Origin of the sequence: Streptomyces sp. AP-93, from assembly GCF_022808175.1 — a bacterium.
Taxonomy (GTDB): Bacteria; Actinomycetota; Actinomycetes; order Streptomycetales; family Streptomycetaceae; genus Streptomyces.
Genome location: NZ_JALGBX010000021.1, coordinates 55,156 through 111,045, shown reverse-complemented (window position 1 = coordinate 111,045; position 55,890 = coordinate 55,156). Strand labels below are relative to the sequence as shown.

The window sequence follows — 55,890 nt, the reverse complement described above, 5'->3', positions numbered from 1 at the left end:
GGCGCCCGCTCGGCGCGTATGCCATCACCCTCGGCGCCACCGCCCGCGTCCACCTGTACCTCGCCGAAGGACTGACCCTTGGCCCGCAGGAGCTGGAGCCCTCCGAAGCCGACTTCAAACTCACGTGGTGGCCGATGGCCGAGGCCATCAACGCGGCCACCGAGGGCCGCTTCCTCCTCCAAGGCGGCCCCCTCGCGCTCCTCCTCGCCGAACGGACCGAATAGGACCAACCTCATGGCCGTGTAGCGAACCCGTATGCCGACGCCCCGCACCTGAGCCATCGGGAGCGGGGCATCCCTGTGTCCGTAGGGCGTGCGCGCCGGTCCGGCGGACGGCCGCTCAGAGGATGGCGACCGGGGCCACCGGGGTGCCCACCGCGCCGACGAAGGGTTCCGGCATGGCCGAGAGGAGGAAGGAGTAGCGGGATTCTTCCGCACAGGCTGTGGACAACTTTTCGAGGTTCCAGTTCTGGCCCTGGTGCATGCCCATCTCGACCAGGTCCAGGGCGTGCACCGGCAGCCACAGGTTCTCTATCTCCGGCGGGAAGATCTCGAAGGTCAGGGTGTCGTTCGCGACGGCCGCCACGTCCCGCGCGTGGAACCACTCGGGCGTACGGACGGACAGGCCGGGCGACGGGTAGCCGTAGCCGTGCTTGTCGCCCGCGAGGTAGACCTGCACCTGCCCGGTGCGGACCAGGACGATGTCGCCCGCGCGGACGGTGACGCCGCCGAACTCCTCCGCCTGCTCCAGGTCCTCCGGGGTGACCGCGTGCCCGCCGGGGAGCCGGTCCAGGCCCTTGGCGCGGGCCACGTCCAGCAGGACCCCGCGCGAGACGATGTGCCCGGCCTTGTCGATGCCGCTGAACTCGGCGCGGCCGTGCGCCGTGATGGTGCCGGCCGGGCGGCCGTTGTAGATCTTCCCCGAGTGCGAGACGTGCGTGAGCGCGTCCCAGTGCGTGCCGGCCTGCAGTCCGAAGGTCACCGCGTCGTCGCTGCACGCCACCGTGCCCGGGCCGAAGAGCTCCTGGTTGATCTGCACCATCGTGTGCAGCGGGTTGATCCGGCCGGGGATCATGCCGGACTGCACCCCGTCCTCCTTGAGGGGCAGGGCCAGGGGGATGCGGCGCCCGGTGCGGATCTCGGCCGCCGCCGCGCGGACGACCTCGTCGGTGATGAGGTTGAGGGTGCCGATCTCGTCGTCGGCGCCCCACCGGCCCCAGTTGTTGACGCGCTTGGCGATGTCGTGGAACTCGGCGGGCATGGCCATGGATCTCATCAGCTCCTTGAGGGGGAATTGGGCGGTGGTGGCGAACTGGGGCTTGTGCTGGCGTATCGAGGTGCCCATAGAATCTAACGGACCGTCAGAAAACGCGGGAAGGGGCCGGACGTGGGGAACTTCTTGGCAGGCAAAGTCGTCGCCGTCACAGGCGCCGGCCGGGGCATCGGGCGGGCCGTGGCACTCGCCGCGGCCGCCGAGGGTGCCAGGGTCGTCGTCAACGACTACGGCGTGGGCATGGAGGGCAACGAGCCCACCAGCGAGATCGCCGAAGCGGTGGTGAAGGAGATCGTCGCCGCGGGCGGCGAGGCCGTCGCCGTCGCCGACGACATCTCGACCATGGCGGGCGGCCAGCGCATAGTCGACACGGCGCTCGCCCAGTACGGACGCATCGACGGAGTCGTGTGCGTCGCCGGCATCCTGCGCGAGCGGATGCTGTTCAACATGTCCGAGGAGGAGTGGGACCCGGTGGTCGCCACCCACCTCAAGGGCACGTTCACCGTCTTCCGTGCCGCCTCCGCCGTCATGCGGCGCCAGGGCACCGGCACGCTGATCGGCTTCACCAGCGGCAACCACCAGGGCTCGGTGGCCCAGGCCAACTACAGCGCCGCCAAGGGCGGGATCATCTCGCTCGTCCGCTCCGCCGCGCTGGGCCTGGCCAAGTACGGGGTCACCTCCAACGCCGTCGCACCCGTCGCGCGCACCCGGATGTCGGCCAACGTACCGATGGAGCTCAAGGAGATCGGCGAGCCCGAGGACGTGGCGGCGCTCGTCACCTACCTGCTCTCCGACAAGGCCGTGGCGGTCGGCGGCGAGAAGATCACCGGGCAGGTCTACACGATCGCCGGCCCCAAGATCGCCGTCTGGGCCCAGCCCCGCGAACTGCGCGCCGGCTACGCCGAGGGCTCCTGGACTCCCGAGAAGATCGCCGACTTCCTGCCCGGGACCGTCGGCACCGACCCGATGCCGATGCTCGCCCAGCTCGAAGCCATGGCCAAGGCGGCGGCCGCCAAGGACCGCCCCAACGCGTAGGCCCTGGCCGGGCGTTAGGGGTGGCCCGGTGGCCCGGTGGCCCGGTGGCCCGGTGGCCCGGTGCGTACGCGTACCAAGACGCGACAGAGACGGCCCAGCGGCCGGACAGGAACCGAGGGGGGTACGACCATGGACTTCCGCTTCGACGAGGAGGCCGAGGAACTGCGCGGCCGCGCCCGGGCGTGGCTGGCGGAGCACCTCGTGGGCCCGTACGAGGAGGCCGTCGGCCTCGGTGGGCCGGGCAGTGAGCACGAGGGGGTCGAGATCCGGCGTGCGTGGGAGCGCGAGCTGGGGCGCGAGGGGTGGATCGGCCAGGGCTGGGAGGCTGATGGCTACGGCAACCAGCGCCTCTCCCTCACCGGGCAGGTGGTGTGGGCCGAGGAGTACGCGGCCGCGCGCGCCCCGGCCCGGGTCGGCCACATCGGCGAGAACCTCCTCGCGCCGACGCTGATCGCCTACGGCTCCGCGGAGCAGCGGGCCCGCTTCCTCCCCGGCATCGCCCGCGGCGAGGAGCTGTGGTGTCAGGGGTACTCCGAACCGGGCGCCGGCTCCGACCTCGCGGGAATCCGTACGACGGCGGTACGGGACGCCGGTCGGGGCGCCGACGGCCTGTTCCGGGTGACCGGGCAGAAGATCTGGACCTCGCTCGCCCAGGACGCGGACTGGTGCTTCGTCCTGGCGCGCACCGGGGCCGGGTCCGTGCGGCACCGCGGGCTGTCCTTCCTCCTGGTCCGCATGGACCAGCCGGGCAAGGTCGAGGTCCGGCCGATCCGGCAGATGTCGGGGACCTCCGAGTTCAACGAGGTGTTCTTCGACGGGGCGGTCGCCGCCGAGGTGGTGGGCGGGGAGGGCAACGGCTGGTCCGTGGCCATGGGACTGCTCGCGCTGGAGCGCGGGGTCTCCACGCTCGTCCAGCAGATCGGCTTCGCGGCCGAACTGGAGCGGGTGGTCCGGGCGTACGTGGACGCGGGCGCGGGCGACCCCGTCCTGCGCGAACGCCTCGTACGGCAGTGGGCCGAGCTGCGCACGATGCGGTGGAACGCCCTGCGGACGCTGGGCACCGCGGGCGCCGCGGGCGCCTCGGGCGGCGACCCCGGCGCGCCCAGCGTGGCCAAGCTGCTGTGGGGCGGCTGGCACCGGCGGCTCGGGGAGCTGGCGGTGGAAGTGCGGGGCGCGGTGGCCACGGCCGGGCCGGGGCACTGGTCGCAGGGGACCCCGTACGAAATCGGACTCGACGAGGAGCAGCGGCTGTTCCTGTTCACCCGCGCCGACACCATCTACGGCGGCTCGGACGAGATCCAGCGCAACATCATCGCCGAGCGCGTGCTCGGCCTGCCTAAGGAGTCCAGTTGAGAGGCGTCGTATTCGACGGCAAGCAGGCCCAGGTGGTCGACGATCTGGAGATCCGGGACCCGGGGCCGGGGGAGGTGCTGGTCGCGATAGCGGCGGCCGGGCTGTGTCACAGCGATCTGTCGGTGATCGACGGGACGATCCCGTTCCCGCCGCCGGTGGTGCTCGGGCACGAGGGTGCGGGCGTGGTGGAGGCGGTAGGGTCCGGGGTCACGCACGTGGCGCCCGGTGACCACGTCTCGCTGTCCACGCTCGCCAACTGCGGGGCGTGCGCGGACTGCGACCGCGGCCGGCCGACGATGTGCCGCAAGGCGATCGGGATGCCGGGGCAGCCGTTCTCGCGGGGTGGCAAGCCGCTCTTCCAGTTCGCGTCCAACTCGGCCTTCGCGGAGCGGACGATCGTCAAGGCCGTGCAGGCGGTGAAGATCCCCCGGGACATCCCGCTGACCTCGGCCGCGCTGATCGGCTGCGGGGTCCTGACGGGCGTGGGCGCCGTACTGAACCGGGCGAAGGTGGACCGCGGCGAGACGGTGGTCGTCATCGGCACCGGCGGGATCGGGCTGAACGTGCTCCAGGGCGCGCGGATCGCGGGGGCCACGACGATCGTGGCGATCGACGCGAACCCGGCGAAGGAGGCGGTGGCCCGGCAGTTCGGCGCCACGCACTTCATCGACGCCTCGGCGGTGGCGGACTCCTCGGCGGCCGTGAAGGAGATCCTGCCCACCGGCGCGGACCACGCCTTCGAGTGCGTGGGCAACGTGAAGCTGATCCGGCAGGCGATCGACCTGCTGGACCGGCACGGGCAGGCGGTCCTGCTCGGCGTGCCCGGCTTCACGGAGGAGGCGGCCTTCCAGGTCTCGTCCATGTACCTGGACAAGACGATCATGGGCTGCCGGTACGGGTCCTCGCGCCCGCAGCGGGACATCGCGCTGTACGCGGAGCTCTACCGGCAGGGCAAGCTGCTGCTCGACGAGCTGGTCACGGAGGTCTACCCGGTCGAGGACTTCGCCAAGGCCGTGGACGACGCCCACCACGGGCGGGTGGCGCGGGGGGTCCTCACGTTCTGAGTCCGTCTCTTCCGCTGGACCCGTGGCCGGTCCCGCTCTCCGGAGCGGGGTCGGCCGCGGCGCGTTTCAGTACCGCCGTTTGACCACCCAGGCCAGGGCGGGCACCGGGGTCGGGCTCGCGGCCCGATCCAGCCGCAGGCGAAGACGGCGGAGGCGGCGGCGAAGGCCGGCTCGGCGGTCAGCGGCGGGTACGGGGACACCGGGGTCAGTGCGCAGGCGAGCGCGCCGATCGCACTGGCCACCATCAGCCGGCCGGTGATGCCGGTCCACCGGCTGCGACCCGGCTCGGACGTGTTCCTCATGGCCTCCCGCCCGTTCGAGATCCGCAGGATAGCGGCGGGGGCGTGCGCTCTGGTGTGGGGGCCGTCAGTCGGTGAAGCGGCCGAAGCGGCCCTTGTGGAAGAGGAGGGGCTCGCCCTCGCCGGCCGCGCCCATGGCCTCGACCCTGCCCACCACGATGAGGTGGTCCCCGCCGGTGTGCACGGCGTGGATCCGGCAGTCGATCCAGGCGGGCACCGCCTCGAGCTGCGGCGATCCCGTGGCGGGGGCCGGGGTGTGGGCGACTCCGGCGAACTTGTCGGCGCCGCTGACGGCGAAGGCCCGGCACAGCTCGCCCTGTTCGGCGCCGAGGATGTTCACGCAGAACACCCCGGTGCGTGCGATGCGGGGCCAGGTGGTCGACGTACGGGCCACCATGAAGGTGACCAGCGGCGGGTCGAGGGAGAGCGAGGCGAAGGACTGGCAGGCGAAGCCGGCCGGGCCGTCCTCGTCCTCGCCGGGCGGTGAGGTGATGATCGTGACCCCGCTGGCGAAGTTCCCCAGTACGGCACGGAATTCCGCGGGGCTGACGGGCGCGCGCTCGTCTTCGCCGACGGCCCGCAGATCGGGGCGGGGCAGTGCTTCGACGGGCTCGGTCCCGGGCTCCGCGGCGGCGGAGGGGAGGGATCCGACTGATCTGAGGTATCGGACGACGGTGGCCGCCATCCCTGCGTGTCCCATCACACGGACGATTGAAGCTGACGGTGCGTCAGATAGGAAGAGGAGTGTAGGGTCCACATCAATTGAACGTGTTCAACCGATGTGGATGTGAGGGTTCACCGTGTCGGACCACATGGTCGTCACGCCGCCGGGCAGGGGCTCCTGGAGCGGCATCGCGCCCGGTGCGGGAACCGTCGCCGCAGCGCAGTTCCTGGTCGCGGCGCTGTTCTGGTGGGTCTCACCGGGGCAGAGCGACGCGTACGGCGTGGGCTACGGCACGTTCGCCATCGGCCTGATCCTCGAGGTGGCCCTCGGGTGCATCGTCCTTCCGCCGCTGTCGCTCGCAGCGGGCTGGGTGCACGGAGCGCTCTTCACCACCCCGGTGATGATGCTCTCCCACGCCGTGGGCGTGCACGCCCGGATCCCCGCGCCCCGGTGGGCCGGGCCCGTGCTGGTCCTGCTCGCAGGCCTGTACGCCGCACCGGTGGCCCTGGTGACGCGCACCTCGTACGTCACCACGTGGGGCTGGATCGCGGCCGCCGGGGTGCTCCCGGTGGGGGTCGCGGTATACGCGCGGATGCGGCAGCGGACGAAGCTCCGGGTGCGGCTGTGGACGCTGGCGGCGACCGTGATCGCGGTACCCGCCGCCTTCGCCGCCGGCTTCCTCATGCCGCCGTACCAGCCTCCGGTCCTGGAGCGCGCCGACTACGTCGGCGTGTGGACCGGCGGCGGCGTCGAGCTGGAACTCGACGCGCAGGGCGTGGCGACGGCGGAGGGGCTGCCGGTGGACAACGGATTCGACGAAGCGGGCCGCTGTTCGGGGCGCGGGACCTGGGAGCACGCCGCCGGGACGACGGCCGACGGGACGACGGCCGACAGGACGACGGCCGGCGGCTACGGGGCGGGCGTGGTCCTGTCCATCGAGGAGTGCGAGAAGGCCTCGCTGTCCTGGGACGTGGCCGGCACGGCGGAGCACCCTCAGCTGTTCGTGCTGATCGGCGACCCGGACGGCGGGGACGTGCGCGTGCTGCGGAAGCGGGCGCGGTAGGCGGTCGGCGCCACGTCCAGGGCGTGCTGGAACACCCGGCGCATGGTCTCGGCGGAACCGAAGCCGGACCGCTCGGCCACCGCGTCCACCGGATCGTCGCCCGCTTCGAGGAGCGCCTGCGCCGCTTCGAGCCGCACGGACTCCACGTACCGGCCCGGCGTCATCCCCGTCTCGGCGCGGAAGAGCCGGGCGAGGTGGCGGCCGCTGACCCCGGCCTCCCGGGTGACCTCGTCGAGCGTGAGCCGGGGGTCGGCCCCGATGGCGTCCATGACCGTGCGCAGGACCGGGTGCCTGGCCTCGCGCGGGGTCAGGCGGGCGCTGTACTGGGACTGGCCGCCGGGCCTGGCCATGAAGACGACCAGCTCCCGCGCGACCTCCCGGGCCAGGGCCGGCCCGTGGTCCTCCTCGACCAGGGACAGCGCGAGGTCGATGCCCGAGGTCACCCCAGCCGCGGTGACCACGTGCCCGTCCTGGACGAACACCGGATCCGCCTCCACCCGCACCAGCGGATACGCGGCCGCGAGCTGCGCCGCGAGCCGCCAGTGCGTGACCGCCCGCCGCCCGTCGAGCACCCCGGTCTCCGCCAGCACGAAGGCCCCGGCACACACCGAGGTGACCCGGCGCGAGCGGCGCACGAGCTCGGCGACCAGGCCCGTCAGGGCCGCATCGGCGACGGCCCGCCGCCAGTCGCTCCGGCCGGGGACGACGAGGGTCCCGGGGCGGGCCGGCAGGCTGTCGGGGCCGCCGTCCGCGCCGATGCGTACGCCCGAGGAGGTGCGGACGTCGGTCCCGTCCGGGGAGACGATCCGGACCTCGTAGCGGGCTCCGGCTCCGGCGCCGTGGACGTTGGCGGTACTGAACACCTCGGCGGGACCCGTGACATCGAGCAACTGCACGCCGTCGAAGGCGACGATGACGACGGGATGTGCGGCTCCTCGGCCCAGGGGGTGCGCGGCTACTCGGCCCACGGGGAGTCCAGGATCAGGCGTACGAAGTCCCCGCGCTCGAAGCCGGGCACGTGGTGCGCGAGGACATCGGCCTTGACGTTGCCGAAGGCCGTGCCGGGCTTGGGTGCCACGCCGTCGGCGAAGGCGCGCAGGATGCGCTCCTTGAACCGCGGCCGCGGGTGCAGGGCGACCACCGCAGCGCGGTCCGCCTCGGCGAGGTCGTGGTAGCCGATGCCGAGCACGTCGTACTCCACGCCCGCCGTCACCAGTGCCACCTCGGGCTCCATGTGCTCCGGGATGCCCGGGGTGGTGTGCAGGGCGATCGCCGTCCACACCCGGCGCACCGAGTCCTCGGGGACCTGGTGGCTCCGCAGGAACCGGCGGGCCTCGTCGGCGCCGTCCACCTCGAAGCGGCGGCCGCTGGAGCGGAAGGGCTCGGTGAGGCCGAGGTCGTGGAACATCGCGGCCACGTAGAGCAGTTCGGGATCGGCCTGGACACCGAGGCGCCGGCCCTGGAGGCTGCCGAAGAAGTACACGCGGCGGGAGTGGTCGTAGAGCAGCTCGCCCACGCTGTCCCGGACGAGCTCGGTCGCCTCCTTCGCCAGTCGTGAGTCCGGTACCCGGATCGTCGTGTGCGGGAGTGCGCGTGCGAGTGCGTCGCTCGTCGTCATGGTCCGGCCCCTTTCTCGGCTCCCTGCGGGTCCCCACCAGTCTTCGGGGCCGCGCGTCCTCCCACCATGGCCATCACGCCACACATCCCACAGATACGGACACGGCAGGGGCCGTACGGGTGATTCCCCCGCCGTACGGAGCCCTCTGGAGGGCGGGCCCCGGACGGGCTCGGCATCGTGGCGGGGGACCGGAGGCAACACCCCCGCACCAGCAGCAGCACCAGCACCAGCAGCATCAGCAGCGGCGCACGCACAGGAGGACCTTCATGCTCGGCACCGATTTCCGCAAGGGATCGCCCAACTGGCTCGACCTCGGGAGCCCCGACACCGACGGGGCCGTCTCGTTCTACACCGGCGTCTTCGGCTGGGAGTACGTATCCCTCGGCCCGGAGGCGGGCGGCTACGGCTTCTTCCAGGTCGACGGCAAGACCGTCGCCGCGCTGGGGCCGCTCACCGAGGAGGGCGCGACCCCGGCGTGGATGCTGCACTTCAACACCCCCGACATCCAGGAGACGACGGCGGCCGTCAAGGCGGGCGGCGGAGTCGTGCGCATGGAGCCCGGGGACGTCATGGGCGAGGGCTGGCTGGCGCAGTTCACCGACCCGCAGGGCGCGGAGTTCGCGTGCTGGCAGCCGGGCAAGACCGCCGGGCTGGGGCTGACCTCCGAGGTGAACAGCCTGGTCTGGGCCGAGCTGCACGCGCCCGACCCGGTCGCGGCCGTCGAGTTCTACGCCGGCCTCTTCGGGTGGCGCTCGGCGGAGATGGAAGCACCCGGGATGACGTACCGGGTGCTGAGCATCGCCGACGGGGACCAGGAGGACGGCTCCTTCGGCGGGGTCGCACCGCAGGGCGACGGCGCGGGCGAGGGCGCCGGGGCGAACGAAGTCCCGCGGTGGGTCCCGTACTTCAACGTCGCCGACGTGGACGCGACCGTGGCCGCCGTCCGGGGCGGCGGGGGCTCGGTCCTGATGCCCGCCGCGGACGTCCCCGAGGTCGGCCGGATGGCGTGGACCGCGGACCCGGCGGGAGCGGTGTTCGCGCTGCTCACGCCGGACCCGCAGATGTAGGTCACCGTCCTGCCCGTCCTGCCCGGCCTTCCCGTGCTCCCCGGCCTTCCCGGCTAGCGGCCGCGGTACTTCGGGGTCCGGCGCTCCACGAAGCTGGCGACCCCTTCGTTCGCGTCGGCCGTGGTCATGTTCAGCTCCTGGGCGGTGGCCTCGGCGGCGAGCGCCGTCGCCCGGTCACCGTCCAGGGAGGCGTTGACCAGCTGCTTCGTCAGGGCCAGGGCGCGGGTGGGGCCCTGCGCGAGGCGCTCCGCCCACTCCCGGGCGGTCTCCTCCAGGGCCTCGGCGGGCACCACCTTGTTGACCAGGCCGAGCCGCTCGGCCTCGGCGGCCGGTACGGCGTCCCCGAAGAACATCAGCTCCTTCGCCTTCTGCGGGCCGACGAGGCGGGGGAGGAGGTACGCGCCCCCGCCGTCGGGGACCAGGCCGCGGCGGACGAACACCTCGATGAAACGGGCCGGTTCGGCGGCGATGACCAGGTCGCAGGCGAGCGCGAGGTGGGCGCCGATGCCGGCCGCGGTGCCGTTCACGGCGGCGATCACCGGCTTCTCGCAGTCGAGCACGGCCGTGATCAGGCGCTGCGCGCCGAGCCGGATCATGCGGGCCACGTCCCCGGCGACCCGCTCCGCGGGGGCGGCGGGCGATCCGCGCAGGTCGGCGCCGGCGCAGAAGCCCTTGCCGGTGGCGGTGATGACGACGGCGCGTACGTCGGGGTCGGCGGAGGCGTCGGCGAGCAGCCCGATGACGCGCTCGCGCTGGTCCCAGGTGACGGCGTTCATGGCCTCCGGGCGGTTGAGGGTGATCCAGGAGACGCCGCTCTCGAAGCGGTGGAGGACTTCGTCCTCCGGGGTGCCGGTCATGGTGGAACTCCTGTTCGTGGGTGGGTGCGGCGCCGTTGCCGGGGACCAGTCCCCGGGCCCCTGCGCCTCAAACGCCGGCGGGGCTGGGTTGTGGCCGGCGTGGCCGGGGCTGCGGGTGGGGCCGGTGCCGGGGTCGGGGTGGGGTGTCGGCCTGGACTGCATGATTTAGGCGCCCCCTGCTCTACTCCGACAGGGCGCGGGCTGCACCTGCGCCACAAATCACGCTTTACGTCCCGGCCGACACCCCACCCCGCCCCCGTCCCCGGCCCGGCGCAGCCCATTCAGCCGTCCGGCGTTTGAGGACCGGGGTCGGGGGCGGAGCCCCAGGGGTCCGGGCGCAGCCCAGGGCCCCTGCTTTCAGCCCGTCGGCGTTTGAGGACCGGGGTCCGGGCTGCGCCTGGTGGTATCCCCAGCCCCGACGTCGTTTAGGGCGCGGGTCCGGGCTGCGCCCGGTGGTATCCCCAGCCCCGACGTCGTTTAGGGCGCGGGTCCGGGCTGCGCCCGGTGGTATCCCCAGCCTCGCCGGCGTTTGAGGCGCGGGTCCGGGCTGGCCCGGGGAACGGTGGAAGGGCGGGTAGGGGACTTCGCCCCGCAGGGCCACCTCACCCGCACCGGCCCACCGGCCCCGCACCGGCCCACCGGCCCCGCACCGGCCCACCGGCCCCGCACCGGCCCACCGGCCCCACGCCGGGACGGCGGTGGCGAGCACCCCGGCCGGCCAAGGCCGGACGGAGTCCCGCGCAGCGGTGCGGGGCTGCGCGTCGGGAAGGTGGCGGCGGGTCGCCGGAGGTCAGCGGCAGATGGCCAGCGCGTCCAGCGCCACCGCGCCCTGTCCTCGGGGGAGGACCATCAGGGGGTTGATGTCCAGCTCGGAGAGTTCGTCGCCCAGTTCCATCGCCATCCGCTGGACCCGGAGGATGACCTCCACCAGCGCGTCGACGTCGGCGGGAGGCGCCCCCCGTACGCCCTCCAGCAGCGCGTGCCCGCGGAGTTCCCCGAGCATGGCCCGGGCCTGGTCCTCCCCGAAGGGCGGGACCCGGACGGCCACGTCGTGCAGGACCTCCACCAGGACGCCGCCCAGCCCCACCGTCACCGTCGGGCCGAAGAGTTCGTCCTGGGTGACCCCGACGACCATTTCGACGCCGCGCTCCACCATCTGGCAGACGAGGATCCCGTCCAGGGGGACGTTCTCGTAGCGGGCGATGTCCGTCAGTTCGCGGTAGGCGTCGCGGATCTGGCTCGCCGAGGTCAGGCCGATCTTGACCAGGCCCAGTTCCGTTTTGTGCGCGAGCTGAGGGCCCGAGGCCTTCATGACGACGGGGTAGCCGACCAGCCCGGCCGCCCGTACGGCCGCTGCGGCGCTGGTCACCAGTTGTTCGCGGGGCACCCGTATCCCGTAGGCGCGCAGGAGCTGCTTCGCCGCGTGTTCGCTGAGCTGCTGGCCCGGACGCATGAGGGCCTGGGCCTTGCGGAAGGAGGGTGAGGTGGTGCGCGGGGCGTCCTCGAAGGGGGAGCGGTAGGAGGAGGTGAAGCGGTGGTGGCCTAGGTACGCGCGGACGGCGGTGATGCAGTTGCCGAAGGTGCGGAAGGTCGCGACCCGGGAGGAGCCGAGGAGCGTGGTGCGGTAGGCCTCCTCCGTGCCGACCGGGGAGCCCCAGATCACGCAGATCAGCTTGTCGGTCTGCTCGGCCGCGTCCACCAGGTCCTGGGCGAGTTTGTCGCTCATGGGGGGGAAGGGGCCCGTTATCGGACAGATCAGGACGCCTACCGAGGGGTCCGCGAGGATGGCGTCGATGATTTTGCGGCCTCGCCAGTCGCCCACCGGGTGGCCGCCGTTGTCGACGGGGTTGGAGACGCCCAGGTACTCCGGGATCCACTGGTGCAGCTCGTCCTGTTTGGCCTGGGAGAGGGTGGGGATGCTGAGCCCCGCCTCGGTCGCCAGGTCGGAGAAGTGGGCTCCGGTGCCGCCGGAGATGGAGTAGACGACCACTCCGTCGGCGAGGGGCTTTCGGGCGCGGGCCAGGAGGGCCGCGGTGTCCTGGAGTTCGTCGAGGCCGTCGACGCGGATGACGCCGAACTGCCGCATGGCGGCGTCGACGACGGTGTCCGCGCCGGTCAGCTTCCCGGTGTGCGAGGCGGCCATGCGGGCGCCGGTCTCGGTGCGGCCGACCTTGACGGCGACGACGGGGACGCCGTTGCGGGCGGCCCGGTCGGCGGCGAGCAGGAACTGCCGGCCGTCCTTGAGGCCCTCCACGTAGCAGGCGATGGCTCCGACTTCGGGCTGCTCGGCGAAGTAGGAGATGAAGTCGGAGGTTTCGAGGTCGGCCTCGTTGCCGGTGGGCGCCCAGTGGGAGAGGCGGATGCCCAGCTCCTGGAGGGTATAGACCGGCCGGCCCTGGTGGCCGGACTGGGTGATGAGTGCGATGGCCGGGCCGTCGAGGTCCTCGCGGAACTTCTCGAAGGCGTTCAGGTTCGTGTTGGGCCCGAGGAGGCGCAGGCCCGAGCGCCGTACGGCGGCGCCCAGGCGGGCCTGCGCGGCGGCGCCCTCGTCGCCGGTCTCGGCGAAGCCGGAGGCGAAGGCGACCGCGAATTTCACCTTGGCTTCGGCCAGTTGCTCCACGATGGGGAGCGGATCGGCTACGAGGAGGACCGCGAGGTCCACCTGTTCGGGCAGGTCGGCCACGGAGGCGTGGCACGGCAGCCCGAAGACCGTGGCTCGGGTGGGGTGCACGGGGTGCAGCCGGGCACCGACGCGTTCCGCCCAGGCGATGAGCTGGCGGGTGATGCCGGTGTTCGGTCTGCCGTCGGCGTCCGAGGCGCCGATGACCGCCACGGACTCGGGCCGGAAGAACCGGTCCAGGTCGGGGGCGTCGGCGTGCAGGGGCCGACCGCTGACGTCCAGCGCGACCGTGTCCTCGGCGGACGGAGCCGCTGTGGAGTGGACGGCCGTCCTGGGGGTCTCCCCGCAGGCCTCGACACGTGCGCGGAAGTCGGTGGTGAGGGTGCCGTGAGTAGATCCAAGCATCGTTCCGCCCGCTCCTGCTCGATGAACCTCGACGAATCTCAATAACTGACGCGTAGTCAGATTACTGAACTGACGTGCCGTCAGGAACAGGGATGCACAGGAAAGCTGGTGGAGGTGATGTGTGGAACGTTCGCGGCCCGGTTCCCGGGCACACCTCAGGGCGGTCCCGGGGTGGTCCCGGGCCGGCTTCCGGTATGCCGTCCGGGGCCGTCCAGGGAACGGTCTCAGATCACCGGGAGCCGGTCCAGACCAGTATTCGGCCGAGGTCAGGGGGCCGTGGCGGCCGGAGCTCCTCACCACTCCCTGGGGGCGATGAGCTCCTCGATGTCCGCGTCCGCGAATCCGTACGCCGAGGCCACGAACGTGAAGTCCTCGGCTATCTCCTCGCGCGCCACGGTCTCGATTTCGCTCCCCGCGGCCTCGAACTCCGTCTCCAGCAGGTTGAACTCCTCGGTCGCCGCCCCCGTCAGCACGTACAGCGCGGCCAGGTCCGAGGGCTGCTCGGCCTCGATGCGCGCGCACAGGCGGAGCAGGATGGCCCGGCCCTTGTCGAGGACGCGATCGGGGTAGTACGCGTCCCCTTGGAGTGATCTCCCGGCTGAGGCCGGGAGATTCCTGCTTACCTTGCGGTAGCGGGCTTGACGCGTTTGGCGCGCCTGACGACTGCCCTCCCGGCAGCCGGGATGAGCGCGAGGCCCATCCGGTAGAGGTGCAAGACGTTGCGGGCTGCGTTGTGGTCGGCGTTGCCCGACCAACCGCAGTCCGGGTTCTTGCACACGAACACGGCCTGCGACTCCCGGCTGCCCGGGGTGGTCAAGCCGCAGACTGAGCAGCGCCGGGAGGTGCCAGGGGCGGGGACCCTTACCAGGGTGCCGGCGTGCCGGGCGGTCTTGTACGTCAGCATGGCGACCGTGCGGCCCCACGCCTCCCCGCTGATGGAGCGGTTCAGCCCGGACTTCTGGGCGACGTTCTTCCCCGGCTCCTCGATGGTTCCTCTGGCCGACTTGACCACGTTCGTGATGGTGAGTGCTTCGACCACGACGGTGCCGTAGGTGCGGGCGATGGTGGTGGTCGTCTGGTGCTGCCAGTCCAGGGCTCTGCGTTTGGCTTTCGCGCGGAGTCCTGCGATCTGGTCGTAGGTGTGGTGCAGCCGGCGGCTGGTGTGCTCGCCGGGCTTGCGGTGTGCCTTGCGCTGGGCGGCGCGCTGCTCCAGACGCAGAAGCTTCGCCTGCTCCTTGCCGGTCAGCCAATCGTCGTGCTCGTAGGTCCCGCCGTCGGAGAGCGCGATCGGGACGGTGACGCCCACGTCGATGCCGACGTCCGACCCCTGGTGGCGGTCGGGCTTGGCCTCCAGGGCCTGGACGCGGAAGGCGATGTGCCAGCCCAGCGCGTCCTTGACCAGCCGGGCCCCGGTGATCCGGTTCTGCCCGTCGGCGTGCTTGCCGACGGGCAGGTCCTTGGTCCACCGGAAGCGGACCCGGCCCACCTTGGGGACATTGGCCATGCCCCAGCGGCGGTGCACCCGGGTGATGTTCAGGTCCCGGCCCTGCGGAATGTCCACGGACATCACCGTGCGGAACCGCCCTTTGAAATTCGGCGCGTCGGCGCGGCCGTCCCAGCAGTTCTTCCACGCCTGGAAATACGTCTTCAACACCGCTTGCGCGGCCTGGGCCGGAAGAGCAGCAAGAAAATCGATGTCCTCGCGGGCCTGCCGGATCGCAGCATCCGCATGTCCGAGGGTCCGCTTCTCCTTCGGCATCATCTGCCACCACGCGTGGAGCAGGTTCCACATCGTGCGGGCCGCGTGCGCCTGGCCATCAGTCTTCAACACCCCGGCAGGCGACAGCGCGAGCCGGGCACGGTGCCCGAACCGCCGTTCAATCAGGGTGTCTTGATTCACGGCCGGGAACCTAGCATTGTTTTATGTCACCGCGCTGGAGCCCTCATCCCGATGCCAGAACCGGTCGCCATGTTGTCTACAACCTGCACGCTCGCTTGGTTTTCGTCACCAAGTACCGGCGGAAAGTGTTCACTGACGCCATGCTGACCCGCACCGAAGAGATCAAGCGGGAGGCCTGCGACGACTTTCGAGGCCGAGCTGAAAGCAGTTCAACGGCGAACAAGACCACGTCCACCGAAAATCGGCAGCGTACCGTCTGGCCGTCACCCCGGAGAGGCAGAGCACTCCGGCGCTGCACCAGTGTGGGGGGCGGGGGCCAGGGGCCGGTGCAGGGCTGATGGGCGGGCCCTGCGTGCGATGCGCTTGGCGATCTTCTCGGCGTCCAGGGACAGTTCGCGGAGGTTGCCGCTGATGGGGTTGGTGAAACCGGTGAAATAGAGGCCCGGGGCGTCGGGCGGGGTGTTCGCGCCGTGTGTGCGGGGGCGGCCCCGGTCGTCCAGTACGTCGAGGCCGGCGACCAGGCCATCCAGGGCGCGGCGGTAGCCGGTGGCCGCGATCACGGCGTCGGGGGTGATCCGCGAGCCGTCCGCGAGGACCACCTCGGCTCCGTCGAAGGAGTCGACGGCGGCCACGGGCTCCACCCGGCCCGTGCGGACCGCGTCGATCAGGCCGACGTCCTGGAGCGGGATCGACCCCTGCTTGACCCTGCTGTAGAGGCCGGTGGTGGGGCGCGGGAGTCCGTACGCGGACAGGTCCGGGACCGAGGCCTTGCCGACGATCGCACCGAGCCGGTCGACGAGCCGGACGGGCAGGTGCCGGACAAGGATCCCGGTCCGCTGCGAGGGCCAGCCGGCGGTGGAGCGGCGCAGGATGTGCGGGGCCGTGCGCACCGCGAGGCGGACCCGGGCGGCGCCGCCTTCGGCGAGGTCGACGGCTATCTCGGCGCCGGTGTTGCCGACGCCGACGACGAGGACGTCCTGGCCGGCGTAGGGGACGGGGTTGCGGTACTCGGCGGCGTGGGCGAGGGGGCCCGGGTAGGTGTCCCGGCCGGGCCAGTCGGGGATGAGGGGGGTGTGGTTGTACCCGGTCGCGACCACGACCGCCCGGGCCGCCATGACGCGGCCGCCGGTGGCGTGCAGGGTCCAGCCGGGGGCGTCGGGGAGGGAGTCCGCGGAGTCCGTGGGGTTCTTGGAGGGCTCGATGCGGGTCACCTCGATGCCGGTGGCGATCTCCAGCTCGTGGAACTCGGCGTACTTCTCCAGGTAGCGCACCACGTTCTCGCGGGCCACCCAGCGCCCGAAGCGGCGCGGCATGGCCAGGCCCGGGAGGGCGGAGAGCCGGCGCGTGGTGTGCAGGTGGAGGCGGTCGTAGTGCCGCCGCCAGGAAGCGCCGACCGATTCCGACTTCTCCACGACCACCGCGCGGATCCCGCGGGCGCGCAGCGCGGCGGCGACGGCGAGGCCGCCGGGGCCGGCGCCGATCACGTAGACCGGGCGGGGCTGGGTGGACAGATCGGGTGCTGTGGGGACTCCGGGCATGAGGTGTGAGCGTATCGCCGCACGGGGGCGGTGGGTCTCGGACGAGGAGGGAATCGGTTGCGGATCGATTACGGGGAGTGGTGGGGGGAGTGGGGAGTCGTGGGGGGAGTGGTGGGGCGTGGTGGTGCGTGGCGAGGGGTGGTGGGGGGTGGTGGTGCGTGGCGAGGGGTGGTGGGCGGGTGGCGGTGGGCGGGGGCTTGTGGGATGGGGTGGGATCCGGTGAACTGACGGTACGTCAGGTAAGTGTGCCCGGAGGAGTGGTGTCGTGAGTACTGGAGCCGGTACGGCTGCGCGGTTCGACCTGCCGGAGATCGACGACTTCACGCGTCCCTACTGGGAGGCGGCGGCGGAGGGGCGGCTGTTGCTGCGCCGCTGCGGGGAGTGCGGCAAGGCGCACCACTACCCGCGGGAGTTCTGCCCGGCCTGCTGGGCGGGGGAGGACCGGGTGGCGTGGGAGACGGCGAGCGGGCGGGCCACGCTCTACACCTGGTCGGTGATCCACCGCAACGACCTGCCGCCCTTCGGGGAGCGGGTGCCGTACGTGGCGGCGGTGGTGGACCTCGCGGAGGGGCCGCGGATGATGACCGAGGTCGTGGGCGGCGTGGCCGGCGTTGGCGGGGAGGGGCTGGAGCTGTGCGTGGGCATGGACCTGGAGGTGACCTTCCGGGAGGCGGCGGAGGGTATCTGGGTGGCGGTGTTCACCCCGACGGAGGCGGCGGCCTGACGGCCGTCACCGGCCTTCGGTCCGCCGGCGACGCTGTGCCGCCGGTCCCCGCCCGTCAGGGTCGATGGGCGCGCACAGCCAGCAGGTAGCCGGCCTGGAAGCGGCTCTGGGCGCCCAGTTCGACCATGATGTCGGCGACGTGCCGGCGGCAGGTGCGGACGGACATGCCCAGGCGTGTGGCGATGGAGGCATCGGTCATGCCTTCCATGAGCAGGCGGACGATGGCCTGACGGACGTCGTCCGCGATCTCGCTCCGGGTGCCGAAGGCCACCGCGAAGGGTTCGGCGGCCAGCCACAGCCGTTCGTACGTCTCCTTGACGAACGCCACCACGCTCCGCTCGCGCACGACGGCCGCGGCGTGGGGGTTGCCCGGTACCGAGATGACCGCCGTCTCCTCGTCGAAGACGAGGAGACGGCTGAAGTGGTCGTCGAGGGTGCGGACGTGCGCGCCCAGCCGTGTGAGGTGCTCGACGTACTCTCCCGTGCCCGCGCTGAAGCGGGCGGTGTGCTGGTAGAGGACGCGCATCTTCACGCCGCGTTCGAGGGCGGCCTGGTCCCGGGGGGCGGCCTCGGTGAGGATGTCCACCTGGCGCGCCCCGCCCGGCTGGGCGGTGAGGATCTCGTCGCGGGCGTGCGCGGTCAGGTCCGCGATGGCGGACCGGGCCTGTGTGAGGTCCTCCAGGATCTCGAACCGGTTCTGGCTCTCGCGCAGGGCTCGGCCCGCCTCGAAGACGGGGAGCAGGGACATGATGGACGCGCGGGCCTCCTCGGCGAGGGCCCGGCGGGCGCGGATCTCGCGTTCGAGGGGGAAGACGACTCCGGCGACCGCTTCGTCGGGCGCGACCGCGCGGAACGTGCTCCCGGGTGCGCCGCGCAAAAGGCCCATGGCGAGCAGCCTCTCCATGGCGGCGTCGGCGAGCGGGTCGGGCAGTCCTGTGGCGGCTCCGATGCCGTTGGCCGAGAAGTTCTGCCCATTGCTGTGATCCAGCGCATATTCATACACGCGCTGGAGGACTTCCTGGTCCACACCAAGCGAATCCATTTGCGCCACTCTGCCTCCTATTTACCCGGTTCAGGAGGTGTCATCATCCTGCCATGCAACTTGATGATCCTCTTTATGCGCGCAATATCCATACGCGGGCTGGCATGGTGATCCATCTCGCCTCCATCGACGCAAAGGAGCCTCCGTGGTGGAGAGGTGAACAGTAGTCAATGTATAGGTGAACTTCGATCATGAAACTTTTGCGCAATGTAGTTCTCGCCGCATGGACGCTGACCCTGACCGTCGGCGCCGTGGCGGCTCTGAGCGGCACCGCGTCCGCCGCCACCGCCACCGCGTCCACCGCCACCGGCGGCGTTGGCGCGTACGACACCGGCTGGGGCTGAGCAGCCCCCGCTCCACCTCCTACTTCCCGCCTCCCTCCCACCCCGCGACCGCATGTCGACGCTGCGTCGCGGAGGGCACGGATTCCGAGGCTCCCGCACCCTTCACCGGATGTACTGGCGCACTGCTACGGGCGGCCGACCGTTCCCTTGCCGTGCCTGCGTGCGCCCTTTCCGGGTATCAGGAACAGGCGACCCCATGATTCTCACTGGGACCGAGATCGAGCGTGAACGCACGAACGGTCGTATAACGATCGAGCCGTTCACCCCCGAGCAGGTCAATCCCAACAGCTATAACTTCCGCCTCGGCAAGACCCTCCGGGTCTACCAGGACATGCCGCTCGACGCCCGGCGCACCAACGACTTCGAAGAGATCGAGATCCCGGACGACGGCTACGTCCTGGAGCCCGGCCGGCTGTACCTGGCCCACACCATCGAGAAGCTCGGCAGCGAGCACTACGCGCCCACGTTCGCGGCGCGCTCGTCCGTGGCCCGCCTCGGCCTCTTCATCAACCTCTCCGCGAGCCTGGGCGACATCGGCTACACCGGCCAGTGGACGCTGCAGCTCTACAGCATGAACCGGGTCCGCGTGTACCCGGGCATCAACATCGGTCAGATGATGTGGTGGCGGCCGCAGGGCGAGATCGTCCTCTACGACGGCAAGTACCAGGGGTCCGTCGGCCCCCGGTCCAGTGACATCCATGTCGACTTCGACAAGCAGTTCGCCCGCCAGCGCTTCCCCGGCCTCGGTGCGACCTTCGAGCCGAACGAGGTGGGCCCCAAGTTCGACCAGCTCAGCCGCTCCAGTCACGACTTCACGGTCCCGACCGCCTTCTGCGTGCCGGCGGGGGAGTTCACGGACGCGCTCACCGACGAGCAGAACGCGTCGCTCGTCGACGCCTTCGCCGACCTCAAGGCCACCGTCGGCGCCTTCTTCACGGACTCCGTCTCGCGCATCCAGAAGACCGGCGCCGAGATCCACGTCCCGGAGCAGGCCCGCACCCTCCTCGCCGCCCGTCTCCACGAACTCTTCGGTGACTCCGACGTGGAGCTCGCGGTCCGCTCCTCGGGCCTCGACGAGGACACCGAGGGCTCCAGCCTCGCCGGTGTGCACCAGTCGATCCTGGGTGTCCGCGGTGCCGACGCGGTGATCGAGGCCATCGAGCAGTGCTGGCGCTCGTACTACGAGGCTCCGGCGGTCGCCGCCCGGGTCCGGGCCGGGAACTTCACCGCCGCGCCCCGCCTCGCGGTGATCGTCCAGCGCCTGATCCGGCCCACGCTCGCCGGTGTCGCCTTCACCGGGCTCGACGGCGCCGACGACGACCGGGTCTCCATCGAGTACGTCGAGGGGCTCGCCGACGAGCTGGTCGCCGGCGTCGCCGTACCGCGCCGCACCGACTCGGCCGAGGTGGCCTCCGGCCCGGCCGCGCAGGCCGCCGCGGACCACCCCGTGCTCGTCGAGGTCGTGGACCTCGTCCGCCGCCTGCGCGAGAGCCGTGGACACGACATCGACGTCGAATGGGCGGCCGACGCCGACGGGGTCCACCTGGTCCAGGTGCGTCCGCTGACCGCGGCCCGCGAGGTGTCCGCCGTCTCCACGGACCCGGTCACCGAGGCACACCGGCTGTACGTCGACGAACTGCCCGCCGGCTTCAACCTCGGCGCGGTGGCCGCCGTCTACAGCGGCTACACCGCCAAGCGCGGCCCCGCCCACCGGATGGCCCACGCGCAGCAGGTCTCCACCGGTGCCGGCTGGGTCATCCGCTTCAACGGCCGCGGCCTGCACGGCGAGACCACGGCCGAGGCCCTGCGCCGCACCCTGTCCGGCGGCACCGACGAGTGCGTCCTGGACTTCGGCGAGACCCTGCGTCAGATCGTGGTGCCCAAGGAAGAGGTCCTCGGTCAGCTCGCCGTCGCGACGGGCGTCACCGCGGACGGCACGGCCCTGCACACCGTGGTCGTACGCGACTTCATCCGCGGTGAACTCGGCGTGATCTCCCGCCGGGCCGGGGAGACGGGCCTGGTCGTCGAGTACACGGACGAGGGCCTGATGGCCCTCAACCGCGGCACCGCCGGCGGCGAGACGATCGTCGTCAAGGACGTGGCGGCCGGCTACGACGACCCGGACAACGCGAGCTTCCCCGCAGCCGGAGCCGTCCTGCGCCCGCACCTCGACGAGATCGCCCGCTTCACCGCCGCCATGCACGCCAAGCACGGTCCGGTCACCCTGGAATGGGTCTTCGACAAGGGCACCCTCTACTTCGTCGACTACTCGGTGCTCGGCGGCGACGACACCGTCACCGTCGCCCACGGCGAGGTCTGCATCTCACCCGGCACGGCCCGCGGGCCGCTGCTGCGCCTGGACGACGACGCGCTGCTGCGCCGGCTCTCCATCGGTCCGGCCGTGAGCATCGACAAGTCGCAGGACGTCAGCGAGCACGAGGGCCTGGCCCGGATCCTCGACCTGGTCGCGTCGTACGACGAGAAGCCCGTCATCAGCGCCTCCCGGCCGTACGCCGTCCTGTCGGTGCTCATCGAGCACGTCGCCGGATTCGTCTTCGACCAGGGATCCGCGCTGGGCCACCTGGCGATTCTGCTGCGCGAGGCCCGGATCCCCGCGGTGACGGCCGCCGGGATCAGCGGAGCCGAGGCAGTCATCAGCGACGGCACGGTCGCCACGACCGGCCGCAAGGGAGAGTGAACGTGAGCGCCACCCCCGCACCGACGACCACGCCGGCCGTCGGCCGCCGCGCCTGGCTGGCCCTGGGCGGGCTCCACCTGCTCAACGGCACGGCGCCCCTGTCCGACTCCGACGCGATCGTCCTCGTAGAGCTCGACGCTCCGCTGGAGCAGTCCTTCCCCAGCAACACGGTCGTCCTGGAATGGGACCGCCTCGGACTCCTCGAACTGTCCGCCCGAACCGTCGACGGCACCCGCCGGCACACGGCCAAGGCCCGGGGCGACCAGCTCTTCCCCGGCATGCTGCCGGGCGCCGAGCTGCGCGCCGCGGCGACCGCCGTCACGGGCCGTGAAACCGGCCCGCTGGTCCCGCTGTTCTACGTCACGGCGGACGGTGACAGGGCCCACGTGCACAGCCAGATCCGGTTCCTCGCCGAGGACGCCTGCTTCATCCGGATCACCCCGGAGCCGGTGGCCACCTCCGAGGTCGAGGAGCTGGGCTGGCTCGCGGAGGCGGTCCGCCTGCACGCGGAGCAGTTCCTCTTCCTCAACAACCACCAGCGCTACTACCGCAAGTGCTTCGGCGGCAAGGAGCTGGAGTACAAGTACACGCTCGCCCCGCCCGTCGACACCTGGACGCTGACGGTCGAGCTGTACCAGGAGCTGCTGGCCGGCGGGCTGCCCGGTTACGTCATGGAGTACCGGGACGAGTACCAGGCCTGGGACTACCTGAACCACCTCTTCGAGATCACCGGGCCCGAGGAGGAGCGTGGCTACGCCTCCTTCATCCCCACCACCGACGGCAAGCACCTGCTCAAGCGCAAGTGGTACGCCGAGGACGCCTTCGAGCGCCGCGAGACGCACACCTACGGGCTCGACCTGGAGGACGACGGCCGGTTCGAGGACCACATCCGGGAGGAGCTCGGGGTGCAGGCCGTACGCCTGCCCTCCTTCCGCCGGGTCCGCTACGACATCAACTTCGAGTCGGTGCGCACCGGACACGTCTACGGGATCTTCTTCGACCACTGCAGCCTGGTCGAGGCCCGCGACGTGACTCTCAACCAGTGCGAGCTGGAGTACCTGCGCAGCCGGGTCGCCGTCGAGCCCGACGAGGCCGCGGTGCTGGCCGAGATGACCGAGATCGTCGCCTGGCTGGAGGCGTTCCTGCGGGCCCGCGGCCTCAGCGACGAGCGGGGCTTCTACTCCAAGAGGACCTTCCTCAAGGACGCCGTGGCCGCCCGTCCCGAGCTGGCACGGAAGGTGGGCTGATGGCGGGCGCCGCGGTGCGCGCGGTCCTGCTCGACCTGGAGGGCACCCTGTACGCGCGGGGCGCCGTGATCGAGGGCGCGGTGGAGGCGGTGGCCGCACTGCGCGGACTCGGCGTCGGACTGCGGTTCCTCACCAACACCGACTCCAAGCCGGCGGACCGGATCAGGACCGAACTCGCCGAGTACGGGCTGATCGTGGCGGAGGACGAGCTGTTCACCCCGGTGGTGGCGGCGGCGCAACTCCTCACCGCCGCCGGGGCGCGCACCTACCCGCTCGTCTCGGGCGCACTGCGCGCGGTCCTGCCGACGCTGGCCGCCGAAGCGCCGTACACCCACGTGCTGATCGGCGACTGCCGGGACACGCTGGACTACCCGGCTCTCGACGGCGCCTTCCGCGCCGTGCGCGGTGGTGCCGAGCTGCTCGCGCTCCAGAGCGGCCGCTACTTCAAGCGGGACGACGGCGACCATCTGGACACGGGAGCGGTGGTGGCGGCCGTCGCGTACGCCTCGGGTGTCACCGCCCGGGTGCTGGGGAAGCCGGCCACCGACTTCTTCGAGCTCGCGGCCCGGTCCCTGGACGTGCCGGTCGCCTCCTGCGTGGTGGTCGGCGACGACGCCACGACCGACATCGCCGGCGGTCTCGCCGCGGGCCTGCGGACGGTGCAGGTGCGCACGGGCAAGTACGCGGACCAGCGGGCTGAGGGCCTCACCGGCCGGGCCACCCACGAGATCGGTTCCGTGGCCGTGCTGCCCGCGCTGATACGGGAGTTGGTCGCCGGATGACGGTGTACTGGGTGGTCTGGGACGCCGGGGCGCACTGGATCGTGGACCGGCTGGAGCGGGAGGGCGCCCTGCCCGCCCTCAGCCGGATGCGCGAGCGGGGGGTCTTCGCGGCCGCCCGGCCCGCGCACCCCAACTGCCAGACCCCGCCGTCGCTGGCGACCCTGTTCACGGGGACCTGGCCCAGCGAGCACAAGGTCACGGGATACACCGTGCCCGGAGCGGGCGAGGGCATCGCCAGCCATGTCAGCGGCTTCTCCCCGGGGTTCCCCGCGGTGGCGCTGGTCTGGGAGGCCCTGTCGGAACACGATCTGACCAGTGCGCTCGTCCACGCTCCCTGGGTCTTCGGCCACGACGGCCAGGTCGGCCCGCACATCAAGGGAGCGGTGGAGGCCTACAGCCGCCGCTCGACCCGGCACGCCGTGCGGGTGCTGGATCCCGGCAGCGGGATCCAGGAGTGGCAGATCGGCGCGTTCCGTGTCGAGGCCGTGGTCGAGTCCTCGTCGGGGTCCGCGGCCGAGGCGGAGCCCTCCGGGCTCGTACGGGTACGGGTGCGGCCCGGGGGAACGCGAGCCGGAGCCGGGCTCGCGGACCGTCACACCGACGGTCTGCTCCTCGGGGCCGGCGCGGGCTGGCAGCCGCTGTGGCTGGACCGGGACCACGGCACGTGGGTGGCCTGTGTCCCGGTCGACGGGCGGCTCCTGCTGGTGCACACCGGCGTCTGGCAGACCCGTACCGGGGGCCGCAACCCCAAGACCCTGCACCGGCTCGCGCTGTGCCCGCCCTTCGCCGGCGAGGGGGTGGGCCCGCTCTACCGCGAGGGGGTCTTCGGTCCCCGGCTGGCGGAGGGCGGGGACGGCAGCGCGGAGGAGGTGTTCCTCTCCTCGGTGGAGTGCGTGGCCCGTTCGTTCGGCGCCGCCGCCGACGCCGTGCTGGAGACGCACGACGCGGATCTGGTGGTCGTCTACCTGCCGATGACGGACGACGTGGGACACGAGCTGCTGGGCTGGTGCGACGAGCGAAGCGCCGCCTACCGGCCGGACATCGCCGAGTCCGTGTGGTCGTACGTCCGCCGCTGCTACCAGTGGTCCGACGCCGTGCTGGGCCGGGTGCTGGACCGGGCCGACGAGGACGACTCCGTGGTGCTCGGCGCGGACCACGGCATGGTGGGCAGCACCCATCTGGTGCACCTCAACGACCAGTTGGTGCGCTCCGGCCTGGCCTGCACCCATGCGGACGGCAGTCTCGACACGGACCGCTCGGAGGTGTTCTACCACCCGGCGAACAACGGCTCTCTGTGGGTCGGCCCGGGCCCCGCCGCCGACCCGGAACGGGCTCGGGCAGCCATGGAGCGGGCCTGCGCCGGCCTCGGTTCCCTCACCGACCCGGACACGGGCCGGCCCGTAGTGGCCGGGTTCCTGCACCGAGACGGTGAACGAGCAGCCGATCCGGCCGCCGATCCGGCCGTCGTCTACGTGGCACTCGCCGACGACTACCAGCCGACCGCCCAGCTGCTGGGCGAGGGCCCGGTGGTGCGCCGGGTCCCCAAGACGGGGGCCCACGTCGTCTACACCGGCGACAGCAGGCTCCACGCCGTGCACGCGGCCGTGGGCCCGGGCATCGCGGCCGGTGTCGACGCGGGGGTCATCGACAACACCCACCCCGCCGCGCTGGTCCTCGGCCAGCTCGGCCTGGGCCGGGCCGCGCCGGGCCCGTACTCCACCAGCACATCCGAACCGACCGACGAAAGGTGACGGCATGCCGTCCGGCTTTCCGCACGTCCTGTCCCCCGACGACCTGACAGCACGCCGCCACGCGCACGTGGCAGCCTTCCTCGCGGGCCGCGCCCTGGACCCCGCGTGGCTGACCGCGGTGATGCGCGACCAGGTCGGCGAGGGCCTGCTGATGTTGACCAGCTCTCCCGTGCACGGGCTGGCCAACCCCACCAGCGACCTCGACTTCATCCGCATCCAGGAGGCCGCGATCGACGGCCCGCGGATCTCCACCAAGATCTTCGAGAACGGGCACCACCTGGAGGTCGTCTCCTTCAGTCAGGCCGAACTCACCTCGAACCTCGATGAGTTGAACCGGCTCGCTGCTCTTCCGGCGGCGGAGACCGTGGCCGGCTTCCGCGCCTGGGACAAGACCCGCGAGCCGCGCCGCAAGCAGACCGAGCGCATCGTCAACGGCATCGCCCTGGACGGGACCGCTCCGTACCTGGAGTGGCTGCCGGCGCTCAGTCGTGTCTGGAGCCGGGCTTCGCTTCAGACCGCCGTCGAGCAGGCCGTGCACGCCGTGCTCGCGGAGGCCGCCGGAGAGACCCGGGGCCGGGTCGGCTACGCGTACAACGTGCTGTTGCACCTGATGGACGCGCTCCTCTCGCACCACGGCGACGTCTACACCACCCGCAAGTGGTACGTGCTGCGCTGGACCCGGCACGTGGCCGCCGGCGACTGGTGCGACGAGCGGCTCCAGGCGGTCGCCTCCGACGTGGAGCGGCTGCGCAAGGGCGTCAACGCCGCCCTCGAACCGGCCGCGGCCGGCGAACCGCTGGCCGGAGCGTTCGCGGCCGTCGTCCTGGACGCCGTACGCGCCACCGGAACCGCCGAGTCGGTCACCGTCGGCGTCGAAGCCACTGGCTCCGTACAGCCCTACCTGGCCGGGGCCTCGCTCCTGCTGGGCTCCGGGAACGCCGTGGTGCTCCCCGGCGTGGCCGCCGGGACCGACCTGCCGCTCACCGGCTCGCCCGTGGCCCTGGACGAGCTGGCCGGGCTCGACGCGAAGGCCGCGGGCACGCTCCTGCGGGCGCTGAGGGCGGGGGCGGCCCGGCTGCGGATCGGCTACGCCGGCGCGGAGGCCGGCCGATGACCACGCACGCAGGCAACACAGCCACGGACAAGGAGCCGGACATGACCGAAGGCCGCACGCCGCGCACCTCGCGGACCGCGACGGAACTCACCGCGTTTCCCTCGGTGCGCGCCGGGCACGTCATGGCGGGCCCGCAGGCCGTCGAGGCCTGGGTGCAGGCCGCGTGGCTGATGCTGGCCGAGGGGCGGGCGTACATCGAGGACCTCGAAGGCGGCACGGAACAGCCGCAGATGCAGCAGGCCGCGAAGCTCCGCTTCCTGGAGCAGCTGCTGGACATCGACCAGCGGCTGGCCGGCCGCGCCCCGGTGGACGACGCACACTGCCTGGCGGTCGCCCTGGAATACGGGATGCGCGAAGTCGTCGACGCCACGGGCCCCGAACTGGCCGCGGTCTTCGGCCTGTACGAGGAGTTCGGCGGCGACAGCTGTGCCGTCGAGGAGATCCACGTCCTGTGGGAGCGGCTGCTCGATGCCTTCCCCGGGGAACTTCCGGACCGACTGGTCGCGGAGGGGCAGCGGGACATGCTCCGGACGCTTCGGACCTGGGCCCGCCTGGCCCGCGCGGCCGGGCTCGACATCGGATTCCTGGCCCCCTTCATGAAGGCCGCCTGAAACAGAGAGGTGAGGTGAACATGCCTGAGATCCAGGCGGAAACGCTGATCGACGGACGGACCCCCGACGACGTGTGGGACCTCGTCAAGAACAGCGGGGGGATCGCGTCGCGGGCCGGGCACGTGGTCGCCGTGACCCCCCAGTCGGCCCAGGAGAAGACCTTCCGCCTCAATGAGTGGAAGGTGCTGCTCAACGGCAGCGAGGTGACCTGGGTCCAGCGCGAGGCGGCCGGCCCCGGCCTGCGGCTGCGATTCGAACAGACCGAGGGCGACCTCGAAGAGCTGTCGGGCGAATGGACGGTCACCGCCGCGCCCACCGGCACCCGGGTCCGCCTCTCCATCGGCTTCGAGCTGGGCATCGACGGACTCGCCCCCCTCCTCGAACCCATATGGGCCCAGTCCCTCCAAGCCCACGCGGACGCGCTGCTGCGCTCCCTGTCGGCCTGCGCCGCATAACCGAGAAAGACCTGACATGAGCCTGTACCTGAACTTCCTGCACACCACGGTGCGGTTCGACGTGGCCGAGGACGCCGAGGCCGTCTTCGAGCCCGTCCGCCGCTTCTTCCGGCACCTGATCTCCACGGAGCCCGCCGCCCCGACAACCTTCCGGATCGACGTGCGGGCCTACGACCCGGACACCGACGTCGACCCCGAGGTCTGGGCGCTGCCCCTGTCCGTCGTCCGACGCAGCAACGCCGCCGAGTTCAACTTCGACGCGCACATCGTGGACGGCGGCGGCCGCCGCCAGTACATCAACCGCGCGACGCTGCTCGACGCCCCCGCGGACACCGCCAAGGACAACACCTTCGCGGTCCGCCTCACCGAGAAGTCCACGGTCCAGATCCTCGACTTCGTACGCGATCTCGTGATCCGGCACGAAGAGAACCTGGGCACCGTCGTCCTGCACGCCTCGGGCCTGCACCGGGACGGCGAAGCCGTGATCATCGCCGGTCCCAAGGGCGCGGGCAAGACCACCACGCTGCTCTCGGCCCTGCGCCGGCCCGGCTGGCAGTACTTCACCGGCGACAAGCTGTTCTGCACCGTCGAGGACGGCGAGATCCTCGTCCACCCGTGGCGCGACTACCCGTACGTGGGCGTCGGCACCATCCGGGCCGACGCACGCCTGGAGCAGCTGGTCCGCGACGGCGTCGACGCACAGGTCGACACGTACGAGCCGGGCCACAAGATCCTCATGGACCCGGATGTCTTCGAGTCCTGGCTCGGCGCGGAGTTCACGGCCGAGCCCAAGCGGCTGGCCGCACTGCTGCTGCCCGAGGTCAAGCCCGGAGAGCCGCTGACCGTCCGGCACCTGACCGACGGAAACGAGCGCTGGGCCCACCTGAACAAGATCGTGGACCGCCAGGTCGACACGACCTTCTTCACCTGGCAGTCCTACCTGGTGCCCGACTACACGGAGTTCTACCGCTCGCTGGCCGAACTGCGCACCGTACTGGATTCCGTGGACATGGTCCGGCTGCGCGGAACCCTCGACATCGACCCGGACGCCGTCCTCGGCCGCCGCCCCGCGCGACCCGCGGACAGCGGCGACACCGCCGCCGCGACCGCCACGACCGCCACGACCGCCGTGCAGGAGAACCGACGATGACGACCGAAAGCCGCCGCCCCCTGCGGATATCCGTCGTCGGCCTGGCCGGCGCGGGCAAGTCCACCTGCGCGACCCTGATCGAGGAGTTCGCCCGGGACAAGGGTCTGACGCATGCCCGGGTCAAGCTCGCCAAGCCGCTGTACGACCTCCAGGAGCACGTGTACCGCACCGCGGGCGGCTCCCTCCACGCCGGGGCCCAGGACCAGATCCTGATGGAGGCGCTCGCCGACGCGATGCGCCGGATCCGGCCCGACTCCCTCGCCGCCGACTTCGTCGCCCGGCTCTCCTCGGTCGACGCGGACCTCGTCGTCAACGACGACCTGCGCGACCCGCACGTCGACGCTCCGGCGCTGCGCGGACACGGATTCAAGGTGCTGCGCATCACCTGTGACGAGGAGCTGCGCCAGGTGCGGCTGGCCGGCCGCGGCGACCCCTCGCGCGCGGACCGCTCGACCCGGGAGATCGACCGGATCGAACCCGATGCCGTGATCGACAACGGAGCGGGCCTGGACGAGTACCGGTCCGCCGTCAACCAACTGCTGGGGAGCTGGCTGTGATTCTGAGCGGACCCGAGATCCTGTCCGAAGTACGGGCCGGACGCATCCACATCGACGACTTCGACGCCGAGCGCATCGAGCCCAACAGCTACGGCTTCCGGCTCGCCGACGACATCCTCTGGTACGAGCAGGACGTCATCGACTGCTTCGAGCCGCCCAAGGCCGAGCACCTGAAGATGGGCCCCGAGGGCATGGTCCTCGAACCGGGCCGCTTCTACCTCGGCGGCACCATGGAGGCGATGGGCAGCCCCCACTACGCCGCCACCCTCTACGCCTGCCGGTCCGCCTCGACGCTCGGCATCTGGATCCAGTTCTCCGCCCCGCTCGGACACAGCGGAGCGGTCTTCCCCTGGACGCTGGAGATGAAGGTCGCCCACCCGGTGCGGGTGTACCCCGGCATGATGATCGGCAAGCTCGCCTTCTGGTCCATGCAGGGTGAGGCCGTCGGTTACGACGGCAAGTACACGGGCTCCTCCTCGGCCGTGGCATCCCGCTTCAGTCTGGACGCCCGTGTCGCAGATTGATCTCTTCCGCATACTGGCGGCGCTCGCCCTGCTCCTGGCCGCCGCGCACCTGACCGGTCGGCTCTTCGCCAGGTTCCGGCAGCCCCCGGTGATCGGCGAGATCCTCGGCGGCCTGCTCCTGGGGCCCACCGTGCTGGGCCAGCTCCTCCCGGAGGCGCAGCACTGGCTGTTCCCCGGCAAGGGCCCGGCAGCCTCCGGGCTGGCGCTGGTCTCCCAACTCGGCATGTTGCTGCTGATGTTCACGGCGGGCATGGAGATGCGTACCGTCTTCTCCCGCAAGGACGGCCGGTCCGTCGCCGTGATCGCGCTGGCGGGCATGGCCGTGCCCTTTGTGCTCGGCCTGCTCATGGTCAAGGTGATCGACACCGGGGACGTGCTGGGCCCGGCCGGCAGCGTGCCGGCCCTGACCCTGGTCATCGCCTGCGCCATCGCCGTCACCAGCATCCCGGTGATCTCACGGATCATGCTGGACCTGGGCATCATCCGGACCCGCTTCGCGCGGATCGTGCTGTCGGTCGCCGTCCTGGAGGACATCGTCCTCAACGTGATCCTGTCCGTGGCGCTGGGCATGGTCGCGGGCGGCAAGGAGGGCGGCTTCGGCCTCGCCCACACCCTCGGCGTCACCTCGGCCAACGGCGCGGCGGCCTACCACTCCGTGGCATCGGTGGCCTTCTTCGCCCTGATGGTGCTGGCGGCCGCGGCGCTGCGGCGCCGTCCGGGCGCGGCCACCGGCGCCGCCGCGGCGGACCGGCCCGCGGCCCGGGTCGCCCTGCGGATGGCCGTCATCCTCGCGGTCTCCGCGAGCTGCGTCTTCCTCGGCGTCGCGCCCATGTTCGGCGCGTTCGTCGTGGGTCTGCTGTCCGGCATGACCGGGAAGGACCCGCGGAGCGGGTCCCTCGGCAACCTCCGGGGATTCGCGTCGGGGTTCTTCATTCCGCTGTACTTCGGACTCGTCGGCTTCAAACTCGACCTCGTCCATTCCCTGGACCTCGGGTTCACCGTGGGATTCATCCTGGTGGCCTGCGCGGCGAAGGCGGCCAGCGTCTACGCCGGGGCGCGGCTGGCCAAGCGGCCCAAGCCCGAGTCCCTCGACCTCGCCGTCGCGCTGAACGCGCGCGGAGGGCCGGGCATCGTGCTCGCCACGGTGTCCTTCGACGCGGGGATCGTCAACGCCTCGCTCTTCACGACCCTGGTGCTCACCGCCATCGTCACCTCGCAGATCGCCGGCTGGTGGCTCGAGCGGGCCGTGGCCCGCGGGGCCTTCTCCCGCGACGGCGACGGCGACGGCGACAGTGACGGCGATGCCGGGGCCGACGCGGGCAACCAGGACCGGCAGCCCGACCCGCTCACACAGCCCGCACCGCCGGTGACCGCCGCCACGGGCTGAGCGCCGTCCGGGGGATCCGCCGCGCCGCGCGTCTCCACAGCCCCCTTCACCTTTCCACCCTCGCGACCACGGGAGCCCCCTCTTGGCGAAGCCGCCCGCTGCTTTTCGAAGCAGCACAGCCATGACGACCAAGCACATCTTCGTCACCGGGGGTGTCGCTTCCTCCCTCGGCAAGGGCCTGACGGCCTCCAGCCTGGGTGCGCTGCTGAAGGCGCGTGGTCTTCGGGTCACGATGCAGAAGCTCGACCCGTACCTGAACGTCGACCCCGGCACGATGAACCCGTTCCAGCACGGCGAGGTGTTCGTCACCAACGACGGTGCCGAGACCGACCTGGACATCGGTCACTACGAGCGCTTCCTCGACGTCGATCTCGACGGCTCGGCCAACGTCACCACCGGCCAGGTCTACTCGCAGGTCATCGCCAAGGAGCGGCGCGGCGAGTACCTCGGTGACACCGTGCAGGTCATCCCGCACATCACCAACGAGATCAAGCACCGCATCCGCCGCATGGCGACCGACGACGTCGACGTCGTCATCACCGAGGTCGGCGGCACCGTCGGCGACATCGAGTCGCTTCCGTTCCTGGAGACCGTCCGTCAGGTCCGCCACGAGGTCGGCCGCGACAACGTCTTCGTCGTGCACATCTCGCTGCTGCCCTACATCGGCCCCTCCGGCGAGCTGAAGACCAAGCCGACCCAGCACTCGGTGGCGGCGCTGCGCAACATCGGCATCCAGCCCGACGCGATCGTGCTGCGCGCCGACCGCGAGGTCCCGACCTCCATCAAGCGCAAGATCTCGCTGATGTGCGACGTCGACGAGGAGGCCGTGGTCGCCGCGATCGACGCCAAGTCGATCTACGACATCCCCAAGGTGCTGCACACCGAGGGCCTGGACGCGTACGTCGTGCGCAAGCTCGACCTGCCCTTCCGCGACGTCAACTGGACCGTCTGGGAGGACCTCCTGGACCGGGTCCACAACCCCGACCACGAGGTCAAGGTCGCGCTCGTCGGCAAGTACATCGACCTGCCGGACGCCTACCTGTCGGTGACCGAGGCGCTGCGCGCCGGCGGTTTCGCCAACAAGGCCCGCGTCCAGATCAAGTGGGTCACCTCCGACGACTGCAAGACCCCGGCGGGTGCCGCCGCGCAGCTGGCCGACGTGGACGCGATCTGTGTGCCCGGCGGCTTCGGCGACCGTGGTGTCAACGGCAAGGTCGGCGCGATCACCTACGCCCGCGAGAACAAGATCCCGCTGCTCGGCCTGTGCCTGGGCCTGCAGTGCGTGGTCATCGAGGCCGCGCGCAACCTGGCGGGCATCGAGGACGCGAACTCCACCGAGTTCGACGCCTCCACCCCGAACCCGGTGATCTCCACGATGGAGGAGCAGCTCGCCTTCGTCGAGGGCGCGGGCGACCTGGGCGGCACCATGCGCCTGGGCATGTACCCGGCGAAGCTCGCCGAGGGCTCCATCGTGCGCGAGGTCTACGGCGACCAGGCGTACGTGGACGAGCGCCACCGCCACCGCTACGAGGTCAACAACGCCTACCGCGAGGAGCTGGAGCTGAAAGCAGGCCTCGTCTTCTCGGGCACCTCCCCGGACAACAAGCTCGTCGAGTACGTCGAGTACCCGCGCGAGGTCCACCCCTACCTGGTGGCCACCCAGGCCCACCCGGAGCTGCGCTCGCGCCCCACGCGCCCGCACCCGCTCTTCGCCGGCCTGATCAAGGCCGCCGTCGAACGCATCACCTCCACTCCCTCCGTGGTCACCCCCGCTCAGCAGTGAAGGAACCCCACATGAACACCTCCCAGGAACCGCGTCCCGTCGTCGCCATCGTCGACGCCTTCTCCACCGCGAGCCATCTCGCGCCGCTCTTCCACGCCCAGGGCTACGACTGCCTGCACGTGCAGAGCCTGGAGCAGCCGCCCGCCGTCTTCGGCGCGTCCTTCAGGGCGCAGGACTTCCTCGGCACGGTCGTCCACCGCGGCGACATCGCCGAAACGCTGGCCGCCATCGCCCCGTACGTCCCGGTCGCGCTGCTGGCCGGCGCTGAGATCGGCGTCGAACTGGCCGACGTACTCAGCGAGTCCCTGCGCCTGCGGACCAACGGAACCGCGCTGAGCACCGCGCGGCGGGACAAGTTCCGGATGGTGGAGACGGTCAAGGCCGCCGGGGTTCCCGCCGCCGACCAGATCCTCGCCACCGATCTGGACACCCTGCTGGCCTGGTACGGGGACACCGACCGGACCGTGGTGCTCAAGCCGGTCCGCAGCGCGCTCAACGACGGGGTGTTCTTCTGCGGCACCGCGGAGGAGGTCCGCACCGCCTTCGAGTCGCTCGTCGGGGCCGACAGCGCGCTCGGGCTGCGCAACGACGCCGTGGTCGCCCAGGAGTACCTGGTGGGGGCCGAGTACTACGTCAACACGGTCAGCCTCGACGGCAAGCACTACGTGTGTGACCTGTGGAAGACCCAGCACCTCGGGGTCAACGGGGTGCGCGACCTGCTCGGCGGTTCGGCGCTGATGGTCCGCCGCGGCCCCGAGCAGGACCTGCTCGCCGAGTACGCCTTCTCGGTACTCGACGCGCTCGGGATCAAGAACGGCCCGGCGCACACCGAGCTGAAGCTGACCCCCGAGGGCCCCCGGCTGGTCGAGACCGGAGCCAGGGTCTGTGGCGCCATGCTCCCGCTGCTCACCCGGGCGGCGACCGGCGAGAGCCAGTTGGAGTGGACGGTGCTGGCCTACACCGATCCGGAGGCCTTCGAAGCCCGCCTGCACGCCGATTCCGCCGACTACGAGGTCGTCCGGCACGCGGTCTGCGTCAACATGATCGCGCCGGAGGGCGGGAAACTCGTCGGCTACCCGAAGCTGTCGGATCTGCGCGCCCTGGAGAGCTTCCACGACGTGCTCGTGAAGGTGAGGCCGGGCGAGGAGCTGGCGCGGACGGTCAACGACCTCACCTACCCGCTCCTGGTCCACCTGCTCCACGAGGTGGAGGGCGTGGTCACGCACGACTACATGACCGCCCGGTACCTGGACGGCGAGGGCTTCTACGATGTCGCCTAGCCGCCGCCTCGCCCTGGCCGCCGGACCGCTGCTGGTCCTCGGCTACTGCGTCATCAACTCCACCAAGTCGGTCTTCGAAGGCGCCCTCGTCCAGGACCTGTCGCCGGAGTTCATCGCCTTCAACTCCTTCGTCGTCGCCCAGGTCTTCTACTTCTTCACCCTGCGCGACAAGACGGCGCTGAAGGCCGTGGTCCGCCGGTGCCTGCCGGACGTGATCATGCTGAACGTCTCCACCGCCGTCTGCTGGATCGCGGTGCTGTACGCCTTCACCGTCTTCGAGCCGGCCATGGCCAACTCGATGATCATCGGGCTGGGTCCCACCATCACCATCGTCCTCGGATTCAAGCTCCGCCCCGGGACGAAGGCGCTGCCGCTGGAACTGGTCGCGGCCGGGGCGATGCTGGCCGCCATGGGCTACCTCCTGGCCATGGCGTCCAGCGGCTCGTCGGCCATCGGGGACCTGCCGACCGGAGAGCTGGTGTTCGGGGTCGTGGCCTGCGTGCTCACCTCGACCTCGCTGTCCGGAGTCACCTACTACACCAAGCGGCTGGGCGACGCGGGCATGTCGGTCCGGCAGATGATGGCCTCCCGCTTCTTCGCCCTGATCGTGGCGACCCTCGCCATCCTCCTCGTCCGCGGCAGCTTCGAGGCGTACTCCCCGGGCAACGTGGGAGCGATCCTCGCGATCAGCGTCGTGGGAGTGATCATTTCGCTGTACCTGCTCCAGCAGGGCATCGTCCGGACCGAGCCCATCACCGTCTCGATGCTCTTCGGGACCAACCTGGTGATCACGTACGTGGTCCAGTTCCTCGACCCGCGGCTGCACCAGTCCCAGCACACCCTCATCGGGATCCTGGTGCTGTCCGCCGCGATGTGCGTGGGGACGTGGGCGCGCTGGCACGCGGGGAGGTCGGCACCGGCCGCGGTCGCGGACGCGGACCCGGGTACGGGCACGGTCGCGGACCCGGGCACGGACCCGGCCGCGGACCCGGATTCCGTCACGGACCGGGAGGGGAGCCGGACATGACCGTACTGGCCCACCTGAGCGATCTGCACGTGGACGGCACCCCCGAGAGCGCGGAGCGCACCCGGCGAGTGGTGGCCCACCTCACCGGGCTCCCCGGCACGGTCGACGCCGTCCTGATCACCGGGGACATCGTCGACCGGGGGACGGAGGAGGAGTACCGCCAGGCCCGCGAGCTCCTCGCCCCGCTCCGCGCGCGCCACCCCGTCCTGATGTGCCCGGGCAACCACGACTCCCGCCCCGAGTTCCGCGAGGTGCTGCTCGGCGGATCAGCCGGAGGGGGGCCGGTCAACGAGGTCCACGAGATCGGCGGCGTACGGATACTGCTGTGCGACTCCTCGATCCCCGGCAAGTCCGAGGGTTCGCTCGAACCGGAAACACTGCGCTGGCTGGACGACACCCTCGCGGCCGCCCCTGACCGGCCGGCCTTCGTCGCCCTCCACCACCCGCCCGTGGAACTCGGCCTGCCGTACATCGACCGGATCGGCCTGCTGGAGCCGGAGCGGCTGGCCGAGGTCCTCGGACGCCACGGGCAGGTTGCCGCCGTGCTCTGCGGTCACGCGCACACAGCCGCCGCCACGACCTTCGCCGGGCTGCCGCTGCTGTGCGCCCCGGGGGTCGCGTCGACGGCGCTGATGCCCTGGGAACAGGGCCCCCAGCAGTCCTGGAAGACGTATGGCAGTCCGCCGTCCCTCACCTTCCACCTGTACCTCGACGGCCGGCTGACGAGCCACGTCCGGTCCGTATGAGCCCACGGCCTCAGGGCCACAGGAGGTGGTGGGTCCAGGGGGTGGTGGGGGTGCGGGTGTACTGGAGGCGGGTGTGGAGGCGGGCTGCGTCTCCCTGGAAGAACTCGATCTCCGTGGGGGAGAGGACGTACCGGGTCCACGTCGGCGCCGGGGCGTCCGGCTCCGCACCCGCCCGCTCCCAGGACTTGGCCGCCGCGGCGGCCAGCTCCTCCCGGGAGGCCAGTACCTCGCTCTGCCGGCCCGTCAGTGCCGCCGCCAGCGCCCCGCGCGTGCGGGCCGCCAGGTCGGCCCGGCTCTCCGTCGCGTCGCAGGCGGTGACCCGTCCCCGGATGCGGATCTGGCGGGCCACCGCCGGCCAGTAGAAGCCCAGCGCCGCCGCCGGCTGCCCGGCCAGCTGACGGCCCTTCGTGCTGGTGGAGTGCGAGGCGAAGTGCAGGCCGCGCTCGTCGGCGTCGTGCAGCATGAGCGTCCGTACGTCGGGCCGCCCGTCCGCGTCCACCGTCGCCAGGCTCATCGTGTGCGGCTCGGGCTGCCCCGCCTTGGCGGCGTGCGTGAACCACTCCCGGAACAGCTCGAGCGGGTCGGCCGGTGCGGTGGCCGTGTCGAAGGACGGCAGCGGGCCGTCCCAGACGCGCAGGGAGTGCAGGGTGGTGTGGAAGTCGCTCACGTCGCTCACGTCGCTCACGTCGGTCGTCATTCCTCAATCGAACACCACGCGGCCGTGGCGGCACCACGGGAATGCCGAACGGGGGCGCCCCGGCCGACCTGTTCGGTCGGGCGGAGCGCCCCCGTGGGCGTCCGGATGTGTCAGCAGGACGCAAGGGATGTCAGGGCGTCACGACATCAGTCGAGGACGTCCGGGATGGGCTCGGTGGCGCTGCGCTTGAGCGTCGACGTGGTGGCCGGGCCGACGGCCCAGTCGATGATCTTCATCGCGTCCGCGTAGCGCTCCTCGTCCTTCAGCAGGACGCCGATGACCGTCTTGCCGTTACGGGTCGCCGAGTAGACGATGCACTTGCCCGCGACCGAGCCGGTGCCGGTCTTGACGCCGATGGCGCCCGGGACCGCGTACCCGTCGGGACGGGGAAGGATCAGCAGGTTCGTGTTCTTCCACGTGGCGAGATGGGAGGTGCCGCCACTGCTGTACGAGGTGGTCTTGACGAGCGACTTGAAGGTCGTGCCCTTCATCGCGGCGCGGGTGAGCTTCGCGAGGTCGCGTGCGGTGGTGAGGTTGGCGCCGGTCGGCGAGATGCCGTCGAAGGTGTCGTAGGTGGTGTTGGCCATGCCGAGCGTCTTCGCCTTGGCGTTCATCTTCGCGATGAAGTCCTTGACGCGGGCCGACCTGGTCGAGCCCGAGCCGAAGGTGTCGGCGAGCGCGTAGGCGGCGTCGCAGCCCGAGGGCAGCATCAGCGCGTACAGCAGCTGGCGGACGGTCGGAGTGGCACCGAGCTTCAGCTGGGCCGAGCTCCCGCCCTGCACGTAGACGTAGTCCAGGTAAGCCTGCTGGACCGTGACCTTCTTGTTCAGGTCGAGGCCCGACGACGTGAGGACGACGTAGGCCGTCATGATCTTCGTGGTGCTGGCGCCCTGGCGCTTGGTGTCGCCGTACTTGGAGGAGAGCGTGTTCCCCGTGACGCCGTCCATGACGAAGGACGAGGCGGCGGAGGTCGCGGGTCCGGAGGCGGCCTCGGCCGGTGCTCCGACCGCGATGAGGGCGCCCGTGGCGACGGTGATGGCGAGAGCGGCGCGAGAACGCCGCAGCAGGTTCGATATCAAGTCAGTTCCCGTGATGGCTGGAGGTTCCCCGAGGGGGTTGTGGGCGCCTGGGCGCCCCGACCCCTCCGGGAGCTTACGCAGCCGCACCGACAAGGAGTCAGTCCCGTCCGAGAATGATGGTGCCCGACGAGCAGAACCAGCCGCCCGTGCCCGAGGCGATGGCCACCTGTGGGAGGGTTCCGCCGCGTTTGCGCACTTGGCCCTCGCCCGCCTCGCCGCGGAGTTGGCGTACCGCCTCGACGAGCAGGAACAGGCCGCGCATGCCGGGATGGCAGGCGGAGAGTCCGCCGCCGTCCGTATTGACCGGGAATTCGCCGTCCCTCAGCAGGCGGCCCTTCTCCACGAATGCGCCGCCCTCGCCCTTGGCGCAGAAGCCGAGGTCCTCCAGGGTGACCAGGGTCATATAGGTGAAGGCGTCGTAGATTTCGGCCAGATCGACATCTGCCGGGGTGAGCCCGGCGCGGGCGAAGGCCTGGCGGCCGGAGACCGCCGCGGGGGAGACGGTGAAGTCCTCCCACTCCGACATCGTGGTGTGCGAGACGGCGGTGCCGGAGCCGAGGATCCACACGGGCTCCTTGGCCGTGTCCGGTACGTAGTCCTCCGCGGCCAGCAGGACCGCGCAGCCGCCGTCCGATCGGATGCAGCAGTTCAGCTTCGTGAAGGGGTCGGCGATCATCCCGGAGGACAGGACGTCGTCGACCGTGATGGGGTCGCGGAACATCGCGTCGGGGTTGGTGGCGGCGTTCGCCCGCGCCTGCACCGCCACCTCGGCGAGCTGCTCCAGCGTCGTGCCGTACTCGTGCATGTGGCGGCGCGCGGCCATCGCGTACTTGGAGACCAGCGTGTGCCCGTACGGGACCTCGAACTGGAGGGGTCCGCGGGCGCCGAAGGAGAGGTTCGACGTGCGGCGGCGGGCCTTGATGTCGGCGCGCGCGGTGGATCCGTAGACGAGGAGGACCGCGTTGGCGTGGCCGGCCGCGATGGCGTCGGCGGCGTGGGCGGCCATGACCTCCCAGGTGGAGCCGCCGACCGAGGTGGAGTCGACCCAGGTGGGGCGCAGGCCCAGGTACTCGGCGACCTCCACGGGCGCCAGGATGCCGAGGCCGGCCGAGGCGAAGCCGTCGATCACCGACCGGTCCAGGCCGGAGTCGGCCAGGGCGCGGCGGGCGGCCTGCGCGTGCAGGGCGTACGGGGTGGGGCCGTCCACCCGGCCGCAGTCCGATAGGGCGACGCCGACGACGGCGACCCGGCGGGGCCGGGCCTGACGGCCGGCATGGGCGGTGGCGGTGGCGGAGGCGGAGGGGGCCGCGGAGAGGGGTCCAGGCATGACCCGACGGTACAACTGACGAACCGTCAGATGCTAGAGGGTCGGCCGGAGACCGCGGGGTGGGGCGGTGGGGGCGAGTTCCGGTACGCCCTACACCTCCGGCTCCCAGGCGCTCAGCCGGTCGAGGATGCGCTGGTCGCCCTCGATCTTCAGGGAGTTGAACGGGATGCGGCCGTACAGGACGAGGACCAGCTCGCCGGCCGTGCCCCGGGCGGAGACGTCGGCGGTGTCCGCGCATGCGTCCGGGGCCTGGTCCGCGTCCTGGTCCGCGTCCGCGTCCTGGCGGGCGGCAATGCCGGTGCCGGTGCCGGTGCCGGTGCCGGTGCCGGTGCCGGTGCCCGTGCCGCTGCCCGGCAGGGTGCCCGGCCCGGGAAGGCGGGCGGTCCGGGCGCCCTCGGCGGAGAGGGTGAGGCGCCAGGAGGCGCCCTCGGAGGCGTGGAAGTCGACGGCGGCGGGCTCGTGCGGCCAGGCTTCGGTGGTGGCGACACAGGTGTGCAGGAACTCTTCGACGCCGTCGAGCGCCACCTCGTCCGGCAGCGCCGGCGCGGCGCCAACGGTGATCTGGGCGTCGTACGTGTGCACCGCGACCTGCTGGAGCTGGTGCCGGGCCACGGCGCCGGTGGTGGGGGGCGACTGCGACGCCCCCCACCACGTCCAGCAGCCCCGGTCCGGGCCGGCCTTCCGCAGGGCGTCCAGCAGGTGCTGCGTGGACTCCGCCAGCCAGGCGATCAGGGCCTCGCGCTCCCGGGGTGCGGTCGCGTCGCCCTGTGCCGCGGACTTGGCCGGGGCGGGGCCCGCGGCGACGGTGGCGGCCCAGGCGCGGCGCCCCTCACCGATGTGCTCCGCCAGGTCGAACAGCGTCCACTCGGGGCAGGTCGGCACCTGTGCGTCGAGGTCGGGCGCGGCGGCGATGGCGGCACGGAACGCGGTGGACCGCTCGTCGATCAGGCGCAGCAGGGCGGGGAATTCGAGTGTCGTCGTCACACCGACTCTCTATCACCGCCTTCCGGTCGGCGGACAGCGATTTTCGCGGCCGCGGCGGGCCGCAGCTGGCCCGTAACAGCCTCCAGGCGGCGGCCCGTTGCGATCGAAGCCCTGCGGGCCGTGCCGCCGCCGCCCCCTGCACCCCCCGGCGATCGGCTTCGGAACGGTCCGCCCCCTGTGCTTATGGCGCCGCCCGCCCTAACATGACGGCCCGTCAGATACGGGGAGGAGCCCGACGATGGATGCCGCCTTCACCGCGGAGCAGGACGAGATACGGCGTACCCTGCGCGAGATCCTGGGCAAACGCTGCGGCCCGGACGAGGTCAAGGCCGCCGTCCGCACCGACGCCGGACACGACCACGAGCTGTGGCAGCAGCTCGCCCGGCAGCTCGGGCTGCCGGGCATCGCCGTGGCCGAGGAGTACGGGGGCGTCGGCTGCACCCCCGCCGACCTGGCCCTGGCCTGCGAGGAGACCGGGCGGGTGCTGCTGCCCTCGCCGCTGCTGGCCACCGCCGTGCTCGCCGTGCCGCTGGTCACCGCCCTGGGGACCGGCGCCCAGCGCTCCGCCCTGCTCCCGCCGCTCGCGGCGGGCGGGCTCACCGCCGCGCTCGCCGTACCCGGCCCCGCCCTGGCCACCGCCCTCGCGCTGACCGGGGACAACGCCCCGGGCGAATGGGCCGGGGGCGGCCGGGCCGGCGGGGTGCAGGCCCGCGCCGTGGACGGCGGCTGGCGGCTGTACGGGGAGGTCGCCCAGGTGCTCGACGGGCACAGCGCCTCGCTGCTGCTGGTCGCCGCGCACACGGGAGGCTTCGCCCGCAGTCGCACCCTGCTGTTCCTCGTACGGGAGGACGCGCCAGGCCTCGTACGGGCGCGGCAGACCACCCTGGACGAGACCCGCCCGCAGGGGCGGATCCAACTGCGCGATGTTGAAGCCGAGTTGCTCGGCGGCGAGGACGTCGACGTGGCCGGAGCCCTCGCCGCCACCGGACGCGGCGCCGCCGCCGTCCTGGCCGCCGAGGCGGTGGGCGCGGCCGGGCAGGCGCTCGCCCGCACCGTGGAGTACGTCCAGCAGCGCGAGCAGTTCGGCCGGGCCATCGGCTCGTTCCAGGCGGTGAAGCACCGCCTCGCCGACCTCTACGTACGGGTCCAGGCGGCCCGCTCGGCCGCCTACTACGCGGCCTGGGACCCGGAGCAGGGCGGACTCGCCCTGGCCCAGGCCCTGGAAGCGCTGCGGATCACCGCCGGCGAGGCCATCCAGCTGCACGGCGGCATCGGCTTCACCTGGGAGCACGACGCGCACCTCTACTTCAAGCGGGCGGCGGCCGACGAACTGCTCTTCGGCCCCGTCCACCGGCTGCGCGCCCACGCCGCGGACGCGGCAGGGCTGTTCGCCCCCCTCGCACCCGCACCCGCGGCCGTACCCGCCCCCGCCCCCGCCCCCGCCCCACGGAACGAGAAGGTGGCCGTCTGATGGCGCCCGGAGTCAAGCTGATGCAGAAGGTCTCCTCGACCATGCTGTTCGCCAAGATCGCACCGCACTTCATCCCCGCCATGGACAAGGCGGTGCACAAGCTGACCCGCGGCAAGGTCATCCTCAGCGCCCAGATGCTCCCCGGCGTGATCCTCACCGCCAAGGGCGCCAAGACCGGCGAACCGCGCACCACCCCGCTCGCGTGCATGCCGGAGCAGGACGGGGCGAGCTGGGTGCTGATCGGCTCGAACTTCGGCCGCCCCGGCCACCCGGCGTGGACCGGGAACCTGCTCAAGAATCCTGACGCGGACGTGAGTTGGAAGGGTCAGGACATCGCCGTACGCGCCCGCCTGCTGGCGGGTGAGGAGCGCGCGGCGGCGTGGCAGGCGGTGCTGAAGTTCTGGCCGCCGTACGCGGCGTACCAGGCGCGCATCGAGCGCGAGATCCGGTTGTTCCGCCTGGAGCGTCGCTGATCACGGCGGAAGTCCCGTAAGGAAGGCGCGGCGGACCCGGTGGGGTCCGCCGCTTACTTCGTGGGCTTCTTGCCCGTGATGCCCAGGTGGACCAGGAGCGCCAGGTTCGGCTTCAGTTCCGCCTGCTTGACACCCCAGGTCTGGAAGCCCTTCTGGTGCGAGGCGACCGCCGCGAGCATGGCGACCAGCGAACCGGCCATCGCCGCCGGGCTCACGTCCTTGTCGACCTTGCCCTTGGCCTGGAGCTCCTTCATCGACTCCGTCAGAGAGTTGGTGACGGAGTTGAGGATCTTCATGCGGATCTTGTAGAACCGCTTGTCGCCCTCGGCCGCGCCGAGGTCGACGACCCGCAGGATCGCGTCGTTGCGACGCCAGAACTCCAGGAAGCCGTCGACGAGTTCCTCGGCCGCCGCCCAGCCCGCCTTGCCGACCCACGCGCGCCCCTCGACCAGCGAGGTCAGTTGCGCACCCTCGCTGGCCATGCGCTCCGCGATCTCCAGGACGGCGCCTTCGACGTCCGGGAAGTACTGGTAGAAGGTCGCGGGGGAGGTACCGGCCTTGCGGGCGACGTCGATCACTTTGACGTCGCGGTACGGCGAGGAGCTGAGCATCTCGCTGAGGCAGTCGAGCAGCTTCTGCCTCGTCGCCTGACCGCGCCGGCCGGCAACGCGGCCGTCGACGGTGCGTACTTGTCCTGTCATGCCGTCAGCTTACCGAGGGGTGATCGGCGCGCGATTCGGCCGCCTGCAAATGGGGTTACGGGACGCCTGGCCTGGGCGTAAGCCCGTACCGCCCCGTCACCGCGGCCGATTCCGGCAGGGCGGGCGCCCCGGGCGCGCCGTCCCGGTTCGGACCCTATCCCCCGAATAGTCTTATCAACAGGCTGTGGACAAGTTTTCGGGCACATCATGATCCGGAGGACATGGCTGGGCGAGCGAGGCGGAACGTGCGCGGAGGGTGCACACCCTCGCACACCCCCGCACAACGGAAGGAACCGGGCTCATGGCCGCATTCGCGGAAGGCTCACCCTGCTGGGTCGACGCCTCCCTGCCGGACGTGGAAGCCGGCAAGCGCTTCTACGGTGAGCTCTTCGGGTGGACCTTCGCCGACAGCGCGGGAGCCGAGTACGGCCACTACACCCAGGCCTACAGCCGCGGCCGCAACGTCGCCGCCCTCGCCCCCAAGCCCGACGGCCGGATGCCGACCGTCTGGGGGATCTACCTCTACACCACCGACGCGTACGCCTGCGCCCAGCGCATCCGCGCCGCCGGCGGCCAGATGGTGATGGACCCGATGCCGGTCGGCCCCTACGGGACCGCCGCGATGGCCGCCGACCCCGGCGGGGCCGTCTTCGGCCTGTGGCAGCCCGGCACCCACCACGGATTCGACGCCCAGAACGAGCCGTACACGTACTGCTGGAGCGAGGTCTACACCCGCGCCCGCGACGCCGTGGACGTCTTCTACGCCAAGGTCTTCGGCTACGTCCCCGAGGACCAGAACGACGCCGAGTCGGGCATCGAGTACCGCGTCTGGTCCCCGCCCGGCACCGCGCCGGGCTCGGAGACCGCCGTCCTGGGGCGCAGCCTCATCACCGACGCCTTCCCGGAGATCATGCCCGCGCACTTCCTGGCGTACTTCGCCGTCCCGGACTGCGACCAGTCCGTGGCGATGGTGCAGCGCCTCGGCGGCCGGGTCACCGCCGACCCCTTCGACACCCCGTACGGGCGCATCGCGGTGGTCGCGGACAACCAGGGCGCGGTCTTCGGGCTGCTCTCGGAGCCCCGGACGAGGACTGGCGGCTAAGACTTGATCCGCAATTCACCAGAGGGCGAGCTGTGGGTTGCGGCCGGGGCGGTGTCCGGGCTTTCCGGTGTGGTCACGCACAGGGCGTGTCTCATCCGGGGTTGCTCGGGACCGTCGTCCGGCGGTTCGGGGAGCAGAGGTCGCACGGCGTTGCCGTGGGACTGCCACGCGACCAGCACCACGAGACGTGGTGGTCTGGCTCGGTGCGGTTGACTCCCGCAGGGCTTCTTCCAGCCCTTGTGCGAAAACGATCTGTGCGTGCCGGGACGCGGTGGTGTCCAGGTACGCGGTGGTGGGGTCGTCCACGTCGGTGAAGCGGACGAATGCGGCCAGCGCGGCGGATACGAGGTCGCGTTTCCCGGTGAGGCCGCAGGCGATGCACTTGTGCTCGCGGTCGCGGAGCGTCTTGTTCACGCGTTCGCCGCACAGGCAGTGCTGGGATAGGGCTGTGGACCAGGTGGAGGCCCGTACGAGTCGCCCGCCCGCAGCCGTGCACTCGCGGTCGAGTGCGGAGATGAGCAGGCCGGGGGTGGTCTGGGAAAGCCGTTTCCCCCACAGCCGGTACCAGGTGCGGATGTCGCAGTCCTCGACCACCAGCGTGGGGCCGTGGGCGGCGATGATCTGCCGGGCGAGGAGGCGGGCGCGGTGGCGGCGGTGCTCGGCGGCCGACGCGGCGGCCTCGGCCTGGCGGGCGCGCAGGCCCCTGTATTCGGTGGAGATCCGGTCACGGCGGAACGCCTGCTTCGGCACCCCGTCCGACCGGGCAGCGCGGGCGCCGCCGGGCACGGTGACGGCCTTCTCGGGCAGGCCCTTGGTTGCCCGGTGTTCGGCGCGGCGGATCTGCTTCTTCGACAAGCCGTATTGCGCGGTGTTGGTGGCCCGGCGGGAGCGCTCCAGCGCCCGCGCACGGCCGCGTCGCTTCTTCGCCGCCTGCTCCAGGAGGGCCTGTTCGGCGGGGCTCAGGATGATCTCGGTGGACTGCGGCTTGCCGTCGTCGGAGTCCAGGGTGGCGGGCAGGGACACGATCGAGACGTTGGAGACGTTGCCATCCACGCCGCCGATCCTGCCCATCCCGGCGGCCTGCTGGCGCATGTCCCGTACGGCTGGGGCGGTGTAGCCGGGGCCGAGGACCATCAGATGCGCCTCATACACCCAGCCGCCCGGCGCGGACGCCTTACGGCGGCGCACGAGATCGACCTTGTGCCAGCGGCCGGGATTCGACAGGAAATGCTCGACACGCGCCCACTGGCCGGGCCGCTGCGGCATGCGCACCGGGAGTACGAGGTCACCCCGGCTGGAGTCGGGGCCGCCCGCGAACACCACGGCGAGCGGGCCGGTGTGGTCCCACCACGTTGCCTTGCGGGTGCCCGGCTTCCCCGACGCCGTGGTGTTGCCGGTGGGAACAGCACCGGACGGCGCCGCCGGCACTCCCATCCGGCGCGGCTGCATCAGGGTGAGCTTGCCGCCGTCGGTGTGGGCCGTGACGTGGCCGGGCAGCGAGCCGACGAGACGGAAGGTCTCCCACTTGCGTTCGGCGGTGTGGGAGCGGGCACGGCCGGGAATGCCGGTGAAGTCGTACCAACGCCCGGTCTTCGGACGGCCGTGCCGCTTGCCCGTGGCGTCCGCGAACAGGTGGCGCTGTACGCCGTTCCACACCTCGTCGGCCATGTGCATCGCCAGGGCCTTCGAGGCGTGGTGCTTCAAATGCCCCGACGATTCCAGGTGCTTGTACGCGCACCGCTCCACCGCTTCACGGGACAGGCCAAGACGCTGCCGTACGGCCTTCGCCCCGTCCTCGTTGCGCTCGTGGAACGCGGACCAGTAGGCATCGACCCTGGCGCGGGCATCACGCTGGACGGCCCGCTTGATCGAGCCCATCGCCCGGAACAGCTTCTCCACGCGAGCCAGGGCGGCGGGGTCGGCGACGGCCAGCGGCAGCACCATCACCGACACCATCCCGTCGTCGGGCTTCTTCCACTTCGGAGCCTTGTTCTTGCCCCGGAACTTCCGCTGCGTCTGCGCAGCCCGCACAACCATCACCCCCCGTCACGACACGACTACCCTACGGTACGACATGTGGGTCATTAAGCTGTTCCAGCAAGAAAGGCCTTCGCGATCCCTGGACGCGAAGACGCCAAGCGGGCGGCGGCACGACCCCGCAGGCTCTTAGCCGGCCCCGGTCCCGCCCCCCGCCCGGTTACGGGTTCACGACGAGGTCGTCCCGGCGGCTCTCGGCGTTGAGGTGCTTGCCGTCCGCGTCGCGGTAGCGGGCGACCCAGGTGCCGGTCCCGTCGGCGGTGAACTCGTGGGCGAAGCTGCCGTTCGCGGCGGTCTTCGCATGGCCCTTGAAGACGTAGTCCTGGCTGCCGGTGGGCTGGAAGTAGAACAGCACCAGCTGGCCGCCGTAGGCCTTCGCCGGGGTCTCGTGCCGGAGCGTGCCCTTGATGGAGAAGCTCTGGCCCGTGCGCAGCGGCTCCGGCGCCGCGTTGAACTTCGTGAACTCCGTGGCCGTCCTGGTCAGCCGGACCGGGTCGGTGACGGAGCCCTGCATGCGCGGCGCGGCGGCGTACCGGAGCCGCCAGTAGCCGTCGGCCTCGCCCGGCAGCGCCAGGTCGAACCGGGCGGTGGCGAAGTCCACGGTGAAGACGTTGCGCGTCTTCCAGCTCGTCTTGCCGTCGGCCGAGTACTGCACCTCGACCAGGGTCGGCGTCTGGCTGAGGGGCTTGTGGGCGAGGCCCCCGGTGAACGTCACGCCCGCGGAGCCGATCGTGGCCTTGACGTCCGTGAAGAAGCCGGCCTCGACGACTTCGGCGTCGGTGTCGGCGATCGCGTACTGCAGCCAGGGGGACCTGCCGCCCGCCCACGTGGTTTTCACGGGGCGGTCGTGGACCATCCGCAGCTGCCGCTCGAAGCGGCCGTCCGCCTTCGTCCTGGGCTCCCCGGTGAGGTCCGCGAGCATCGGCGTGCCCTCGGGGACGGGCTTGCGCGTCCCGTCCCCGGCGATCCTGACGGCCTGGCCCGTGATCGTGGCGATCGAGCCGTAGCGGGTCTTGATCTTCCGGGATTCGGGGTCGAGGAGGATCTCGGCCTTCTGGCGGACCGCGCGTGCGGTGTCGCTGCGCCCCCCGGCGCTCACGTCCGGGGTTTCCGGGACCTCGACGCGCACCTCGGTGTGGTTCTCCGTACCCCGGAAGGTGAACGGGGAGGAGAGGTGGCCCTGTGCGTCCGTGGTCGCCTCCTGCGAGGTGCGCTCACCGGAGAGGTGGACCTTGGTGTTCCGCAGCGGGGCGCTCGCCCCGGTCCGCGGGTCGAAGGTGGTCACGTCCGCCGACACGGTGGTCTCGAGGCGGTCGAGGGACACCCCGTCCACCACGTCGACCTCGGTGACCACCGCACGCAGCCGGTAGTCGAAGTCCCCGCAGACGACGGGCTCGGTTTCGGAGCCGACTTCGAGCGTGTAGATCCCGAGGGCGGCCGGCTTGAGCGGCTCCGAGACCAGCTGGAAGTCGGGGAGGATGCCGTCCGGGTCGGTCACCTTGCGGAACGTGTCGACCGCGGCGACGCGCAGTCCCGTCTTCTTGTCCCGCAGGTGGACGACGAGGCCGTCGGGCACGCCCGTCCCGTCCGGCTCGCTGTGGACGACGAGGGACCCGTCCTGCCGGGCGGACATCTCCGGCGGACAGGGAGAGGACGCGGCCTGCGCCGGCCCGGGCGCGGACGAGGCCTGCGCCGTTCCCCGTACGACGGCGGCCTGCGCCGCCCCCGGTATGGCCTGCGCCGCCTCCCCCACGGCCAGGCCCCCGAGCACTGCTGTGACAACGACGACGGCTGAGGTCAAACGGTGACGCACGGATCCCCCCGGATGATGACGAGCTGAACGGCTGCTAGACCCGCGACACCCCCCAGGGGTTGTACGCCTTTCCCCGCAGCCCCGTACGGTGCCGCCCGCCGTGCCGGGGCCGGACCAGGCGCGGGCCTGACAGAATCGGGGGTGCGCGACCCGGGCGGCCCCCGGGGGTGAGACGCTGCTCGGGGCAGGCCCCGCGGCGGCTCGCGCGCATCCGGTGACGTGACGGCGATGACGGCGATGCCACCGGCGACGGCTGGAAGAGCGGGGCCCGTGAGGGACCCCGTACGGGGATGGGTGTGGAGGCGAGTGGTGGAGCAGCTGACGCAGCACGACCCGAGACGGATCGGCCCCTTCGAGGTGCTGGGACGGCTCGGCGCCGGCGGCATGGGGCTGGTCTATCTCGCCCGGTCGGCGTCCGGACGCCGGGTGGCGATCAAGACGGTGCGCACCGAGCTCGCCGAGGACCAGCTCTTCCGCGTCCGCTTCACCCGTGAAGTGGAGGCGGCGCGCGCCGTGTCCGGCTTCTACACCGCGGCCGTCGTCGACGCCGACCCGCGCGCGGCCGTGCCGTGGCTGGCCACCGCGTACGTACCGGCGCCCTCCCTGGAGGAGATCGTCCACGAGTGCGGGCCCATGCCCGCGCAGGCCGTACGGTGGCTCGCCGCCGGCATCGCCGAGGCGCTGCAGTCCATCCACGGGGCGGGCCTGGTCCACCGCGACCTGAAGCCCTCCAACGTGCTCGTCGTCGAGGACGGCCCGCGCGTGATCGACTTCGGCATCGCCAGCGGGGTCTCCAACACCCGCCTGACCATGACGAACGTCGCCGTCGGCACCCCCGCGTACATGTCGCCGGAGCAGGCCAAGGACTCGCGCAGCGTCAAGGGCGCCAGCGATGTGTTCTCGCTCGGCTCCACGCTGGTCTTCGCCGCCACCGGGCACCCGCCGTACCACGGGGCGAACCCGGTGGAGACGGTCTTCATGCTGCTGCGCGAGGGCCCCAACCTGGAGGGGCTCCCCGACGAGCTCCGCCCGCTGATCGACTCCTGCATGCAGATGGACGCCACGCAGCGGCCGACCCCGGCCGACCTGCAGGCGCAGCTCGCCCCGCACCTCTTCGAGGGCGGCGACGAGAGCGGTACTGCCTCGGCGTGGCTGCCCGAGCGGGCCGTCGCGATGATCGAGGCCCGGCGGGCCGGCCACCGCAACGCCGCGGCCGCTGCCCATGCCGCGGCGGCCGCCGTGCCCAAGCCCGCGCTTCCCCGGGCGGGCGTCTCCGCACCCATCGAGAGCGTCGGTCCCGCCTCCGGCCGCGCGTCCGGTGGTGCCTCCGGCCGCGCCCCCGGTCCCGGGTCCGGTCCCGCGTCCGGTCCCGCCACGCACCGCCGACAGCGCGGCGGAGCCGACCCCTGGACCGACCCGCGGACCGGCCAGGCCGTCCCGCAGCGGCCCGAGCACCCCCCGATGGCGCCCTCGGGCGAGCCCGTGCGGCTCGGCGGCTCTCCGGTGCCGATCGGCCCGGGCCCGCAGGCCTCCGCCTCGGCGCCGGCCGCCCACGCCGGCTCCGCCGCGGACTCCGCGACCGGCTGGATCCGGCCGCCCGCCGGCACCCCGGTGGCGGGCCCCGCGCCCTCGGTCGTCGTACCGAGCCCCGGCCCGGCACCCGACAGCGGCCGCTGGCGGCCCTGGCGGTTCCGGATGTCGAACGAGGTCTGGGGCACCCCGACCGTCGCCGGCGACCTGCTCTACGTCACCTCCTTCGAGGTGCACGCCCTGGACGTGGCCAGCGGCCGCCGCCAGTTCAAGACCCGCGACGTGGCCTGGTCCATGGCCGTCTCCGACGGGCGCATCCACGCCTCCGACGGCCCCTCCCTCTACGCCCTGGACGCCACCGACGGCTCCGAGCGGTGGCGGCTGTCCGCCGATGCCTGGGTGTACGCCCTGCGCGCCGACCGGGGCACCGTCGTCACCGCCACGCGCGGAGGCGGCGTACAGGCCTGGGAGTCGTCCAGCGGGCAGAAGCTGTGGGAACTGACCGGCGCGCAGAGCGAGTTCGAGACCGCCGAGGCGGCCCCCGTGCTGCACGACGGCACGGTCTACGTGTGGCAGGACGCCCGGCTGCGCGCCCTGGACGCCCGCTCCGGCCGCGAGTCCTGGTCGTATCCGGTCGGCGACGCCGCTTCCTGCGGGAACGTGCCCGTCCGGGTCACTCCCGCGCCCGACGGCAACGTCTACGTCGCCGCGGGCACCCGGGTGATCTCCGTCGACCGGGCTTCGGGCCGGGTGCGCTGGCACTTCGAGGCGCCCGCCGTGTTCCTCGCGCCCCCGGCCTTCGCCCCCGGCGCGGCCGTCACGGGCGGCGGGGTCTACCTCGCGGACTACCTGGGCACCGTCTACGCCCTGGACGCGGCCACCGGCAAGGACCGCTGGCGCATCGCCACGGAGCCCCGGCAGGCCGCCGACGCGGTCCTCGTCGCCGCGGGCAACGTCCACCTGGCCGCGGGCAGCGCCGTGTACACGCTCGACGCGGTCACCGGCACCCCGAAGTGGCGGTTCGCGGCGGGCGGCGAGATCACCGGTTCCCCGGCGGTCGCGGACGGCCGGGTCCACTTCGGATCGGCCGACCACTGCCTCTACACCCTCGACGCGGCGGGTGGCCAGCTCCGCTGGAAACTGGCCACCGGCGGGGAGATCACCGGGGCCCCGGTGGCCGAGGCGGGCGTGGTCTACGCGTGCAGCAAGGACCGCTGCGTCTACGCGCTGGACGCCGCCAAGGGCACGGGGACCCGTACGGGCGGGTGACGCGGCTCGGCCGCCGCCTGAGCTGCGGCTGAGCCATCCGGGGGCCCGGTCGCGGCCCCCTCGGGGTCGCGCACCGCACGAGGAGTGACAGGATGGACCCCATGAGCAACGTATTCTTCGACATCAAGATCGACGGCCAGGACGCCGGTCGCATCGTCTTCAACCTCTTCGACGAGACCGTCCCGAAGACCGCCCAGAACTTCCGCGAGCTGTGCACGGGCCAGAACGGCTTCGGCTACGCCGGCTCCGGCTTCCACCGCGTCATCCCGCAGTTCATGCTGCAGGGCGGTGACTTCACCAACCACAACGGCACGGGCGGCAAGAGCATCTACGGCGAGAAGTTCGCCGACGAGAACTTCACCCTGAAGCACGACCGTCCGTACCTGCTGTCGATGGCGAACGCGGGCAAGAACACCAACGGCTCGCAGTTCTTCATCACCACCGTCGTCACCTCCTGGCTCGACGGCAAGCACGTCGTCTTCGGCGAGGTCGTCGAGGGCACGGAGATCGTGGACCGCATCGAGAAGCTCGGCACCGCCTCGGGCTCCACGCGCGGCAAGATCGAGATCGCGACGTCCGGCGTCGTAGAGGCCTGATCCCCACCCCGCCCGCAACGGCTGGCCGGCCCCGCCCCCTCAGGGGGGACGGGGCCGCCGTCATGTCGGGGGGCCGCTCGCCGCATCGGCGGGATCCGTCAATGCCCTGCCCCTCGGAGTGCTCATGGCTGTTCACCTCGCGGCGAAGGTAGAGGATTCGCTACACTCGCGGTGTGGACGAGTGGGAGATCCGCGTGACCGACGAGTTCCTGGTCTGGCTTCGCGCGCTGGACGGGCCATCCAAGGCGCAGATCGTCGATGCCATCGACCGGCTCGCCGAGGGCGGGCCCGGGCTGGGGCGCCCGTTGGTCGACCGGCTCGAAGGATCGCAGGTCCACAACCTCAAGGAGTTGCGGCCGGGGTCGGCAGGCCGCTCAGAGGTCCGGATCATCTTCGTGTTCGACCCGTGGCGGTCAGCGATCCTGCTGGTGGGCGGTGACAAGTCGGGGGACTGGTCCGGTTGGTACCGGCGGGCCATGCCCCGGGCGGAGGAGTTGTACGCCCAGTACCTGAAGGAACGGGAAGAAGAGGAAGGGCAGCGATGACGAACTTTCCCAAGTGGAGTGACGTGAGGTCCGGCATCGTTGAAGATGCCGGTGGCGAGGAGAGCGTGACCGAGGCGCGCAAGCGCAACCAGGCCTACATCGATGGCCACAGGCTCGCCGAACGCCGCACCAGCCTTGGCCTGACCCAATTGGAGGTGGCCGAGCGGATGGGCATCACCAAGAGCCGCGTCTCGCAGATCGAGCGTGGTGAGGTTTCCACGGTTGAAGCAATCGCCCGTTATGTCCGGGCTCTTGGCGGCCATCTCCAGATCTCCGCCGTTTTCGGAGACGACATGTACATCCTGCGTGGCACTGACACGCACGCCGCTTAGCGCGTAGAGGCCTGATCCCCACCCCGCCCGCAACGACTGGCCGGCCCCGCCCCCTCAGGGGGGACGGGGCCGCCGTCATGTCAGGCACCTCATACCTGTGGCTCGGCTAGGGTCGCACCCATGGCTGACTTCCTGCAGGTGTCGACAGCGACCGCGGACCGCGAATCGGCCGAGGAGCTCGCCCGGGGGGCGGTACGTGCCCGACGAGCTGCCGGCGCCCAAGTCGTCGGCCCGGTGTTCTCGGCCTTTTGGCATGAGAGTGAGTTCGGTACGGGGGAGGAGTGGCAGCTCCTCTTCAAGATCAGAGCAGACCAATATGCGGAGCTGGAGCGCCATCTCCTCGAGCACCACCCGTGGAAGAACCCGGAGATCACGGCCGTCCCCATCGTGGCGGGAGCGCCCGACTACCTGCGGTGGCTCGCGACGAACGCAGCCCCTGAGTACGGGAACTAAAACGTCAGTCCCTCGAACGCTCCAGCACAGCGGCAACCGCAGGTGCCGAGCGGTGGTCACCGAGTCTGTGGAGAGCCGGGGCGATGCGCTGCCGCGGGCGTACGGACGCCACACCGGCCGCCAGGTCCAGCGAGCGATGGACGACGCTCGCTGCTTCTTCGATCTCACCCCCTTGCAGGTATGCCTCCGCCAGCCAGGTGAGGTACAGGCTCTTGTCGCGGGCATTGTTGTCGTCGAACTGGTCGAGTGCACTTTCCAGTACCGGTACGGCTCTCAGCGGTCGGCCGAGTTCGGTCCAGCACCGACCAGTCATGATCATCAGCTCTACCCGGTCGACCCACGAGGCCCAATCCGGCTGAGGGGTGTCGTCCCTCTCGTGGAGAGCCGCCTCTGCCGCGCTGAGCGCCGCCTGAGTCGCCGAGCTGTCGCCGACGAGGGAGCACGCCCACGCGTGGCGCTCATGGAGCAAGGCACGAACGCTGGAAGGCGCGGCCGGCCCGGCGGCTTGGCAGGAGCGCACGGCGATTTCCAGACCGGCCTTCCGGTCACCGTTGACGCGCTGGTACGCGAGGAACGCTAGAGCGTTGCCTGCAAGTGGTCCGTCGCCGGCCTCCGTGGCGGCTTGGTGGCTGATCTCGTACAGATTCGTTGCCTCGGACTGCTTGCCGCAGTCGAACGCTGCCCAGCCTGCCTGTTGAGCCTGCTCAGCCAGCACCGAAAGAAGTGCTCGCCCCGTGGGCTCGGTGTAGCTCGCCTCTCGGATGAGGCCCTTGGTGGCCTGGTATTCCCCCACGTACACCCGGAAGGTGTCCCCTCCTCCGAGGATGTTGTCCAGGCGGCGCAGGCGGGCTGTGCGTTCCCTCAGCTGTTCGGGAAGAGCACTTGAGACGCGACCTCTTCCGGCGATGGGTTGAAGGTCGGGCAGAGCTACAGCCAACCCGGTCAGGACAGTTGTCTTGAAGAAGTCCCTGCGCTCCACCGATTCCTCCCCGCTTCCCACAGGACCCATCGCGAGCGCGGCTGCGCTGAGTGGTTGGTGTGCTTCCCGCCATCGGGGAGCCAGGCCGAGAAGGTGGCCGGGGATCCGCAACCCGTCGGAGATCGCCGCGATCTTCTCGAAGGTGGTGACACTTCCTTCGCCGCGCGCCAACAGGCCAACGCGCTCGGGCTTCATGTCGCACGCGGCGGCGATCTTTGAATAGCTGATTCCCGCCAGGTCACGTGCGATTCGGAAGACGCTGCCGAAGTCGTGGCATGCGATTGCCGCTTGTATCTCCGCATGGTGGAGAAGTTCGGGTGGCAGTGCAGCAGAAGACTCCGGTGCGGTCATGAGATGCCCCATCACGCGTACTGGTGACAGTGTGTCGACCAGGTCTGCACAGCAGGCTACCCATCAGGGGGACAGCTGTGGGTGGGAAGCCGGTGCGGCTGCCCCGCTGGAGAGTTGGGGACGACAGACCCCCGCGACCGCAGGAACGGTCCGGGGGCGTGGCCAACGCTTCGAAGGAGCGTCAGCATGGGGCATTTTATCGGTCTACCGGCAGGCGGAGTCGAGGTCGTCCGTCGGTGGCGGCGGGAGACGCGGTGTGTGCCGCTCGCGCGGGCGGAGTTGCGTAAAGCCCTGGTCGACTGGGGGTTTGCCGAACTGGAGGGGGATGCGCTGCTGGTGGTGTCCGAGCTGGTCACCAATGCCGTGCGGCACGCCGTCGCGCCCAGGGACCGGGAGATCGAGACCCGGTACGTGCGGCTGCCCGACGGGGTGCGGATCGAGGTACATGACGTGTGTGTCGGGTGGCCTGAGGCCGATGTACGGGACCCCGGCGTGCCGGACCCGGGCGCGGACGGCGGGCGCGGGCTGCTCCTCGTCGCGGCGGTCGCGGACCGGTGGGCCGTGGGCGAGCGGCTCGGGCCGGGCAAGCGGATCTGGGCCGAGCTGTCCGTGAAGGGGGTGGGGGCGTGACGGAGCGGGTGGTGAGCCCGTCGGACTGGTCGCTGGCCACCGACCGTACGGGCAGCGGGCCCGTGTACGAGGCCGAGTGCACGTCGTGCCTCGACGGCTCCGGCCCGGCGGACGACGAAGAGACGCCAGGAGTGTGGTGCCTGCGCCATGCCTGCCGTACGGGACACACCGGCTATCGCCGCCTCGTGACAGGCTTCCAGCGCGCGAGCCGGGGACCGTGACGGGCTACATGTGGTCCTGCGGTGGGGGCGGCCAGGGCGACGGGGCCGGGGGGTGGGCCGGGTCCTCGACGGGTGCCGGTGCCGGGTCCGGCTGCGGCTCCGGAGCGAGCCGGTCGCGGCGGCGGGGCCGACCGCTCATCACGGCCGCCGCGAGGATGAGCAGGGCGCCCGCGCCGAAGGCGTTGGCGAGGCCGTCACCGAGCCCCGTGCCGTCGCCGCCGACGGACAGGCTGCCCGCGGCCTGGCCCTGGCGGACCATCCAGAGCACGGCGAAGCCGAGGACGACGACGCCGGACAAGGCCATGAGCAGCCGGGAGCGCAGCACGATCGCGACCAGCGCGAGCAGGGCGGCGAAGAGGAACGGCAGCAGGAGGGAGCCCAGCAGGGCTGCCTTGGTGTCGGTGATCCCGGCGCCGGTGAAGAGCTCCTGGATGCGGTAGTCGCGTCCGTGACGGCCGTCGTACCAGGCACGGAAGGGGCTCCAGACGGCGGCCGTCGCTCCGATCAGACCCAGGATCGAGCCGAGTACGTTGCGGATCATGCCCGGCCCTCCGGGGGAGTGGGTCTGGATCTCGATCCCGACGCTACGCCCGCCCCCGGAGTCCCGCACGCGGAGTCCCGCCCCCGGAGTCCTACGAGGGGAGCGCCTCGGGCCTCCTGATAGCGTGCCGCGGGTTGTTCGACGGGGAGGGGTGCAGGTCATGGTGGTCACCGGGCGGCGGGTCAGGCTCACGGCGGTACTGGTGGGCGTGGTGCTCGCGCTGACCGGGTTCTCGTCGACGGGCGGCAGCGGCAAGAGCAAGGGCAAGAGCAGCGGGGGCGGGTGCTCCAGCTCCAAGAGCAAGTCGAAGACGAAGAGCTACGGCAGCACGGGCGGGAGCGGCAGCGGTAGTGGCTCCACGACCACGGCCACGGCCACCCCGTCCCGGCCGCTCGCGCACGCCGTGGTCATCAGCTGCGTCGGGCCGTCCGGGGTGAAGGCCACCGTCGAGGTCACCTCCCACTCGGCGGCCGGGCACACCTTCCGCGTCCCGCTGGCCTTCGAGGGCGCGTCCGGCCGGGTCGACTCCGGCTCCGTGGACCTCGCGCTCAAGGCGGGCGAGAGCCGAAGGGTCGACGTGCCGATGACGAGCCCGGCCAAGGCGGGCGAGGTCCAGCGCTGCACGGTGGGCACGGTCCAGACCCTCTCGACCGCCTCGCCCACCCCGACGTCGACCTCCACCACCGGCGGCAGCACGGGCGGGAAGACCACGAGCAAGCCGAAGCCCAGGTCCACGAAGAAGACCCGCTAGGGGCGGCGGGGGCCCGGGAAGGGCCCCCGCC

Annotated in this window: 52 protein-coding genes and 2 pseudogenes (1 of these 54 only partly in view); 35 read left to right on the top strand and 19 right to left on the bottom strand. The window is 71.6% G+C overall.

What is annotated here, in order from left to right; genetic code table 11:
- Positions 1–224 carry the 3' portion of an NUDIX hydrolase gene (locus MTF69_RS30135; protein WP_243339342.1) on the top strand. 208 nt of this gene lie to the left of the window's left edge, so 224 of the gene's 432 nt are visible here — the last part of the coding sequence; its start codon lies off the left edge, out of view; it ends in the stop codon at positions 222–224.
- Between the two features lie 115 nt (positions 225–339).
- Here the strand turns inward: MTF69_RS30135 and MTF69_RS30130 are convergent, their stop codons facing one another.
- Positions 340–1,266: a cyclase family protein gene (locus tag MTF69_RS30130; protein ID WP_243339400.1), complete on the bottom strand. Its 927-nt coding sequence runs from the start codon at positions 1,264–1,266 to the stop codon at positions 340–342.
- Positions 1,267–1,386: 120 nt separating this feature from the next.
- Here MTF69_RS30130 and MTF69_RS30125 point away from each other — a divergent pair, with 120 nt between their 5' ends.
- The 3 genes from MTF69_RS30125 (at position 1,387) to MTF69_RS30115 (ending at position 4,724) form a co-directional block, all read left to right on the top strand.
- Positions 1,387–2,307 carry an SDR family NAD(P)-dependent oxidoreductase gene (locus MTF69_RS30125; RefSeq protein ID WP_243339341.1) on the top strand — a complete coding sequence of 307 codons (921 nt, stop codon included), beginning with the start codon at positions 1,387–1,389 and terminating at the stop codon, positions 2,305–2,307.
- A gap of 129 nt (positions 2,308–2,436) precedes the next feature.
- On the top strand, positions 2,437–3,660 hold the full coding sequence (locus tag MTF69_RS30120) for an acyl-CoA dehydrogenase family protein (protein WP_243339340.1): 1,224 nt from the start codon (positions 2,437–2,439) through the stop codon (positions 3,658–3,660).
- Positions 3,657–4,724 (top strand): Zn-dependent alcohol dehydrogenase, encoded by a 1,068-nt coding sequence (locus tag MTF69_RS30115; protein ID WP_243339339.1) that lies wholly within the window; start codon positions 3,657–3,659, stop codon positions 4,722–4,724. Before MTF69_RS30120 ends, MTF69_RS30115 begins: the two co-directional genes overlap by 4 nt.
- Before the next feature lie 366 nt (positions 4,725–5,090).
- On the opposite strand, the gene MTF69_RS30110 is transcribed toward MTF69_RS30115, so the two are convergent.
- Positions 5,091–5,708 carry a flavin reductase family protein gene (locus tag MTF69_RS30110; protein ID WP_243339399.1) on the bottom strand — a complete coding sequence of 206 codons (618 nt, stop codon included), beginning with the start codon at positions 5,706–5,708 and terminating at the stop codon, positions 5,091–5,093.
- 115 nt (positions 5,709–5,823) lie between these two features.
- On the opposite strand from MTF69_RS30110, the gene MTF69_RS30105 reads away from it, so the two are divergent.
- Complete coding sequence (locus MTF69_RS30105; protein WP_243339338.1) at positions 5,824–6,750, top strand: hypothetical protein; 927 nt, start codon at positions 5,824–5,826, stop codon at positions 6,748–6,750.
- Here the strand turns inward: MTF69_RS30105 and MTF69_RS30100 are convergent.
- Entirely contained in the window at positions 6,681–7,718 is a 1,038-nt protein-coding gene (locus MTF69_RS30100) for a GlxA family transcriptional regulator (RefSeq protein WP_243339337.1), read from the bottom strand. The two genes, MTF69_RS30105 and MTF69_RS30100, sit on opposite strands and share 70 nt — an antisense overlap.
- On the bottom strand, positions 7,706–8,368 hold the full coding sequence (locus tag MTF69_RS30095; protein ID WP_243339336.1) for an HD domain-containing protein: 663 nt from the start codon (positions 8,366–8,368) through the stop codon (positions 7,706–7,708). Before MTF69_RS30095 ends, MTF69_RS30100 begins: the two co-directional genes overlap by 13 nt.
- 266 nt (positions 8,369–8,634) lie before the next feature.
- Here MTF69_RS30095 and MTF69_RS30090 point away from each other — a divergent pair, with 266 nt between their 5' ends.
- Positions 8,635–9,435: a VOC family protein gene (locus MTF69_RS30090; RefSeq protein ID WP_243339335.1), complete on the top strand. Its 801-nt coding sequence runs from the start codon at positions 8,635–8,637 to the stop codon at positions 9,433–9,435.
- 53 nt (positions 9,436–9,488) lie between these two features.
- Here MTF69_RS30090 and MTF69_RS30085 read toward each other — a convergent pair whose 3' ends face one another.
- From MTF69_RS30085 to MTF69_RS30070, 4 genes and pseudogenes are all read right to left on the bottom strand, one after another.
- On the bottom strand, positions 9,489–10,292 hold the full coding sequence (locus MTF69_RS30085) for an enoyl-CoA hydratase/isomerase family protein (protein ID WP_243339334.1): 804 nt from the start codon (positions 10,290–10,292) through the stop codon (positions 9,489–9,491).
- Positions 10,293–11,082: 790 nt separating this feature from the next.
- Positions 11,083–13,317 carry an acetate--CoA ligase family protein gene (locus MTF69_RS30080; RefSeq protein ID WP_243339333.1) on the bottom strand — a complete coding sequence of 745 codons (2,235 nt, stop codon included), beginning with the start codon at positions 13,315–13,317 and terminating at the stop codon, positions 11,083–11,085.
- A 293-nt stretch (positions 13,318–13,610) separates the two neighbouring features.
- Positions 13,611–13,904 (bottom strand): annotated as a pseudogene (locus MTF69_RS30075) (DUF5713 family protein); the annotation flags it as partial.
- Positions 13,905–13,936: 32 nt separating this feature from the next.
- A complete protein-coding gene (locus MTF69_RS30070; protein ID WP_243339332.1) occupies positions 13,937–15,217 on the bottom strand; it encodes a transposase in 1,281 nt (426 codons plus the stop codon).
- 23 nt (positions 15,218–15,240) lie between these two features.
- Here MTF69_RS30070 and tnpA point away from each other — a divergent pair.
- Positions 15,241–15,452 (top strand): annotated as a pseudogene (tnpA, locus tag MTF69_RS30065) (IS200/IS605 family transposase); the annotation flags it as partial.
- Between the two features lie 28 nt (positions 15,453–15,480).
- Here the strand turns inward: tnpA and MTF69_RS30060 are convergent.
- Positions 15,481–16,755 carry an NAD(P)/FAD-dependent oxidoreductase gene (locus MTF69_RS30060; protein ID WP_243339331.1) on the bottom strand — a complete coding sequence of 425 codons (1,275 nt, stop codon included), beginning with the start codon at positions 16,753–16,755 and terminating at the stop codon, positions 15,481–15,483.
- 265 nt (positions 16,756–17,020) lie between these two features.
- Here MTF69_RS30060 and MTF69_RS30055 point away from each other — a divergent pair, with 265 nt between their 5' ends.
- Positions 17,021–17,479: an OB-fold domain-containing protein gene (locus MTF69_RS30055; RefSeq protein WP_243339330.1), complete on the top strand. Its 459-nt coding sequence runs from the start codon at positions 17,021–17,023 to the stop codon at positions 17,477–17,479.
- Positions 17,480–17,534: 55 nt separating this feature from the next.
- Here the strand turns inward: MTF69_RS30055 and MTF69_RS30050 are convergent, their stop codons facing one another.
- Complete coding sequence (locus MTF69_RS30050) at positions 17,535–18,521, bottom strand: helix-turn-helix domain-containing protein (protein ID WP_243339329.1); 987 nt, start codon at positions 18,519–18,521, stop codon at positions 17,535–17,537.
- A 200-nt stretch (positions 18,522–18,721) separates the two neighbouring features.
- Between MTF69_RS30050 and MTF69_RS30045 the strand changes: the two genes are divergently transcribed.
- The 16 genes from MTF69_RS30045 to MTF69_RS29970 all read left to right on the top strand — a co-directional run bounded on the left by MTF69_RS30045 (position 18,722) and on the right by MTF69_RS29970 (position 35,977).
- Positions 18,722–18,865, top strand: coding sequence for a hypothetical protein (locus tag MTF69_RS30045; RefSeq protein ID WP_243339328.1), 144 nt, complete (start codon positions 18,722–18,724; stop codon positions 18,863–18,865).
- A 196-nt stretch (positions 18,866–19,061) separates the two neighbouring features.
- Complete coding sequence (locus MTF69_RS30040) at positions 19,062–21,563, top strand: PEP/pyruvate-binding domain-containing protein (protein WP_243339327.1); 2,502 nt, start codon at positions 19,062–19,064, stop codon at positions 21,561–21,563.
- Positions 21,564–21,565: 2 nt separating this feature from the next.
- The gene (locus MTF69_RS30035; protein WP_243339326.1) at positions 21,566–22,810 is read left to right on the top strand and encodes a hypothetical protein; all 1,245 of its coding nucleotides are present in this window, start codon (positions 21,566–21,568) and stop codon (positions 22,808–22,810) included.
- Complete coding sequence (locus MTF69_RS30030) at positions 22,810–23,592, top strand: HAD-IIA family hydrolase (RefSeq protein WP_243339325.1); 783 nt, start codon at positions 22,810–22,812, stop codon at positions 23,590–23,592. Before MTF69_RS30035 ends, MTF69_RS30030 begins: the two co-directional genes overlap by 1 nt.
- Complete coding sequence (locus MTF69_RS30025; protein ID WP_243339324.1) at positions 23,589–25,343, top strand: alkaline phosphatase family protein; 1,755 nt, start codon at positions 23,589–23,591, stop codon at positions 25,341–25,343. The genes MTF69_RS30030 and MTF69_RS30025 overlap by 4 nt, the downstream gene beginning before the upstream one ends.
- Positions 25,344–25,347: 4 nt before the next feature.
- Positions 25,348–26,457 carry a DUF6001 family protein gene (locus MTF69_RS30020; protein ID WP_243339323.1) on the top strand — a complete coding sequence of 370 codons (1,110 nt, stop codon included), beginning with the start codon at positions 25,348–25,350 and terminating at the stop codon, positions 26,455–26,457.
- Positions 26,454–27,068 (top strand): DUF6031 family protein, encoded by a 615-nt coding sequence (locus MTF69_RS30015; protein WP_243339322.1) that lies wholly within the window; start codon positions 26,454–26,456, stop codon positions 27,066–27,068. Before MTF69_RS30020 ends, MTF69_RS30015 begins: the two co-directional genes overlap by 4 nt.
- Before the next feature lie 20 nt (positions 27,069–27,088).
- On the top strand, positions 27,089–27,523 hold the full coding sequence (locus tag MTF69_RS30010) for a type II toxin-antitoxin system RatA family toxin (RefSeq protein ID WP_243339321.1): 435 nt from the start codon (positions 27,089–27,091) through the stop codon (positions 27,521–27,523).
- Positions 27,524–27,539: 16 nt separating this feature from the next.
- Positions 27,540–28,673, top strand: a complete 1,134-nt coding sequence (locus MTF69_RS30005) for a hypothetical protein (RefSeq protein WP_243339320.1) — start codon at positions 27,540–27,542, stop codon at positions 28,671–28,673.
- A complete protein-coding gene (locus MTF69_RS30000) occupies positions 28,670–29,230 on the top strand; it encodes a hypothetical protein (protein WP_243339319.1) in 561 nt (186 codons plus the stop codon). Before MTF69_RS30005 ends, MTF69_RS30000 begins: the two co-directional genes overlap by 4 nt.
- Positions 29,227–29,754 (top strand): deoxycytidine triphosphate deaminase, encoded by a 528-nt coding sequence (locus MTF69_RS29995; protein ID WP_243339318.1) that lies wholly within the window; start codon positions 29,227–29,229, stop codon positions 29,752–29,754. Before MTF69_RS30000 ends, MTF69_RS29995 begins: the two co-directional genes overlap by 4 nt.
- Positions 29,741–31,141, top strand: coding sequence for a cation:proton antiporter (locus MTF69_RS29990; RefSeq protein ID WP_243339317.1), 1,401 nt, complete (start codon positions 29,741–29,743; stop codon positions 31,139–31,141). The genes MTF69_RS29995 and MTF69_RS29990 overlap by 14 nt, the downstream gene beginning before the upstream one ends.
- A 121-nt stretch (positions 31,142–31,262) precedes the next feature.
- Positions 31,263–32,924, top strand: coding sequence for a CTP synthase (locus tag MTF69_RS29985; RefSeq protein WP_243339316.1), 1,662 nt, complete (start codon positions 31,263–31,265; stop codon positions 32,922–32,924).
- Between the two features lie 11 nt (positions 32,925–32,935).
- Positions 32,936–34,204, top strand: coding sequence for an ATP-grasp domain-containing protein (locus MTF69_RS29980; protein ID WP_243339315.1), 1,269 nt, complete (start codon positions 32,936–32,938; stop codon positions 34,202–34,204).
- Complete coding sequence (locus MTF69_RS29975) at positions 34,194–35,231, top strand: EamA family transporter (protein ID WP_243339314.1); 1,038 nt, start codon at positions 34,194–34,196, stop codon at positions 35,229–35,231. The genes MTF69_RS29980 and MTF69_RS29975 overlap by 11 nt, the downstream gene beginning before the upstream one ends.
- Complete coding sequence (locus MTF69_RS29970; protein WP_243339313.1) at positions 35,228–35,977, top strand: phosphodiesterase; 750 nt, start codon at positions 35,228–35,230, stop codon at positions 35,975–35,977. The genes MTF69_RS29975 and MTF69_RS29970 overlap by 4 nt, the downstream gene beginning before the upstream one ends.
- A 10-nt stretch (positions 35,978–35,987) precedes the next feature.
- On the opposite strand, the gene MTF69_RS29965 is transcribed toward MTF69_RS29970, so the two are convergent.
- From MTF69_RS29965 to MTF69_RS29950, 4 genes are all read right to left on the bottom strand, one after another.
- Complete coding sequence (locus MTF69_RS29965; protein WP_243339312.1) at positions 35,988–36,674, bottom strand: pyridoxal 5'-phosphate synthase; 687 nt, start codon at positions 36,672–36,674, stop codon at positions 35,988–35,990.
- A gap of 146 nt (positions 36,675–36,820) precedes the next feature.
- On the bottom strand, positions 36,821–37,753 hold the full coding sequence (locus MTF69_RS29960) for a D-alanyl-D-alanine carboxypeptidase family protein (protein ID WP_243339311.1): 933 nt from the start codon (positions 37,751–37,753) through the stop codon (positions 36,821–36,823).
- Positions 37,754–37,850: 97 nt separating this feature from the next.
- On the bottom strand, positions 37,851–39,080 hold the full coding sequence (locus tag MTF69_RS29955) for an acetyl-CoA acetyltransferase (protein ID WP_243339310.1): 1,230 nt from the start codon (positions 39,078–39,080) through the stop codon (positions 37,851–37,853).
- 90 nt (positions 39,081–39,170) lie between these two features.
- Complete coding sequence (locus MTF69_RS29950; RefSeq protein ID WP_243339309.1) at positions 39,171–40,064, bottom strand: maleylpyruvate isomerase N-terminal domain-containing protein; 894 nt, start codon at positions 40,062–40,064, stop codon at positions 39,171–39,173.
- A 238-nt stretch (positions 40,065–40,302) separates the two neighbouring features.
- On the opposite strand from MTF69_RS29950, the gene MTF69_RS29945 reads away from it, so the two are divergent.
- Both MTF69_RS29945 and MTF69_RS29940 read left to right on the top strand, forming a co-directional pair.
- Complete coding sequence (locus MTF69_RS29945) at positions 40,303–41,535, top strand: acyl-CoA dehydrogenase family protein (RefSeq protein ID WP_243339308.1); 1,233 nt, start codon at positions 40,303–40,305, stop codon at positions 41,533–41,535.
- The gene (locus tag MTF69_RS29940) at positions 41,535–42,008 is read left to right on the top strand and encodes a nitroreductase family deazaflavin-dependent oxidoreductase (RefSeq protein ID WP_243339307.1); all 474 of its coding nucleotides are present in this window, start codon (positions 41,535–41,537) and stop codon (positions 42,006–42,008) included. Before MTF69_RS29945 ends, MTF69_RS29940 begins: the two co-directional genes overlap by 1 nt.
- Positions 42,009–42,061: 53 nt before the next feature.
- Here the strand turns inward: MTF69_RS29940 and MTF69_RS29935 are convergent, their stop codons facing one another.
- A complete protein-coding gene (locus MTF69_RS29935) occupies positions 42,062–42,709 on the bottom strand; it encodes a TetR family transcriptional regulator (RefSeq protein ID WP_243339306.1) in 648 nt (215 codons plus the stop codon).
- A 301-nt stretch (positions 42,710–43,010) separates the two neighbouring features.
- Between MTF69_RS29935 and MTF69_RS29930 the strand changes: the two genes are divergently transcribed.
- Positions 43,011–43,811 carry a VOC family protein gene (locus tag MTF69_RS29930; RefSeq protein WP_243339305.1) on the top strand — a complete coding sequence of 267 codons (801 nt, stop codon included), beginning with the start codon at positions 43,011–43,013 and terminating at the stop codon, positions 43,809–43,811.
- Positions 43,812–43,826: 15 nt separating this feature from the next.
- Here the strand turns inward: MTF69_RS29930 and MTF69_RS29925 are convergent, their stop codons facing one another.
- The gene (locus tag MTF69_RS29925) at positions 43,827–45,848 is read right to left on the bottom strand and encodes a transposase (RefSeq protein WP_243339304.1); all 2,022 of its coding nucleotides are present in this window, start codon (positions 45,846–45,848) and stop codon (positions 43,827–43,829) included.
- 160 nt (positions 45,849–46,008) lie between these two features.
- Positions 46,009–47,649 (bottom strand): hypothetical protein, encoded by a 1,641-nt coding sequence (locus tag MTF69_RS29920; protein ID WP_243339303.1) that lies wholly within the window; start codon positions 47,647–47,649, stop codon positions 46,009–46,011.
- Between the two features lie 321 nt (positions 47,650–47,970).
- On the opposite strand from MTF69_RS29920, the gene MTF69_RS29915 reads away from it, so the two are divergent.
- The 5 genes from MTF69_RS29915 (at position 47,971) to cutA (ending at position 52,386) form a co-directional block, all read left to right on the top strand.
- The gene (locus MTF69_RS29915) at positions 47,971–50,460 is read left to right on the top strand and encodes a PQQ-binding-like beta-propeller repeat protein (RefSeq protein ID WP_243339302.1); all 2,490 of its coding nucleotides are present in this window, start codon (positions 47,971–47,973) and stop codon (positions 50,458–50,460) included.
- 101 nt (positions 50,461–50,561) lie between these two features.
- Positions 50,562–51,056: a peptidylprolyl isomerase gene (locus tag MTF69_RS29910; RefSeq protein ID WP_243339301.1), complete on the top strand. Its 495-nt coding sequence runs from the start codon at positions 50,562–50,564 to the stop codon at positions 51,054–51,056.
- A gap of 173 nt (positions 51,057–51,229) precedes the next feature.
- Positions 51,230–51,601, top strand: a complete 372-nt coding sequence (locus MTF69_RS29905) for a type II toxin-antitoxin system RelE/ParE family toxin (RefSeq protein ID WP_243339300.1) — start codon at positions 51,230–51,232, stop codon at positions 51,599–51,601.
- The gene (locus tag MTF69_RS29900) at positions 51,598–51,933 is read left to right on the top strand and encodes a helix-turn-helix domain-containing protein (protein WP_243339299.1); all 336 of its coding nucleotides are present in this window, start codon (positions 51,598–51,600) and stop codon (positions 51,931–51,933) included. Before MTF69_RS29905 ends, MTF69_RS29900 begins: the two co-directional genes overlap by 4 nt.
- A gap of 120 nt (positions 51,934–52,053) precedes the next feature.
- Positions 52,054–52,386, top strand: coding sequence for a divalent-cation tolerance protein CutA (gene cutA / locus MTF69_RS29895; protein WP_243339298.1), 333 nt, complete (start codon positions 52,054–52,056; stop codon positions 52,384–52,386).
- A gap of 4 nt (positions 52,387–52,390) precedes the next feature.
- Here the strand turns inward: cutA and MTF69_RS29890 are convergent, their stop codons facing one another.
- Positions 52,391–53,716, bottom strand: coding sequence for an XRE family transcriptional regulator (locus MTF69_RS29890; protein ID WP_243339297.1), 1,326 nt, complete (start codon positions 53,714–53,716; stop codon positions 52,391–52,393).
- A 186-nt stretch (positions 53,717–53,902) separates the two neighbouring features.
- Here MTF69_RS29890 and MTF69_RS29885 point away from each other — a divergent pair, with 186 nt between their 5' ends.
- Positions 53,903–54,346, top strand: coding sequence for an ATP-binding protein (locus tag MTF69_RS29885; protein ID WP_243339296.1), 444 nt, complete (start codon positions 53,903–53,905; stop codon positions 54,344–54,346).
- Positions 54,343–54,567 carry a hypothetical protein gene (locus tag MTF69_RS29880; RefSeq protein ID WP_243339295.1) on the top strand — a complete coding sequence of 75 codons (225 nt, stop codon included), beginning with the start codon at positions 54,343–54,345 and terminating at the stop codon, positions 54,565–54,567. Before MTF69_RS29885 ends, MTF69_RS29880 begins: the two co-directional genes overlap by 4 nt.
- A 4-nt stretch (positions 54,568–54,571) precedes the next feature.
- Here MTF69_RS29880 and MTF69_RS29875 read toward each other — a convergent pair whose 3' ends face one another.
- A complete protein-coding gene (locus MTF69_RS29875; protein WP_243339294.1) occupies positions 54,572–55,108 on the bottom strand; it encodes a hypothetical protein in 537 nt (178 codons plus the stop codon).
- A gap of 160 nt (positions 55,109–55,268) precedes the next feature.
- Between MTF69_RS29875 and MTF69_RS29870 the strand changes: the two genes are divergently transcribed.
- The gene (locus MTF69_RS29870; protein WP_243339293.1) at positions 55,269–55,859 is read left to right on the top strand and encodes a hypothetical protein; all 591 of its coding nucleotides are present in this window, start codon (positions 55,269–55,271) and stop codon (positions 55,857–55,859) included.
- The last annotated feature ends 31 nt before the right edge of the window (positions 55,860–55,890 follow it).

Excerpts from the sequence above, each read along its gene's own strand:
- MTF69_RS29890 (WP_243339297.1), bottom strand. The coding sequence starts at position 53,716 with ATGACCGCACCGGAGTCTTCTGCTGCACTGCCACCCGAACTTCTCCAC.
- MTF69_RS30050 (WP_243339329.1), bottom strand. The coding sequence starts at position 18,521 with ATGGATTCGCTTGGTGTGGACCAGGAAGTCCTCCAGCGCGTGTATGAA.
- MTF69_RS29945 (WP_243339308.1), top strand. The coding sequence starts at position 40,303 with ATGGATGCCGCCTTCACCGCGGAGCAGGACGAGATACGGCGTACCCTG.
- MTF69_RS29930 (WP_243339305.1), top strand. The coding sequence starts at position 43,011 with ATGGCCGCATTCGCGGAAGGCTCACCCTGCTGGGTCGACGCCTCCCTG.
- MTF69_RS29925 (WP_243339304.1), bottom strand. The coding sequence starts at position 45,848 with ATGGTTGTGCGGGCTGCGCAGACGCAGCGGAAGTTCCGGGGCAAGAAC.
- MTF69_RS29935 (WP_243339306.1), bottom strand. The coding sequence starts at position 42,709 with ATGACAGGACAAGTACGCACCGTCGACGGCCGCGTTGCCGGCCGGCGC.
- cutA (WP_243339298.1), top strand. The coding sequence starts at position 52,054 with ATGGCTGACTTCCTGCAGGTGTCGACAGCGACCGCGGACCGCGAATCG.
- MTF69_RS30010 (WP_243339321.1), top strand. The coding sequence starts at position 27,089 with ATGCCTGAGATCCAGGCGGAAACGCTGATCGACGGACGGACCCCCGAC.
- MTF69_RS29980 (WP_243339315.1), top strand. The coding sequence starts at position 32,936 with ATGAACACCTCCCAGGAACCGCGTCCCGTCGTCGCCATCGTCGACGCC.
- MTF69_RS29965 (WP_243339312.1), bottom strand. The coding sequence starts at position 36,674 with ATGACGACCGACGTGAGCGACGTGAGCGACGTGAGCGACTTCCACACC.
- MTF69_RS29875 (WP_243339294.1), bottom strand. The coding sequence starts at position 55,108 with ATGATCCGCAACGTACTCGGCTCGATCCTGGGTCTGATCGGAGCGACG.
- MTF69_RS30005 (WP_243339320.1), top strand. The coding sequence starts at position 27,540 with ATGAGCCTGTACCTGAACTTCCTGCACACCACGGTGCGGTTCGACGTG.
- MTF69_RS29900 (WP_243339299.1), top strand. The coding sequence starts at position 51,598 with ATGACGAACTTTCCCAAGTGGAGTGACGTGAGGTCCGGCATCGTTGAA.
- MTF69_RS29985 (WP_243339316.1), top strand. The coding sequence starts at position 31,263 with ATGACGACCAAGCACATCTTCGTCACCGGGGGTGTCGCTTCCTCCCTC.
- MTF69_RS30060 (WP_243339331.1), bottom strand. The coding sequence starts at position 16,755 with ATGCCCGGAGTCCCCACAGCACCCGATCTGTCCACCCAGCCCCGCCCG.
- MTF69_RS30025 (WP_243339324.1), top strand. The coding sequence starts at position 23,589 with ATGACGGTGTACTGGGTGGTCTGGGACGCCGGGGCGCACTGGATCGTG.
- MTF69_RS30015 (WP_243339322.1), top strand. The coding sequence starts at position 26,454 with ATGACCACGCACGCAGGCAACACAGCCACGGACAAGGAGCCGGACATG.
- MTF69_RS29885 (WP_243339296.1), top strand. The coding sequence starts at position 53,903 with ATGGGGCATTTTATCGGTCTACCGGCAGGCGGAGTCGAGGTCGTCCGT.
- MTF69_RS29955 (WP_243339310.1), bottom strand. The coding sequence starts at position 39,080 with ATGCCTGGACCCCTCTCCGCGGCCCCCTCCGCCTCCGCCACCGCCACC.
- MTF69_RS30040 (WP_243339327.1), top strand. The coding sequence starts at position 19,062 with ATGATTCTCACTGGGACCGAGATCGAGCGTGAACGCACGAACGGTCGT.
- MTF69_RS30095 (WP_243339336.1), bottom strand. The coding sequence starts at position 8,368 with ATGACGACGAGCGACGCACTCGCACGCGCACTCCCGCACACGACGATC.
- MTF69_RS29910 (WP_243339301.1), top strand. The coding sequence starts at position 50,562 with ATGAGCAACGTATTCTTCGACATCAAGATCGACGGCCAGGACGCCGGT.
- MTF69_RS30020 (WP_243339323.1), top strand. The coding sequence starts at position 25,348 with ATGCCGTCCGGCTTTCCGCACGTCCTGTCCCCCGACGACCTGACAGCA.
- MTF69_RS30030 (WP_243339325.1), top strand. The coding sequence starts at position 22,810 with ATGGCGGGCGCCGCGGTGCGCGCGGTCCTGCTCGACCTGGAGGGCACC.
- MTF69_RS30110 (WP_243339399.1), bottom strand. The coding sequence starts at position 5,708 with ATGGCGGCCACCGTCGTCCGATACCTCAGATCAGTCGGATCCCTCCCC.
- MTF69_RS29940 (WP_243339307.1), top strand. The coding sequence starts at position 41,535 with ATGGCGCCCGGAGTCAAGCTGATGCAGAAGGTCTCCTCGACCATGCTG.
- MTF69_RS30000 (WP_243339319.1), top strand. The coding sequence starts at position 28,670 with ATGACGACCGAAAGCCGCCGCCCCCTGCGGATATCCGTCGTCGGCCTG.
- MTF69_RS30130 (WP_243339400.1), bottom strand. The coding sequence starts at position 1,266 with ATGGCCATGCCCGCCGAGTTCCACGACATCGCCAAGCGCGTCAACAAC.
- MTF69_RS29870 (WP_243339293.1), top strand. The coding sequence starts at position 55,269 with ATGGTGGTCACCGGGCGGCGGGTCAGGCTCACGGCGGTACTGGTGGGC.
- MTF69_RS30090 (WP_243339335.1), top strand. The coding sequence starts at position 8,635 with ATGCTCGGCACCGATTTCCGCAAGGGATCGCCCAACTGGCTCGACCTC.
- MTF69_RS30080 (WP_243339333.1), bottom strand. The coding sequence starts at position 13,317 with ATGCTTGGATCTACTCACGGCACCCTCACCACCGACTTCCGCGCACGT.
- MTF69_RS29975 (WP_243339314.1), top strand. The coding sequence starts at position 34,194 with ATGTCGCCTAGCCGCCGCCTCGCCCTGGCCGCCGGACCGCTGCTGGTC.
- MTF69_RS30120 (WP_243339340.1), top strand. The coding sequence starts at position 2,437 with ATGGACTTCCGCTTCGACGAGGAGGCCGAGGAACTGCGCGGCCGCGCC.
- MTF69_RS29970 (WP_243339313.1), top strand. The coding sequence starts at position 35,228 with ATGACCGTACTGGCCCACCTGAGCGATCTGCACGTGGACGGCACCCCC.
- MTF69_RS30085 (WP_243339334.1), bottom strand. The coding sequence starts at position 10,292 with ATGACCGGCACCCCGGAGGACGAAGTCCTCCACCGCTTCGAGAGCGGC.